Below are 57,671 nucleotides of genomic sequence, written 5' to 3'. Positions count from 1 at the left end.
ATCCAGCAGTGAAACCAAAGTCTCTCGCCAACCATCAATAGTCTGAACATGAGAAAGTTTGCTTCGATAAGTGCTAATTTGTTGGATAAAGTGTGCCAACTTGCCCGCAAGCTCTGCGCCCATGCCTTGCACTTCGTTGTACGGAGACAAACTGCCTTGCTCGGTTTCAAACAAACCTGCGGATTCTGGCATCGCGTAGCCAAGCAACATGCGTTGAATACCAAATTGCCATGTGTTTTGACGGGTTTCCGGCAGTTCAAATTCGCGTCCGGTATTGGCATCCAACCCCCAGCGAATTCCCGATTCTTCAACCCATTGTTTGGCTTGTAAGAAATCATCTTCGCTGAGTTCAAAACGCTTTAATATCGCCGGAGTTTCCAGAAGTTCGAGTAGTTCTGATGCCAAACAGCGCGTATTGGGTAAGTTCACCAACTGCATAAATGCGGCAAGAATTGGGCTCTCTTGGTCGGCGGTTCGGTCAGAAATCGAATAGGGAATAAAACGCTCACCCGGTGCGTTACCAAAGACCGCCTGAATCGCAGGGCTGTAAGCGTTGATGTCCGCGACCATCACGATAATATCGCGCGGTTTTAACGTTGGGTCAGCATCGAACATCGCCAATAGTTGATCATGCAGCACTTCCACTTCACGCATCGGGCTGTGGCAAGCGTGCAGGCTGAGTGATTTATCACCCAAGCGAACCACTTGTTTGTGATGACTGTTTTCAATCTGTTGGTCATCTTGATGTTCTTCAAGATTGAGAATATCCGCTTGCAATTGATGGAGCAGACTGTCGCGCTCAACATCAACAAACGCTTCAATTTCATGAGACTCCAGCTGAGACAACAGATACATATTGTCACGCCCGAGTTTACCCATGGACGCCAACAGACTGTTTCCGACCACATCGGTGTGCAGCTCATCGATCACATTATCTTCCAGTGATCCTTTCAGTTGCTCAGTTTCACCTTGCACTTCCGAGTGATCGTCATGCCACACAACGTGCTGACGATGTTTCGCCGCCAAACGAGCCAGATATTTGCGATCTCGAACTTCACCCCAGTAATAACGACACGGGTTGGTGAACATCAGATGCACGTCGATGTGTTCACCAATTGCTTTTAGCGCATCCATATAGCGAGGCGGCAACGAAGAAATGCCAAAAACAAACAAACGCTTGGGTAAATGGTCAAAATTGCCGTTAAAACTCTCTAACGTGTCGATAAAGTGCTCATAAAGGTTGGCACGGTGATATGGAGACTGTCCTAATGACACAGTGTGATCATACAACGCTTGCCATAAGATCGGCTGCCACGGATGCTCATCTTCCAGCTCTGGCACACTATGCCCAGCTTCCCAACTTGCGATCCACTCCGGACGATACACCAAGTAACCATCGAAAATATCGGCAATTTTCTCAGCCAGCTGATACAGCTTAGAGTGATCACTGTCATCTTTGAGGTACTGCGCTAACGGCGAAAACACGTCTTGGTTGAGAAGCCCCGGCAGCAGATGCATCAACTTCCAAGTCATCGCTTCTTTGTTAAACGCACTGCGTTTTGGCACGTCTGGCAACACCTGCGTAAACATTTCCCAAATGAAGGTAGCAGGAAGCGGAAAATCAATGTTCGCGGCAACACCAAACTCTTTGGCCAATTCCATTTTTAGCCACTGGGACATGCCCGGACTTTGAACCAGAATTTGTTCTTTTTCGAACGGGTTTTCCAGCGGACTGATTCGAATCAGTTCGACAAGGAGTGATTTAAGAACGTCAACTTGGTTGGAGTGATAAACAGTAAACAAATTGGGAATACCGAGCGCCGATTGAAACTGTTAGCTAGCTTAGCACAGCCCCATTTAAACCCGCAGTGATCTCGCGTTCGGAAAAAACAAAAGGTTATATATCACTCAAATAGAGTATGAATCTTCTGAATTTTCACATGTCAATCAAGTCTGACACTTCCATACAAAATGTGACATTCGTCGCAACTATTCCATAATAAAAAACACTGTTTTATACTCTCTCTACCCATAATTTATAAACAAACAAAAAGTATGTTTCGCAAACTGTCTTCCAACAGCGCTTGGCTGATTGCTTTTTTTGCTTGCTTTGCAGTGTACCTGTCGATCGCTTGTTATCCTTTTGTGTTGTCTAACAATCAGAATGAACCGCTAACCTTGTTGCAAGGTTACTATTTGGTTGCGACTCAATATGGCTGGCTGGGCTTGATCGCTCTTCCATTTATGTTGTTGAGTTTATTGCTCTCTTTTCTACCGACTCGAGCATTCAAAGGTATCGTGATCGCTATCGCGATCTGTCTATTGATCATGTTTAAAGTCGATATCCTCGTTTTTCAGCAATACAAACTTCACATCAACGCCCTATTAATCCGTATGTTTTTCGAAGGTGGCGGTGATGTCTTCGATATTTCTTGGATGAGTTGGCTAATCTTCATCAGTGAAGTTGCCGTTCTGGTGATCGGGCTCGCCTGTACCGTTTGGGTAAGTAATAAACTGGCACAAAGCCGAGCTAAGTTCGTTTTGATCAGCGTCTGGTTTGCTGTATTGCTCAGCACACAGATGATTCATGCGTACAAAAACGCGCTTTACGACGATGAAGTCAGTCAGTTTTCGAATAACTGGCCACTTTACTACCCGCTGACGGCTCGTAAATTTATTTACAAACACGACCTAGTGGATGAGAACATTGCATCGAAGAACCGCGTAGAGTTAACCAACATTGAACGGAGCTCACTCAACTACCCGCTTGCGCCGATTCAAGTGCAAAGCAAAGAGAAACAGCCCAATGTTTTGTTTATCTTGGTTGACGCGTGGCGCTACAGTGATGCGACGCCGGAAGTCATGCCAAATGTCAGCAAGTTCGCCGAAAAAACAGTGAATTTCACACAACATATGAGCGGCGGCAACTCAACTCAAGCGGGTATTTTCAGCCTGTTTTACAGCTTGCCCGCGACCTACTGGGAAAGCTTTTACGCAAGCCAACGCTCTCCTGTTTTTATGGATACGCTGCAAGCAGAAGGCTACCGCATGGGCATTTTTGGCTCGGCACCGCTCACCAGCCCGCCACTTTCTCGCACGGTATTCAAAAAAGTGTCGGACTTGACCTTGAAACAAAGTGGGGAAACGGCCGTCGAGCGCGATCAGCAGATCACAGACAAGTTCATCGAGTTCCAAAAGCAGGACAGCGACAAGCCGTACTTTGGTTTTCTGTTCTACGATGCCGCCCACGGCACGGTGTTTCCTGAACCTGAATTTGCGAAATTCAAACCATACTGGGAACGCGTTGACCACATTTTGCTCAACAACGATTTTGACGCTTCGCTTTACCACAATCGATACAAGAACTCGTTGTACTACATCGATAGCTTGATTGGTGATGTGCTGAAAAACGTCGACTTAGACAATACCATTGTGGTGATTTCATCAGATCATGGTGAAGAGTTTAATGACCATAAGATGAACTATTGGGGCCACACGGGTAACTACAGTGACGTTCAAGTACATGTGCCTCTTTACGTGTACATGCCAAATCGTCAGCCAGAGCAAGTTGATTACCGCACGACCCATTTTGACGTCGTGCCAACCATGATGAATACGCTGTTTGACGTTCAAGGCACAACGAGTTCATACAGCGTTGGTCATAACTTGTTTGATAGTTCTGCCCCTCGCGATTGGTATATTGCTGGCAGCTACTACAACTATGCATTGGTCGGCAAAGAACTGATGCTTGTGGTCAACCCTGGCGGGCACTCTCAGCAACTGAATCGCCAATTAAAAGTCGAGAAAGAACAGAAAGTTCCTGTCGATATCATTCGTCATTCTCTGGATGAGATGTCGCGATTTTACAAAAAAGGCTAGTGTCCAACATCGACGCCGATTGAAATAAAAAAGCCTCTTGGCAGTAAGACCAAGAGGCTTTTCCCTATCTGCTATTTAAGCGTGATGCACGCTCATCAAGCGTGGCTGAATCAATAAGTTGTTGATGTATTGTAAAGCCACATAAGAGACAACAAATGTTGCCACAATCAACTCAAGACCAGCTAAGCCTCGCACTTGTTGAACATAGTGCGCAGCCAATCCTTGCAACTCCATCCAATTCGCCATTTTAAACAGCGCAGTCGCACCGATCACCATCGGGAAAGTGAACGCCGCATAGCCTGGGCTAAATGGCAGTTTAAGCAATTTAAAGAATGCGAGGTAAATGATGGCTGTCATCAATACCGCGATACCAAATAGCATAGCGATGATCACTGGTGATGGTGTCGCAGTGACCGTTAAGTACCCCGCCAATGATAGACTTGCTGGCGCTGCCATGATTGCCATTGTTGGTTTCGCTGCATCCGGAATTTCATGGGTAAACATGAAACGGTAAATCATCATCGGCAACATGATCGCGTACGCCACCATACCAAACATCAATGCACCTTGTGCCACTGGTGCTAACATCGGGTTGCCAGAGAAAGACACATCCGCAACGATGATACCCACTGGCGGTACAAACCAACTAGGAACCATGTGATGTAATTCAAAATCTTTGGCGCGATGGTAAACAAAGCTCACCAAGAACACGATGTGCAGAACCACCGCAATCAGCCAAAGTACATCACCAGCCAATGGGTAAAAATGGCCGAGAGAGTTCGATACCACCATAGTGCCCATCGCAAATGTCGGAACCACGCTGCCCACAACCGGATGAGCAAGATCTTGTCTCAATAGATGGTTATGTAGCAAAAACTTGGTTGCCAATATAGCCAACAATACGCTCGCGATACCCGCACTAATCCACTGTCCGTAGCCATGTAATTCGGCGAAGTTTTCCCAACTCCAGCCTAAGCTTGCAATACCAAGAGCCAAACCCGCCATCGGAGTTGGTGCTCCCATTACTTTTGCTTTTGTTCTTTGAATCATGATGACCTCAACCAGACTCACTCTTGATGGAGCGTATAATACGCTTGCACTTCGTTCCGATATATCTAATTATTTAAAACAAACGTTCAAAATTACTTAACGGTGGGGTATGGCAAGTCACATTTCTCTTAAACAACTGAAAGTGTTTACGACGATCACGCAGCACAAAACACTCACAGCGGCTTCTGATAGTCTCTTTTTATCGAAAGCGGCAGTGAGCATGGCACTCTCAGAATTAGAAAAACAGATCGGCCATCATTTGTTTGATCGTGTTAATAACCGACTAATTTTGAACCAAGAAGGTCAAAAACTGCTGCCACTAGCGGATGAATTACTCAACCGAGCCAAAGACATCGAGAGCATTTTCGATGGTGACCAAGCGCTATCGGGACAACTTCGCATTGGTGCCAGCGACACCATTGGCAACCAAGTCGCGCCCTATTTGCTTAGCGAATTTCGTCAACAAACGCACCATCGTTCCCAAAGCCTGTTCATTTCTAACTCTGCACAAATCTGCGACATGCTGACCGATTACGAGTTAGACATTGCCCTCATTGAAGGCAAAACACTTCACCCTGAATTGCAGTCCACCCAGTTTAGCGAAGATGAAATGTGCGTGATTTGCACGCCAGATTACCCAGCCGCGAACGAAGGACCCTTAAATTTAACCGAGCTAGAAAACAGCGAATGGATATTGCGAGAGGCGGGGTCTGGTTCACGCGAATTTTTTATGCGCGTTGTCGCGCCGCGCTTGGAACATTGGCATGAAGCTTTTCAGCTCAATACCACCGAAGCGCTGATCAACTCAGTATCGGCGGGGCTAGGCTTGGGCTGCTTGTCACGCTTGTCTGCTGAACCTGCTATTCGTGACGGTCGCGTGCAACTGCTCGACATGCCTTTGGATATGAAACGTCGCTTCTGGCTACTGGTCCACAAAGAGAAATACCAAAGCCCACTACTCAGAACGTTTATCGAATTTTGCCAAGATTGGGAACGACCAAATAACCTTTATCTAGAGAATACGCCCTCCAAGTAAAACGGAGATAGTTTAAATGCTGGTCAGTTAGTTGTACGTGTCTCTCATTCTTAGGCTTGTCGCTAGACTTAACTGGTCAAAAACTGTATAAAAAGCCAGTATCAATACACCAAGTTAGGGGACCAACCATGGCTGTAATCGTCAAGTACGTGGTAGAACGCAATGGAGAAGAGAAAATGACTTTTACCTCTAAAGCGGAAGCTGACGCATACGATAAAATGCTAGACATGGCAGACGAACTATTCACGCTGCTAGGTAAAAGTGAACTTCTAGAAGACGAAGGTAAGCAAGAAGATCTTGCGATGTACCTCGCTCAAAACAAAGAAGAAGTGCTTTACGCACTGGGTGCAAAACGCAAACCAGCACCAAAGAAAGCAAAAAAGCTTGAATCTGTAGAAGAAGACAAGCAAGAAGACGCTGCATAAGCCTCTCATTTGTTAAAGAAACGCCGCATCATGTGGCGTTTTTTATATCTGAAGGCACACATCATCATGGAAAGATCGCCCTTTCTTTCGAGCACAGATACGACAAATCGCCTTCTTTCATTTCAACAAACACCTGCTAATTGATCACCTCACAACCACATTTCTCATCAGACAAACATATCTCCCAAAAGACAAAAGGTATCCATCTACAGACTTTATCTATTTCCCCTCTTTAAACTCCCTAGCACTCTCATTATGATGGCTGACAACTTAATTATTTCTTGTCAGTGAACAGACGAGACACAAGACTCAACACATGGAGATCAACTATGGCTTTCTTTTCTCTAGCCTTTGGTACAGCGACTAAAAACCGCGATGGCAAAATCATTGAAGCGTTTTTTCCAAACCCAGTTCTTAACCCAAATGAAGAGCTTGTTAACGCACTAGCAGCAGTAGCAGGTTACGAACAAGGCAACCAAGCTATCGAGATCTCTGCAGCACAAAGCGCAGAACTTGCGGCGGCGTTCGAAGCAAACGGCGATGCAGCAAACGCATCTTTCGCAACCAAAGCAGCAGAATCAGCACAGCCGCTTGTACTGGTTATTCTAGCTACGGATGAACAGCCACAATCTGTTGCTGAAGGCTTCCTAAAACTTCAACTTATCTCTAACCGTCTAGTTAAGCCACACGGCACAGTACTGGATGGTATCTTCGGTCTACTACACAACATCGCATGGACTAACGAAGGCCCAATCGACCTACCAGAGCTGGCTGAGCGTCAAATCGAAGCTCGCCTAGCTGGCCGTACGCTAAGCGTAGATTGCGTAGACAAGTTCCCTAAAATGGTGGACTACGTGGTACCAGCTGGCGTTCGTATCGCAGACACTTCTCGCGTTCGTCTTGGCGCACACGTTGGCGAAGGCACAACGGTAATGCACGAAGGCTTCATCAACTTTAACGCGGGTACTACTGGCGTGAGCATGGTTGAAGGCCGTATTTCTGCTGGCGTTGTTGTTGGTAACGGTTCAGACATCGGTGGCGGTGCATCTATCATGGGTACACTATCTGGCGGCGGTAAAGTGGTGGTTTCCATCGGTGAAAACTCTCTACTAGGCGCAAACGCAGGTCTTGGGTTCCCAATGGGTGACCGTTGTACTATCGAATCAGGTCTGTACGTGACTGCTGGTTCTAAAGTGCGCATGCTAGATTCTGCTGGTCAAGAAGTCGAAGTGGTGAAAGCACGCGACCTTGCTGGTGTTTCTGACCTACTGTTCCGTCGTAACTCTGTGACAGGTCAAATCGAGTGTCTTGCAAACAAGAGCGCGGTTGAACTGAACAGCGAACTGCATAAAAACAACTAATAAATAGTTAAGAAAAATCCCCCAGCAGGAAACTGTTGGGGGATTTTTTAGCTTAAAGCAAAATGCGTGTGTGCTGATTACTGATTTAAAAAGCTGACCGCTTTATCTGGGAAATCAGTAAACAAACCATCCACTTTTACTTGGTTGTAGTACACATCCATCATGCCTTCAAAGCTGTCCGTGTACGCTGGAATGCGTCCTGGATCGGCACGGAACGTGTATGGATGCACTTGCAAGCCAGCGTCTTTTGCAGCCTTCATCAACGGCTTGATGATGATATTGTCTTTGGTTGACTTATCATCCACCAGCATCGGCTTCCAAGGTCCAATACCTTCGGCGTAACTCGCCACTTTCTTCATGCCGTCGGCTTCGAACATCCAATCATAGCTGTATGGCGTTGCTGTATCGCCTTTGTACACCATAGTTTCGTTCCAATCGGTGTAAGCCATGAGCTGAACGAGCTTTAAATCCATGTCCATTGCGGGCATCAACTCACTGTTAATGCGTTGCAGTTCGTTCGCATCAAAACACTGCAGGTAAACTTTGTCGTCTTGCGAGCCGTAACCGTAATGCTTTAATACTTTAAGTACCGCTTTAGAAATGTCCTTACCTTCATGTCGATGGAACCAAGGCGCTTTAATTTCTGGGTAAATACCGATGTCGTAGCCCAACGTCTTGTTAAGGCCTTGGATCAACTCTATCTCTTCAGCAAACGTCGGCACAGTGAAATCCGATTTCCACATAGGGAATCGTGTCGGATAACCAGCGACCTTATTACCTTTGTCATCGATATTAAAGCCTTCAGTTACTCGCAAGGATTTGATTTCCGCCAGTGTGAAATCAATCGCGTAGTAGCGACCGTCTTTGCGTGCACGATCAGGAAAACGCTCCGCAACATCCGTTACGCGATCCAAGTAATGGTCATGCAATACGACCAACTGGTCGTCTTTCGTCATTACCACATCTTGCTCTATGTAGTCAGGTTTCATTGCGTAAGCAAGCGCTTTGGCTTCTAGCGTGTGTTCAGGCAAGTAACCCGATGCGCCACGGTGTGCAATTACAAGTGGTTTTGCAATCGCACCAGCTGAGAGGCTAAGTGCTAAAAAAGTAAGACATACTGACTTTGTTTTCATTGTTATTTCCTTGATAAAGCGAAGAGGCAGTATTCCACTGCCTCTTTAAATAAATATTACGCTAGCGCTTCCTTTTCGCGCTCTTTTTGCTCGTGGTGCGCACGCTCACCTAAGAAGGCGTACATCAAACACACAATAGAAGTAATACAAGAACCAACTAAGATGATAAAGCCACCATCCCAGCCAAAGTGGTCTACCGTGTAACCCAGAATCGCGTTTGCAGCCACCGCACCACCTAAGTATCCAAATAAACCAGTAAGACCAGCAGCAGTACCGGCGGCTTTCTTCGGAGCGAGTTCAAGTGCGTACAAGCCAATCAGCATAACCGGACCATAGATTAGGAAGCCAATTGCAATCAGCGCCATCATGTCCACCATTGGGTTACCAGCAGGGTTAAACCAGTAAACCATCACTGCAACGGTCACTAACACCATAAATAAGATGCCAGCAGGTGCACGACGACCTTTGAACAATTTGTCTGAAATCCAACCACACAATAATGTGCCTGGAATGCCGGCCCATTCGTATAAGAAGTAAGCCCATGACGATTTATCTACCGAGAAATCCTTCGCTTCTTTTAGGTAAACAGGTGCCCAGTCCAGTACGCCGTAGCGAATTAGGTAAACAAATGCGTTTGCAATTGCAATCGACCAAAGCAGCTTGTTGTTGAATACATACTTAAAGAAGATTTCCTTGGCTGTCATTTCTTGTTCGTGCGACTTGTCATAGTCATCAGGATAATCGTCTTTATACTCTTCGATCGGTGGCAAACCACAAGATTGAGGCGTATCGCGAACCGTCATCCAAACAAACACAGCAACCAACGTGGCGAAAAATGCAGGAACATAAAATGCAGTGCGCCAATCATCGTTAAATGCCCACAGGCCAAGAATAAATAGTGGACCAATCAAACCGCCACCCACGTTGTGTGCCACGTTCCAAACCGAAACGATCTCACCACGCTCTTTACGTGACCACCAGTGCACCATGGTTCGTCCACATGCGGGCCACCCCATGCCTTGGAACCAACCGTTCAAGAAAAGCAAAATGAACATCGCAGTGACGCTGCCAGTCGCCCATGGCATAAAGCCAAAGCAAAACATCACTAATGCAGACATCAGTAGGCCGCCACTAAGGAAATAGCGAGGGTTGGAACGGTCAGATACGCTGCCCATTAGAAATTTAGAGAGACCATATGCAATGGAAACAGCTGCCAGCGCGACACCTAAGTCACCGCGGCTAAAGCCTTGCTCGATAAGATAAGGCATCGCCAAACTGAAGTTTTTACGAACCAGATAGTAACCGGCGTAGCCAACAAATATACCGATAAAGAGTTGCCAACGGAGGCGAGAGTAGGTGCTATCGATACTGCCTGGGGACAGACGATCAATGTGCGCCTTAGGTTTGAATATTCCAAACATAGGAACCTCATTATTTTGTATGCGATGGTAAAAAACACAAAAGGAGCGAACGAAACAAATAAAATCTTCGTTCGAAAGTTCATGAATTGTATTGAGTTAGGATTTTATTTCTGTGACAAATGTTGCACATGAATTAAATATAAGTAAATACAGTAAATTAGAGCGCATTAATTAGACCATCGTTCAACTTTACTCATAATTAGTTAATATGAAACTGGTGTTTCAACCTCTCATTTGAGCATTCCAATTCGAAACCAATGAAACAAAGGCTCGAATAAGAACACAAATTAACCGTAAAAAGGGTGTTTCACATCCATCCTTGTTACGCGAAACCACTAAATAACTAAAAAGATGAAAAATGTTCGCGCTTAGTATCAAACGAAATAACAAAGCTAATGTTATCTGAACTCAAACCTAGACAGTGATTCACGAACACAAGACATAAACCATATTTATTTTCCTCTCCATTTTCATAATTAACACTAATTTGGATAACAAGTTCCTCTCGAGATATAAACATAGCAACGCATTTTCTTATATCACCGCTAGTCCTTGATGTACTTGACCTCGCCTTACCTCTTTAGGGTTAATTACTACGCAAAATCTGAGTAATAAATCCCCAAGCACGTAGCAGCTTCACAAAACTCCTCTTACCAGTTGTGCATTCTTTTTCACATCGGTAATTTGAGCGCTTCCAAAACACACTTCGTAGCAAAGAAGTTCTTTTCGTTGTTTTCTTTTTCGATTAAAAGATGCGCCATTTAACAAAAACGAAGACTTTGATTAACAATTTTATGCTCAAACGCTCATTTTTAACGCGCGTTTGTTTTCGCAAACGTTTATATGTGCACAATAGTATCGTGCTAGACAGGCAAAAATGATCAAAGGACTTTTAACATGACAACGAACAAACACCCCTCTCTGCTCGGAGAATGTTTGGCCGAGTTTATCGGTACAGGACTACTTATCTTCTTCGGCGTAGGCTGTGTCGCAGCCTTAGTTCTAACAGGCGCATCATTTGGACAATGGGAAATCAGTATTGTATGGGGCCTAGGTGTCGCCATCGCTATTTACTGCACTGCCGGCGTTTCAGGCGCGCACATCAACCCAGCGGTAACCATCGCACTCGCTATGTTCCATGGTTTTGATAAGGCGAAAGTGGTGCCATACATCATCGCCCAAATGCTTGGCGCATTCTGCTCTGCTGCGTTGGTTTACAGCTTATACAGCAACCTTTTCACCGACTACGAAATCGCACATAACTTCGTCCGCAGTAGCCAAGATGCACTAGCAACCGCTGGTATCTTCTCAACCTATCCACATGCTTCCCTCTCTTTCTTTGGCGCTTTTGCTGTGGAGTTCGTTATCACTGCCGTGCTGATGTTTGCGATTTTGGCTTTGGGCGATGAAAATAACGGCGCTGCACGAGGTGCAATGAACCCGCTGTTAATCGGTATTTTGATTGCCGTAATCGGTGGTTCTCTTGGCCCACTAACTGGCTTCGCGATGAACCCTGCGCGCGACTTTGGACCGAAACTGTTCGCTTACTTCGCAGGCTGGGATTACGCTCTGACAGGTGCTAAAGACATTCCTTACTTTATCGTGCCTTTACTTGCTCCGATTGCAGGCGCGTGTTTTGGTGGTTGGTTGTATCCAAAAGCGATTGCGGCTTACCTTCCACAACAAGGCCACGGCTGTACAATTCCAAACCAATGTGAGACGGAAGAAGAAACAGAAGAAGCTAGAGCTTAAAACTGACGCAACTCGAACATTTACTAAAATATAAATAACGAAACAAAAGGATTCTTACCATGACTGAGCAAAAATACATTGTTGCCCTAGACCAAGGTACGACAAGCTCTCGCGCAGTAATTCTTGATCATGACGCGAACATCGTAAGCGTCGCACAGCGCGAATTTACTCAGATTTATCCAGAGGCAGGTTGGGTAGAACATGACCCAATGGAAATCTGGGCAACACAAAGCTCTACGTTGGTAGAAGCTCTAGCTAAGTCTGGCATCCGTAGCGACCAATTGGCGGCTATCGGTATTACTAACCAGCGTGAAACTACTATCGTCTGGAATAAAGAAACAGGCAAACCCGTTTACAATGCGATCGTATGGCAATGTCGCCGTACTGCTGACATCTGTGAAGATTTAAAAGCGCGTGGTCTAGAAAACTACGTACGTGACAACACAGGTTTGGTGCTTGACCCTTACTTCTCTGGCACTAAAGTGAAATGGATTCTGGACAACGTTGAGGGCGCGCGCGAAGACGCAGAAGCAGGCAAGCTGTTGTTCGGTACCGTCGATACTTGGTTAGTTTGGAAGATGACTCAAGGCCGCGTTCACGTGACCGACTACACTAACGCATCGCGTACAATGCTATTTAACATCAACGATCTATGTTGGGATCAGAAAATGTTAGATGAGCTTGGTATCCCAGCATCTATGATGCCAGAAGTAAAACGTTCATCGGAAGTTTACGGTAAGACCAACATTGGTGGTAAAGGCGGTACTCGTATTCCTATTTCTGGTATTGCTGGTGACCAACAAGCTGCGCTTTACGGCCAAATGTGTGTTGAAGCGGGTCAGGCGAAAAACACTTACGGCACGGGTTGTTTCTTGCTAATGAATACGGGCCAAGAAAAAGTCACTTCGACGCACGGCCTACTGACAACTTTGGCTTGTGGTCCGAAAGGTGAGCCTGCTTATGCACTTGAAGGTGCCGTATTCATGGGGGGTGCTTCTATCCAATGGCTACGTGATGAATTAAAAATCCTAAACGGTGCAGAAGACTCTGAATACTTCGCAACCAAAGTGGATACCTCAAACGGCGTTTATGTCGTGCCTGCCTTTACTGGTTTAGGCGCACCATACTGGGATGCCTACGCACGTGGCACGATTGTCGGCCTTACTCGCGGCGTGAACTCAAACCACATTATCCGTGCGACTTTGGAAGGCATCGCTTACCAAACTCGTGACGTACTGGATGCGATGCAAGCCGACTCAGGTATTAAACTTGCGAATCTTCGCGTCGATGGCGGTGCGGTAGCGAACAACTTCCTAATGCAGTTCCAATCAGATGTATTGAATACAGAAGTACACCGCCCTCAAGTAACTGAGGTTACCGCTCTCGGTGCAGCCTACCTTGCAGGCCTTGCCGTGGGTTACTGGGATAGCATTGACGAGTTGCAGAATAAAGCGGTGCTTGATCGCACCTTTGAACCGCACGATGATGAAGAAAAGCGCAATCGTCGTTACAAGGGTTGGAAACGCGCAGTGAAATGTGCGCAAACCTGGTCTGAGCTTCACGACGAAGAAGATTAATCTCACCTCCATACGAAAAAGAGCGCCATTTGTGCGCTCTTTTTTGCGCTTTGCCCCTGATTCCTGAACTCGCTTACTTCTCACAACGCGCAAATTCGAGCACAATAGAGCTTCGAATTTGAAGCATTGGCCGTTACCAATGCACAAGGGAGTGGTAAGTGAAGCAAATACCTCGACACCAACAGATTGTTGAGTTGGTGAAAAAACAAGGCTATGTCAGCACGGATGAGTTGGTAGAAAGATTCAATGTCAGCCCACAAACCATCCGACGCGATCTTAATGAACTCGCCGACGACAACAAAATTCGTCGTTATCACGGTGGTGCAACCATCCCTCTCAGTTCTGAAAACACATCTTACAACACGCGTAAAGCGCTCAACTTCAATGAAAAAGATGTCATTGCAGACGAGGTGGTCAAGCACATTCCTGATGGCGCGACTCTATTTATTGATATCGGCACCACACCAGAAGCGGTTGCGCGAGCGCTCAATAAAAACCATAAACAGCTACGCGTGGTTACCAACAATATCAACGTGGCAACCATTCTCTTCCCCAACCCAGAGATCAAAGTCATCTTAGCTGGCGGTGAAGTTCGAAGTCGCGATGGCGGCATTGTTGGAGAAGCCACTCTCGACTTCGTTAAACAGTTCCGTCTCGACTTTGGCATTCTTGGCATCAGTGGTATCGACTTTGATGGTTCACTGCTGGATTTTGATTATCACGAAGTAAGAGTCAAACAAGCGATCATCGACAACAGCCGCAGTGTATTTCTTGCCGTCGACCATACCAAGTTCGGGCGCAATGCCATGGTGAAGCTAGGCAATATCGCTCAGCTCAACATGATCTTTACCAACAAGCAGCCACCAGAAGGAATCTTGTCGATTTTAAAAGAAGCTTCAATTCCACTTGAAGTCGTTGAAGCGAACGAGACAAACTTCGAAAACGAGTAGTTTCAATCATTAATTTGCCTCTCAAATGACCTCTGTCTTAATTAGGCAGAGGTTTTTTTGTGCCTAAATCACACAAAACGCTCACAAACGAAAATAATAGATGATCACAAACGAAACCTAAGCTAGGATTAGATCATGTTCTAAAATGCTCGTTCGCTCACCAAGAGGTCAAATTTATGAGTATACAAAAAAATGCTTCCACTACTAGCTCATCCACTACCTTAGACTTGATCGTAATTGGTGGCGGCATCAACGGGGCTGGTATTGCGGCAGACGCAGCTGGCCGCGGTTTGAGTGTTGGCTTATACGAAGCAAATGACTTCGCGTCCGCTACTTCTTCGGCAAGTTCTAAACTGATCCACGGCGGTTTACGCTACCTTGAACACTACGAGTTTCGTTTGGTTTCGGAAGCGCTCGCAGAGCGTGAAGTTATTCTTCGCAAAGCGCCTCACGTTGCCCTACCAATGCGTTTCCGTTTGCCTCATCGCCCATTCCTACGTCCAGCTTGGATGATTCGCTGTGGTCTGTTCCTTTACGATAACTTGGGTAAACGTACGACTCTGCCAGGCAGCAAAACAGTCAACTTAGCGAAATCGGGCTTGCTAAAACCAGAAATGAAAACCGGTTTCGAATACTCTGACTGTTGGGTTGATGACGCGCGTTTAGTATTACTTAACGTTCTGGCTGCTCGTGAAAACCATGCAGAAGTACGTAACTACTGCCGCGTAGAAAAAGCACACCGTGAAGGTGGTATCTGGCATGTCACAATTCATGACGTGATGACAGACCAACGTTTCGAACGCAAAGCAAAAGCACTAGTAAACGCAGCTGGCCCTTGGGTAAAACAGTTCTTTGATGATGGATTAGAGCAAGCCTCTCCTCGTAACATTCGCTTAATCAAAGGCTCGCACATCGTTGTTCCTCGTATCCACAACGAACCGCAAGCCTACATTCTTCAAAACAAAGACAACCGCATCGTATTTATGATTCCTTACTTAGATAAGTTCTCAATCATTGGTACAACAGATGTGGAATACAAAGGTGACCCACGCGAAGTGGCAATCTCAGATGACGAAGTCGATTACCTCATCGACATCGTAAACCAACACTTTGTCCACCAGCTGACTCGCGAAGATGTGGTTTGGACATACAGCGGTGTTCGTCCTTTATGTGACGATGAATCTGACTCTCCGCAAGCGATCACACGAGACTACACGCTAGAACTCGATGCGGAATACGACCATGCACCTCTGCTTTCTGTCTTTGGTGGTAAGCTGACGACCTACCGTAAGCTGGGTGAAGCGGCAATGAAAAAGCTGGCTCCTTTCCTACCAGAGATGGGAAGCGACTGGACGGCAAATCAAACCCTACCTGGTGGTAACTTCAGCTGTAGTCGTGAACAATTAGCTAAACAAATTCATGCTAAATACGCTTGGGCGCCAGAAGCATTGATTCTTCGTTACGTGACACAATTTGGTACCCAAACGTGGAACTTAATGGAAGGCACAGCAAGCGAAGCTGACCTTGGACACGCGTTCTCATCGCAAGCCGGCGGTGTTTACCAACGTGAGATCGACTACTTAATGAACCATGAAATGGCAATGACCGATGAAGACATTTTGTGGCGTCGTACCAAGCTTGGTCTGTACATGAACGACGAAGAAAAGCTGGCTTTATCGGACTATTTAAAAGAAAAGCTACAGCAGAAAGTGGTTAATCTTTCTCAAGTTGGCTAACTGCTCCTCCCCTCCCCACTAGAAAGCCTGCCTCGCTGCAGGCTTTTTTATTTTGCTGTTTTTACACCACACTTTGGCTTGCTTCACTTGATTACAAATAAGAGCAACTATTCATAGACATTTGGCGTTAAATGCAATCATACTCATTTGAATAATTACCCCTGAATAACTTCATGGCGCTAGGTTCAGAACGTTATCACTGATGCACTTCACGGAAAATAATTCAGCGGAGGAGCACAGGCTCTTTCAGAGTTATTTGGGGAAAGGCTCAGACAAGGAAAAGAAAATGGGTTTTATGATTGAACATTGGGATTTTTCAACCCCAGAAGCAACTCAGCAATCCACAACGGCGGAGCAGATTCAAGCCAAACATTGGTACCATTGTGAACGGCTGCATCCCGATATTCGTGGCTGGCTAGAGCAAAACCAAGTACCACGTGCCACTGTCGATCACCTGTTAGCCGACGAGAGCCGACCGTCTTTCCACCCTTTGGATGACGAGAACTTCATGTTGATTTTACGAGGCGTCAATATGAATGGCGATGCTTCACCAGAAGACATGCTCAGTATTCGAATTCTCTATTTTCAAGGTGCACTGATTTCAACACGTAAAATCCCATCGCGTGCCATCATGGAGATTCGTCAAGCATTGGCGGAACATAAAGGTCCGAAAAGCCTTGCTGGTTTACTTCATCAGATTATTGAAGGATTAAATAGCAAAATAGACGTTTACCTCGATACGATTGAAGAGACGTTAAACCAGTTTGATGTGAATGATGAATCGACGTACAAGCATATGGCAACTCAAAAAGCGCTTATTTCCATCAAACGTTTTATTCGCCCTCAGCAATATGCTATTCGTGATCTCGTTGAATCAGAGTCCGAGTTGGTGGCTTTAAGGCCCCATCAATATCGCTTCGCCCACAATAATATTACGCGCATAAATGAAACACTTGAGTTTTATCTTGGAGAAGTCGCACTCTTTCAAGAAGAAATCAAACATCATCGTGACGAGAAAACTAATAAAAACAGTTATCTATTTACCTTGGTGGCGACTATTTTCTTGCCAACCAGCTTCCTTACAGGTTTGCTTGGCATCAACATTGGCGGTATGCCAGGCGTGGAATCTGCCATGGCGTTCACCTGGTTCTGTATCGCTTTAATTGTCATCTTTGCTCTAGAGTGGTGGCTATTCAAACGTTTGGGGTTCACGAATAAAACGGACGACGAAGACGAATAAGCGCTAACCCTATAAAGAACAAAAATCAAAAGAGGAGCGCGCGGCTCCTCTTTCTCTACTCACATTAGCGCCCTATCCGGGATGACCATCGACGCGAGGGGTAATAAGCATCACGCCAAAGCGCCAAACAAACAGGCCAAATGCGACAATCCACAATCCGCCACTGATGTTAATCCACAGCATCATATTGGCAGGATCAAATATCACGGCAAAACTGCGAACCAAAGCTGCCGCGGTAATCGCCGCAAACGCAAGGCTCATGTTCGGACCTTTGTAGATCATGCGACCAGTATGTCCCATCGTCACGCGTGCGATCATCGCTAAAATCAAGCCGCCTAATGCACCTATCGCAAACAGGTGAATCAGGTTATGGCTGGCAAATGCATCTCCCCAAATGCCTCGCAAAATTAAGCTTAGTGGCAAACACAAATACGCAGCATGCAGCGACCACACTAAAGGCTCGCTCAGGGTTAACCAAGGTTTCCAGCGAACAAAACGCACCAACTGAGCAACTCCTGCAAACAGCATCAACGGATTACCTAGTTCTGCAAACGTCACAGGGAAAAAGCTCAGCACAAATAGCATTACCAACGGCAAGTTCGCGAACCACTCTAACCAAGCCAATGGTTGCGCTTTTTCGAAATTAAATCGACGCGCAGTAAAGAATGGAATCACACGCCCGCCCATGACCGACAGCAACAACGTAAACCACCACAACATCGCCTGCCATACAGCAGAAGAGCTAAACGGCGGCATGCCTTTTATTGTTGCGTAGCTTGCAAAGTTCGCAAAAATGGCCAAAAGAAACAGCGGCACAAAAAACAGATTACGCCAACCTTTGGCTCGATAAACACGAATGCCTACCTCATAGGCAACAAACAACAAAAATACCGCTTCAATGCTGCTGGTTAACCATAACGGCGCTGGCGTCCAAAGCAATATTCGGGGCGCGAGCCATAAGCCAAATAAGACCAAAAGCGTGTAATGCTTGGTACCATTAATGCCAGTCCAGTTTTGTACCGCGGTCAGTACAAAACCAACCACAATCGCCATCGAAAAGCCGAACAACATTTCATGTACGTGCCACCATAATGCCGGTACAGCTAATACGTTTGGCTGTCCGGTTTGGAACATCCACACCCACAACGCGATCGCAACAATGGCGTAAATCGACCCAAACAGAAAAAACGGCCGAAAGCCTAATCGCAGCCATGCGGGGATTTTTTCTTCCACTTTTTTATCGGTGATATTCAGCATTATCTTGCCCTCAAGCGTCTCTCGATGCTGGTTAACTCAACTACAATATTGATGCTACCATAAACATGCATAAAAAATACATGTTAAGAGTTAAGATTATACTTAAGAGGTAAAGTTGTGCTTCAGAGGCGGGTTAGGTATAAACGGTGAGAGACACAACCATCAGTTAAGGGATGCAACGAAGATGTACATATTTGGCTATGGCAGTTTGATTAATTCTGCGTCACGTAAGTTAACCGGACAAACGGGAGAAGCCATTCCCGTCATTGCTCATGGACTGGTGCGCTACTGGGGAAAAATTGATGACAGCTACACTCTGTCTCCTCTGGTTGTAAACCAAGGCGATGGGCAGGTCAACGGCGTTTTACTCGAAGTGAATGAAGAGGCTCTCGCAGAATTCGATCGCCGTGAGCGTGGTTATCATCGTATTCAAATTCAGCCAGATCAAATAGAAACGCACGCGAACTTTAACCAAGAACATAGCATCTGGGTTTACGTAAAAGACGAGCCATTACCACCGTGCGTAAAAAGCCCAATCATGCAAAGCTATGTCGATACCGTGCTAGCAGGTTGCTTAGAAGTATCTCATGCGTTTGCAGAGCATTTTGTGCGTCACACCATTGGCTGGCAACACGCAAAAGAAAATGACCGCCACCAACCTAAATATGGCAACCTTGCAGGCGTGCAAGAGCATCATTACGAGTTGATTGACAATCTAATCAAAAAAGGAGCCTAACGGCTCCTTTTTAGTATCTATGTTTTGCTTATGCGAGCTTAAAACTTGTAATCAACGCCAACGTACAGGCTGTCAAAATCAAATTCAAGATCGCCACCACCTTCAACATCGATGGTTACTGTAGAAGCACGGTAGCCACCAGAAACAACCAGACCTGAAGCAAATTCATAACCCACTTCAGCACCATAGTTAAAGCCAGCATCGCTACCATCAGTCTTACCAGTGAAACCAGAAAGGTTTGATTTTGCCTCTAAATCAACCCCAGTAACACCTAGACCAACAACAGCACCAACATAAAAACCAGTGCCAGAGAATTGGTACTTAGGTTTAGCATTAAGGTTGAATGAATAACCTTCAACAGTAGCTTCTAACCAATTACCCGCGCCCGATGCTTTTTCTTCGAAGCTACCGTAGTAAATGTACTCACCCTCTAAAGCCAATTTGAAGTTTTCTGAATATTGCAGCTCTTTACCTACCGCAATACCCAAACCTGTAGCTGAAGAGCTGTAAGAGTGACCTTCAACTTCAAGATCAGAGTTAAGAATATCTGCGCCAACATACCAGTTACCTTTTGCTTGAACTGACGCTGAAGCAACCACTGCACCTAAAGCCAATAATGGCAATACTTTTTTCATTATAATTTCCTATGTTTTTCATACTGTTAAACAGTTTTTAAAAGCGCGGAGATTATAAATAGAGTTGAATATATTCCTATTGATTTATTTATAAAATGAGACACAAAACATAAACACGAACAATAAAACGTTTGCTTGATTAAACTCTAAACAATTCTCACCCCAGTCGGCATCGCTCTTTCTGGCGTTAGCAACACACTTTCGGATTCATCATCCGTTTCTGCGCACAACAACATACATTCTGAGGTTTCGCCGCGCATTTTGGCTTTGGCAAGATTACACAACACGACCACTTGTTTGCCCATCAACTCTTCCTCGGTGTAATAAGGCACTAAGCTGGTTACGGTTTGCAGTGTTTTCTCACCGATATCAATTTGCACAATATACAGCTTGTCTGCATTTTGATGACGAGCCACTTCAATGATTTTTCCGGTACGAATTTCTAATTTGGCAAAATCAGAGTAAGCGATAGTTTCCATAATTAAAACCCCAGTAAAGTTTTACTAAAAAGATAACGTTTACACTATCAGTAAGCTTAATAAATACAAGTGGTAAAGATCTCATTTCCGAAAGCAAATCCTCTATCAAATTGCACTTATTACACAATGGGTGTTTAATACTTTCAGTCAAAATTTTTTAGCCACTAAAGGTTCTATATGGCAACGATCAAGGATGTCGCGAAAGAAGCCGGTGTTTCGGTCGCAACGGTTTCTCGCGTGATCAACAAGTCCCCAAAAGCCAGTCAATCATCGGTAGAGTCGGTCACCAAAGCAATGAGCAAATTGGGTTACAGACCCAATGCCGCAGCTCGCGCACTGGTGAGTCAAAGCACAAATACCATGGGTGTGTTGGTGAGTGATGTGTCCGATCCTTTCTTCGGCACGCTGGTCAAATCCGTCGATAATATCGCGCGCGAAAATGGCAAACATATCTTGATTGGCAACGGGTATCACAATCCAGATGATGAGCGTCAAGCCCTAGAATTGCTGATCAACAGCCGTTGCGATGCAATAGTCATCCACTCGAAAGGCTTATCTGATGAGGAGCTAATTGGCTATGCCCAAGAAGTGAAAGGTATGGTGCTTATCAATCGACATATCCCAGAGCTTGCTGAGCGCTGTATTTCCCTTGATAACCGCAAGGGGGCATTCCTCGCGACAGAATATTTGATTCGTCACGGGCATCGCAAAATCGCTTGCATTGCCTCATCCCACGATATCGAAGATACCGATGAACGCTTGCAAGGTTACCAAGCCGCATTGAAAGAACATGGTATTGAACTCTCCAAAAGCTACATCGAATACGGTGAGCCCAACAGTGATGGGGGCGAAGTTGCGATGACCAACCTGTTAACCAAATCTTTGGAGATTACTGGAGTGGTGGCCTACAACGACTACATGGCCGCTGGCGCATTGGCAGCGTTAGATCAAAATGGCATTGACGTACCAAGTAAGGTTTCTATGGTCGGGTTCGATGATGGCTTGATCGCCCGCTTTGTTCACCCTAGCTTGACCACTATTCGCTACCCAATCGAGATGATGGCAGAACGCGCCGCCCGTTTGGCTTTGGCGCTATCTCGTGACGAAAAAGTTGAAGATGAAACCATTATTTTTAGCCCAACGTTAGTACGAAGAAACTCTGTCGAGCGTTGTTGATGTACGCGTTAAATGTTAGCGCGAAGCATTAACTAAAACATGTAATGGCGCAGATGAAAGGCCAAACAAGCAATTAATCTGTGCTAGATATAGTTCGGCAGTCGCTATCGCATCATTTAGTGCGTTATGGGCTTGATATGTTGGTAGGTTGAGTTCCTTTCGAATTGAACTTAACCGCCAGTCAGACCGAGTAGGTCTCAGTTGGGTGCGATATTGCTCGATTTTTAATGTATCTAACCATATTAATGGCAACTTCAAATTCTGGTACTTTATCTTGATGTATTGGTCTAAAAACCTCTGCTCCATAATGCAGCCATGTGCAACAAGAATTTTACCAACAATTACATCCAGCAACTGAGTGAAAGCAGCTTGTTCTGAAATCCCCGATACATGCAACGTTTCAGGCCTAATATGGTGAACTTTGACTGACTCATGACAAATATCAATTGCATGATTAATGAAGACATGACGTGCACTATTTAGACGAATATTGCTGTTTCGAATTTCTACCCATCCAATACTGATTACTCTATCTACTTCAGGATTAAATCCTGTCGTTTCAAAGTCCAAGACTAACGTGTCTAACTCTCTAGCATCCGATAAAGCGCCAGGTAGAGGCGTATTTCCTATAGAGTTAAATACATCTGGCAAGCTAGATTTTTCTAGTTCTCTGCGCACCTGTTCTAGATGTTCAATTGACTGGAATGAGTAGCCAAACATACTAAGAGCCAAATTTCATTTTTAACGTGTCTTGATAACCGCGTATTATGCGAAAAGCATCTTTGAGGTGTTGTCTTTCAAAGCTGCCAAAATGCTCAGGAAATATAGCATTCGTTACTGGCTTTCCACCTTGTAAGCATTGCAGCTGATGTGAGTAACGTAATTGCGTTACATAACGATAAGTCCCTATCAAGTCTTGATGTGAAGTGCTATTAATCAATCCTCTATCATACGCAAAATCGAATCTTTCTTCCGTTGACAACATTCCTCCGCCTTTATGAAGAGCATAAATTCTAGCGATATCGACCAACAGACCAATCGCAGAATTTTTAATATTCAGCGATTTTTCGTTGTGACCATTATTTTCTAACACTAAGTTATTGAATATCCCTAGTGGTGGACGGTGTGATATTAAATTTCTAACTAAGGCTGCGATTAAATGAGGGTTATTTTTGATACACCGCTCGCGTTCACTATTTAGTTCATCAAATAGTGACCTATCCCCGGAAATAAAGCGCACTTCAAGAAAGACATTAAGATTTAGTAACATATTGTACTCTGGATTGTTCGCCCATTTTCTGTAGAGCTGCTTCCAGATGAATAATGGCTGATTCCACTTTGGTGTAGCCGCCATAAAACGCCCATTACACAAAGGATACCCGCATTCCGCTAATCCTTTACATATATACATAGCAAAATGTCGAAAATAAATTCGGTCACTTTCTGTTGCTGAGTCATCAAGTACTAAAGCGTTATCTTGATCAGAACCTAAGTGAACCTCTCCTCTCGCATGCGAACCCGCCGCTAGCCAAGCATAATTACAAGGAGGTAAACCCACGTTTCTTTCTGCTAATTTAATCAATCGACAGGTAAAGGCATCATAAATCATCATTAAAACTTGCCCAATTACATTGGCTGGCAAATGCGATTCTATCATCGCCTCAAATACTGCCTGACGTTCTTTTACTAACAATGAAAGCGATTCTAAACTATTACACTTACTGATTTTTTCAATCAAAAAAACAGCCTGGACGCCATGCCTCTGAACTAACTCTTGAGGGCTAATCAAACCTAAAACCTGTTTATTTTTGTCAAGAACAGGGATATTACGAATATTGTGTTTCATCATCAGATTGAGCGCAGAAATAACGGGCTCATTTTGGTCAACACTCTGAGGATGAGCGTTCATAATATCCTCAACAGGTCTATAGATATTAAACGCCTCAGCAACCACTCTACTTGTCATGTCAGTCTCGGTAACCACTCCAACCAATGCATTGTCATTGGTAACCAAGGCACAAGTGCAGCCTTTTTTACTCATGATTTGTGCCACTTGCTGGATACTTTGGTTTGTATGCACCACCACAACATTATGATTGGCTAAATCTTTAGCCCTTTTAAAAAACAGGCTTTTTTCTGCTTGTGAATACTGTGCATTAATACTTGAAGTGAGACGTTGACTTGCACGGATTGCAACCTGGTTAACAACATTTTCAAAATTCGAAACTTCTTTTAGTAAGAACGCATAATTAATTTTATATATTAAACAATTTTCAATGGTTTTTACTTTATATTTATCCTGTTCTAAATTAAATCCAAATACATCATTTTCGCCTAATCTAGCTCTTAATTCACCATTAGGAAATCTCTGTTCGATAACTCCAGATCGAATAATATATAAATTTTTTCTTTCAGGCATAAATAAGGAGACACTCTCTCCTTTTCCCCAATAAACAATATCTGTGTTCGTAGCGATAGCATCAAGAACATGGTCAGGAAGTAAATGAAATGGCTCTATCGTTTTAAAAAAAGAAACGACATTTGGCAGCAAGGTTGAATCCATATGACACTCTTTTAATTAGAAAAACTCCGCTCAAAAAAGAGCGGAGTATAATAAAGAATGGTTTACCAGAACAATGTATATAACACTGCCAAAACAATCATTATGCCGTAAGCGGCGATATTAAAGCTTCGATCTGTTACAAACATCGATGATGTAACACTAATACCTTTAGGATCATCATCATTAATTGATGTGCTCAAGCTTGTAAATGCGATCACAACCATTGTAAACAATAATGTATATAGCATTTGATCCATAAACGGCATGGCTAGTGGCATAAATTTTAAGAACAAAGCAAATGGTATTGATGCTACGACACCAATAATAGCCCCTTTACTGGTTGTTTTCTTCCAGAATAAGCCAAGTAAGAATACAGCCAAAATGCCAGGGCTAACTAAACCTGTATATTCTTGGATGTATTGGAATGCCTGGCCAATACCACCTAACATTGGGGCAATTAGGCAGGCAATAATTAGTGCCATCACAGCTGCAGTACGCCCAACATTCACCAACTTGTGGTCACCGGAGTCTGGAGAGATATACTCTTTGTAAATATCCATAGTGAAGATAGTGGCTGTTGAGTTAAGCATTGATGCTAGTGAAGAAACAATTGCAGCAGCAAGAGCCGCAAAAACAACACCTTTAACACCAACAGGCAAGAACTGAGTTAGCCAAGGGTATGCTTTATCCGCATTAGCAGCACTTGGAAGGTTTGTTGCTGCAATATCACCAAGGCTTGCCATTAGTTGTGGGTCCGAAGTAATAACGTAAGCGGCAATACCTGGCAATACCACGAGAAACGGAACGATAAGTTTCAAAAACGCTGCAAAAACAATACCTTTCTGAGCTTCCGATACTGATTTTGCAGCAAGCGTTCTTTGAATAATGTACTGGTTAAAGCCCCAGTAATATAAGTTTGCTACCCAAAGACCACCAATTAATACGGCAATACCAGGAAGGTTCATGTATTGTGGATTACTTTGATCCAAGATCATCTCAAAGTGGCCTGGAGCGGCATCGACCATTTTAGACAACCCAGCGAACCAACCGTCCGTACCACCAATAAAACTCACTGCCATGTAGGTAGTCATAAAACCACCCAAAACTAAGAAGAACACTTGGATGACATCGGTCCATACTACTGCCGATAAACCACCGTAAATTGAGTACACCAACGCAAACAGCGCAAGACCTAGAATTGAGTACATCAACGGAATACCCAAAATGGTTTCGAGAGCCAAACCACCTAAATACAGTACTGAAGTTAGGTTTACAAAAATGTACAAGGAAATCCAAAAAACGGCCAAAATTGTTTTTAGTTTTTTATTGAAGCGTTTTTCAACAAATTCAGGAATGGTATAGATTCCTTTTTCAATGAAAATAGGTAGAAAGTACTTACCAACAATAATCAATGTTATTGCCGACATCCATTCATAAGATGCGATAGCCAAGCCGATTGAATAGCCTGAACCAGACATTCCTATAAATTGTTCCGCAGAAATATTTGCAGCAATTAGCGAAGCACCGACAGCCCACCAAGGCAAAGATTTTCCCGCCAAGAAATAATCTTCCGTACTTTTCTGAGTGCCTTTTTTATCACGAGATACCCAAAGTCCGACCCCAATGATAATTGCGACATAAATGGCGAAGACCATTATGTCGATAAAGCTTAGACCATGTTCTATATTCGACATCAGTTTCATCCTGTAGTTTTGTTTACGCCACAAAGTGTAAACGTTACCACTCAAATGAAATGCAACTCAAATCACACATATTGATACATATTACGCTAAAAACCTTATAACGAGCTAAAGATCACAAATATTAAGAGAAGTGTCATTTAATTAAAACACTCTAAAATCAACAAAAATGTAAACGATAACAACAAAGGTAAAACGAAGAGTAATAAGTAGGAAATTACGGGGATCATCCACCGTACAGTATTGTGTCGAAAGTGAGGTAAGTGATTTAAACTTCCTAGTAAAAATACATATCAAAAACAAAAAAGGTGGGCATGTAGCCCACCATAACACCCAAAGTCGTTGGAGTTGCAGCATCGCTGCCGCTGCAAGTTCAAAGGGCAGAAGTGCTATCTAAAATTCAAACTGATAAGTAGTTTGATGCTGATAGCAATCCCCAGAGCTCAACACCCCATTGTTGAGTCCCCATTCTGGTTTGTTTGGCCCGTCTGGAAAGTACTGTGTTTCCAACGCAAGGCCGTCATAGCGTTCGTAAGTTTTACTTGCACCTGGCGTACCGGCTAAGAAATTACCTGAATAAAACTGGATGGCAGGCTTGGTGGTTTTCACCTTCATCACCACATCTTCTTTTGGTGCAATTAAAACCGCAGCGACAGATACGCCATCGGTCACTTCAGGCATGAATACAAAGGCGTGATCGTAGCCACCAGCAGTTTTCTGATCTTGCTCAGCAAGAAATTCTTGGCCAATCGATTTTGGCTCGGTGAAGTCGAAACTGGTACCCGAAACTGTTTTTTGTTCACCGGTAGGAATTAACCCCGCATCCGTTGGCAAGTAATGCCCAGCATTGAGCTGTAAAGTATGATCCAAACTTTTCGCGCGGCTCGCCTCACCAGCCAAGTTAAAGTAGGCGTGATTGGTTAAATTCACTGGTGATGTTTTGTCGGTCGTAGCATCATAGGCGATAGCTAGTTCATTCTCGTCAGTGAGCGTGTACGTCACCTTCACATCGAGATTTCCCGGATAGCCTTGGTCACCGTCCGGGGAGCGAAGTGAAAAAGTGACCTGTTGATCATTTTGCTCTTCAACCTTCCAGCGGCGTTTATCAAACCCTTCTAGGCCACCGTGCAGTGAGTTTTCACCGTTATTGATACCAAGTTGATACTTCTCTCCGTCTATCTCAAACTGCCCCTTCGCAATTCGGTTAGCAAAGCGACCAACAATGGAACCGAAGTAAGCGTCTTGCTTCATGTGTTCAGCCATATTTGGTGAGCGCAACAACACTTCACGGTTTTCACCATTTACCGGTAATGTGCAACTCAACCACGTCGCACCGATATCCATAAACGACGCTGTCATACCATTCGCGTTGGTCAAATGAATCAGATTCGCAGTTTGGCCATCAAACGACGGCGTTTGCGCCATCGCTTGTTCTAGTCGTTGAAAATAGGCTTTCATCATCATTCCCTACAGCACTTCAACCAAGCCCGCACCATTTTTGGCTTGGCAAACATAAATCGACTCTTTTAAGCCCGTAGCTGCTTGGTACTTCACTTCAACTGCCGCTTTCACGTCATCAACCAGTGCTGGCGGTACAAGTGCCACGATGCAACCACCAAAGCCACCGCCAGTCATGCGCACGCCGCCTTGATCGCCGATCACCTCTTTGACTATCTCCACCAGCGTATCGATTTCTTTTACCGTGATTTCGAAATCATCGCGCATCGAGGCATGAGACTCGGCCATCAGCTCGCCCATACGCTTCATGTCGTGTGCTCGCAGCGCTTGCGCCGCTTCCACAGTACGATCATTTTCTGTGATGACATGACGGGCACGTTTTGCCACCATTTCATCCAGCTCAGCGACTTTCTCGTTGAACTGCTCAATCGTCACATCACGCAAAGCTTTCACACCGAAAATACGCGCCGCTTCTTCACATTGCTGACGACGAGTGTTGTATTCGCTGTCGACCAAACCACGTTTTTTATTCGAGTTGATGATCACGACGGCCATGTCTTCTGGCATAGAGACCGCTTCTGTTTCAAGGCTACGGCAATCTAATAGCATCGCATGATTTTCACGCCCTTCCGCTGAAATCATTTGATCCATGATGCCGCAGTTGCAACCGACGAATTCGTTCTCAGCTTGCTGACCGTTTAACGCGATTTCGGCTTGGCTGATCTCAAGGTTGAACAACACTTTAAACGTTTGACCGATCACTACTTCCAATGCCGCCGATGAGCTCAAACCCGCGCCTTGAGGCACGTTGCCGCTGACTGAAATATCCGCCCCAGTAAACTGGTAGCCACGCGCCAGAAGACACTTCACCACGCCGCGAATGTAGTTCGCCCACATTTTGTCTTGCTGGAAGGTAATGGCTTGCGTGATATCGAATTCGTCAACTACGTTACCGTAATCGACCGACACCACACGCACGATATTATCTTCACGCTTTGCCGCCGCCACGACCGTTTGGTAGTTAATGGCACACGGTAGGACAAAACCATCGTTGTAATCGGTGTGCTCACCAATCAAGTTCACACGACCAGGCGCTTGAATAATATGGCTAGGTGCGTAGCCCAACACTTGCTCAAATGACGCTTTCACATTTTGGATAAGTTCAGACATAGGGACGTTCTCTTAAAATAGTAATTTGTGTGGGATAGCGCGTTGAGCCCAACTTTCTATCTGTAAAGTCGCGCTATCCCGTTATTCGTAATCAGTCCAATTTAAAGACTTAGCATTCTTTGTAGTGGACATCACTCACATCACGCAGACGCTGCGCGGCTTGCTCTGCGGTGAGATCGCGTTGGCTTTCTGCCAGCATTTCGTAGCCCACCATGAACTTACGAACCGTGGCACTGCGCAGTAGTGGCGGATAGAAAAGTGCATGAAGCTGCCAATGGTCGATGTCTGTGCCTTGGTCAAAAAACGGCGCGTAGTGCCAGCCCATCGAGTAAGGGAAAGAGCATTGGAATAAATTGTCGTAACGGCTGGTCAGCTTCTTAATCGCTAGCGCTAAATCGTCTCGTTGCTCATCGCTGAGTTCGCTCATACGACGAATGTGCGTTTTCGGCAACAACATGGTTTCGAACGGCCAAGCAGCCCAGTAAGGCACCACCGCCAGCCAGTGTTCGGTTTCCACCACAATGCGTGAACCGTCTTTGAGTTCCGCTTGTACGTAATCCACCAGCAAGTTGCTGCCGTGCTCTTGGTAGTAGGCTTTTAGGTTGTGCTCTTTACGCTCGATTTCATTGGGTAAGAAGCTGTTCGCCCAGATTTGACCGTGCGGATGAGGCTGAGAACAGCCCATGGTTTCGCCTTTGTTTTCGAACGCCTGAACCCAAACGTACTCTTTGCCGAGCTCTTCAATTTGCTCATTCCATGTATCAATCACGCCACGAATTTTATCCACTGGCAGCTCCGGTAAGGTTTTGCTGTGATCTGGCGAGAAGCAAATCACTCGGCTCAAACCACGTACGCCTTGCGTTTTGAATAGCGGGTTGTTTGACTCCGGTGCATCTGGTGAATCCACCATCAGCGCAGCAAAATCGTTATTGAACACATAGGTGCCTTGGTAGTCTGGATTAACATCGCCAGAGATACGTTCGTTGGTTGGACAAAGGAAACATTTACCGTCATAGCTTGGTAGTTCATCCAACGCGGGCTTTTCATCTGCGCCACTCCAAGGGCGTTTAGCACGGTGAGGTGAAACCAAAATCCATTGCCCAGTCAGAGGGTTGTAACGGCGGTGTGGATGATCCACTGGGTTAAATTCGACATTCGACATGTTACTTACTCAACTTTTAAGAATTCTTTCATCTGCATTTCTCAATGAAATTGGAAAGTGCAGACAACAATGCGGCGACGTAAACTACGCAGGGGAATAGCCATTGGGATTTTTTGACTGCCAGTTCCACGTATCGGCGGTCATTTCAGCTACCGTGCGTGTTGCTTTCCAGCCTAGTTCACGCTCGGCTTTTTCCGTGCTTGCCCAACATTCAGCAATATCCCCAGGACGACGCGGGCATAACTCGTAAGGCACTGGTTTACCGCAAGCGGTCGCGAACGCATCCACCATCTCAAGTACGCTCGAGCCTTTACCTGTACCTAAGTTGTAAATGTGCAAACCCGATTTCTCACCCACCGATTTCAAAGCCGCAATATGGCCGTCGGCCAGATCCATCACATGGATGTAATCACGTACGCCAGTGCCGTCAGGGGTTGGATAGTCGCTACCGAATACCGCGAGTTTTTCTCGGCGGCCAACAGCGACTTGGGCGATAAATGGCATCAGGTTATTGGGAATTCCTTGTGGGTCTTCCCCCATGCTGCCCGATGGGTGCGCGCCAACTGGGTTGAAGTAACGTAGTAAGGTGATGCTCCAGTCGTTTTCAGCATGGAACAGATCGCTTAAGCATTGCTCCACCATATATTTGCTGCGTCCGTATGGATTGGTGGTTGCGCCTGTTGGTGAATCTTCCGTAATCGGCACTATTTCAGGGTCACCGTAAACCGTTGCCGATGAACTGAATACGATGCTTTTCACGCCCGCTTTACGCATGCTGCGCGCTAACACCAATGAGCCATTGACGTTGTTGTCGTAGTACTCAAGTGGTTTTGCCACCGATTCGCCAACTGCTTTGAGGCCAGCAAAGTGGATCACGGCTTGGATGTCGTGCTGCGCGAATACCGTATCCAAAAAGGCTTCGTCACGGATGTCACCTTGGTGGAACGCAGGCTGTTTGCCAGTCAGCGCTTCAATACGGTTTAACACGTCCAGTTTGGCGTTACACAAGTTGTCGACGATGATAGGTTCCATTCCCGCTTCAATCATCTGAACGCAAGTGTGACTACCGATGTATCCCATACCGCCTGTGACAAGAACTTTCACTTTTGCATCTCCACGTTTGCTGCTTTCTGTTCATACCTCACTCTGATGCGCTAAAAGCCAATCGCCATTGCATCGAATCGGTACGCCCATTTCTTAACTGGCTAAAAGTCTAGCAACCAATCTCGATCCAGATCCGTGATCGAATTCAAATTGTGTAAACGTTTCCACAAAATTACAAAAAAGCCTTATTTTAGATGCAGACTTTAGTTAAATTAAACCGGGAAGATGATGAGCAGTGAAGATGAGTCGAGCAGATACCGCTCTCTTTCATGGATCGCACGATTTTACTAAAAGTTTGTGCATCCCTAAGTAGCTGTTTACAATAGCCAGATTATTGAGTTCTCACTTGGAGAAGTGAGCAATGCCAACGGGAAATGTACATGGCAACACTAAAAGATATCGCCACTGAAGCGGGCGTCTCACTTGCAACTGTATCGCGAGTTTTGAATGACGATCCGACGTTGAGCGTTAAAGAAGAAACCAAACGCCGCATTTTAGAAATCGCAGAAAAGCTGGAGTACCGCACCAGCAGCTCGAAGAAAGCCACCAAAGAAGCCAAGCAAAAACATCACTTTTTGGCCTTGTACAATTACAAACAAGAAGCAGAAGTGAATGACCCGTACTACTTGTCGATTCGTCATGGGATTGAAACTCAGTGCGACAAACTCGGCATTACGCTAACCAATTGCTACAACAGCGAAATTGATGTTGAAACGCAGAAGATCACGGGTGTCCTTTTAGTCGGGAAAGTCGACCAAAAGGTGGTCAATAAGTTACCTAAACGCCTAGCCGATAGCATCTGTTACATTGACTTTTCAGATCCAACTAGTCCTTACGATTGCGTTGATATCGACCTTGTAAGAATCAGCAAGCAAGTGGTTGATTTCTTTGTACAACAAGGCTACGAGCGCATCGGCTTTATTGGTGGACAAGACGAGCCCAACACCGCAGACATTCGTGAAAATGCGTTTGTGGACTACGGCAATCTAAAAGGTGTAGTTTCTGAAGACGACATTTATCGTGGCGATTTCTCTAGCTTGTCCGGTTATGACTTAGCGAAAGAGATGCTGGCCAAAGGCGATTTCCCAAAAGCGATGTTCATTGCTTCGGACTCCATTGCGATTGGTGTGTTACGAGCAGTGCATGAGTTTGGTTTAAACATTCCTGATGATATTGCGCTGATCAGCGTGAACGACATTCCTACCGCGCGTTTTACCTTCCCTCCTCTATCTACCGTTCGTATTCATTCTGAAATGATGGGGATTCAAGGCGTAAACTTGTTAGTAGAAAAATACCGTGACGGACGCGCACTGCCCCTTCAAGTGTACGTTCCAAGCAAGCTCAAGCTACGCGGCACAACTCGATAAAAACACCCTCAAAACTGCTCAAATAAGGCACTGAATTTTCAGTGCTTTTTTATTTCTTCTTTTATTTTCTACCGAATTTTTACTGTTTTTACTTTCCAAAACAATCTAGAACGCATTCCTTTACGCTGATCACATCTTGCTCAACATTGGTCATTTAAAACGTGACCAAGTTAAAGTAAAACGTTTTCATTAATTTATTTTAGTAAAACTTTTACTAATATCTTTCTCAGATTATTCATAAGCATTTTTCACAATACATCGGCCGTTGTTTTTGCACTGATGTTGAGCCGCGATGAAACCAATCCGCACTCCAACATAAGCGCACCAAGCCGAGGGGAGATCAAAACGTGAACAATTGGGAAAACTTCCAACACTTACACGAGAATCGTATGGCACCGCGTGCGTACTTTTTCTCTTATGACTCTGTTCAGAGCGCACAAACCTTTCAACGTGAACTGAGTCGCCGCTTTATGTTGCTCAGCGGCCAATGGACATTCCGTTATTTCACCAACCCAATGTTGGTACCTGAAGAGTTTTACTCACAAACAATGAACGACTGGGGACGCATTACTGTCCCAAACATGTGGCAAATGGAAGGCCACGGCGATCTGCAATACACCGATGAAGGCTTCCCATTCCCGATCGATGTCCCGTTTGTACCAACCGACAACCCAACGGGCGCTTATCAACGCACATTTACACTTGGTCCACAGTGGGATAACCAACAAACCATCATCAAGTTCGACGGCGTGGAAACCTACTTTGAAGTGTACGTGAACGGCGAGTACGTCGGCTTTAGTAAAGGCAGCCGACTCACAGCGGAATTCGACATTTCCAAGTTCGTCCAACAAGGCGAAAACTTACTCTCTGTACGCGTGATGCAGTGGGCCGATTCCACTTACATTGAAGACCAAGACATGTGGTGGACGGCGGGGATCTTCCGTGACGTTTACCTAATCGGAAAAGAGAACATTCACGTCCAAGACCTAACAATTCGCACCGACTTCGCCGACGATTACCAAAGTGCGACGCTCAGTGCTCAAATCGAATTGGAAAACCTTTCCACCGCTATCGCGTCTGGCTATACGCTGGAATACGCGCTGCATGACAAAGGCACTGTCGTAGCCAGTGGTCAATGCGATTCACTGACCATCCAAAACCACCACTCAACAAGCTTTGCGATTGATATGGTGAGCCCAACACATTGGACGGCTGAAAATCCTTACCTTTACCACTTGTTCATTACCTTAAAAGATCACCAAGGCAACGTAGTGGAAGTGATCCCACAACGCGTGGGTTTCCGTGATATCAAGGTGCGTGATGGCCTGTTTTACATCAACAATCAATACGTGATGCTGCATGGTGTAAACCGTCATGATAACGATCACCTAAAAGGTCGTGCAGTGGGTATGGACCGCGTGGAAAAAGATCTGATGTTGATGAAGCAACACAACATCAACTCAGTTCGCACCGCACACTACCCTAACGACCCACGCTTCTACGAGTTGTGTGACATTTACGGCCTGTTTGTGATGGCAGAAACCGATGTGGAAACCCACGGCTTTGCCAACGTTGGCGACCTGAGCCGTATCACCAATGATCCAGCATGGGAAGCGGTGTTTGTTGATCGCGCAGTGCGTCATGTTCATGCGCAAAAGAACCACCCTTCTATCATCATGTGGTCACTCGGTAACGAATCGGGTTATGGCTGCAACATCCGTGCGATGTATGCAGCGACCAAAGCAATTGATGACACCCGTTTGGTTCACTACGAAGAAGACCGCGATGCTGAAGTGGTGGATGTGATTTCCACTATGTACTCGCGCGCACAACTGATGAATTACTTTGGCGAACACCCACACGAGAAGCCACGCATTATCTGCGAATACGCACACGCGATGGGTAACGGGCCGGGTGGTCTGACGGAATACCAAAACGTGTTCTATGCGCACGACCACATTCAAGGTCACTACGTTTGGGAATGGTGTGATCACGGCATTCTAGCGCGTGATGAACACGGCCAAGAGTTCTACAAATACGGCGGCGATTACGGCGATTACCCAAACAACTACAACTTCTGTATGGATGGTCTGATTTACCCAGATCAAACCCCGGGCCCAGGCCTGAAAGAGTACAAACAAGTCATTGCACCGGTGAAAATCCGCGCCGTTGAAGGTTGCCATGACCGCTTCATCGTTGAGAACAAATTGTGGTTCACCAACCTCGATGATTACACCATTACTGCTGACGTGCGTGCCGAAGGTGAAACCCTGCATAGCGTGCAATTCAAAGTCAAAGCTTTGGTCGCCAACAGCGAACGTGAAGTGACCATCGACTTGCCAGAATTGGATGAACGCGAAGCCTTTGTTAACTTCACCGTACGCAAAGACAGTCGCACGCTTTACAGCGAAGCCAACCATGAAATTGCGGTGTATCAGTTCCAACTGAAAGAAAAGACCGCTTCTGCACCTGCGTTCATCAATCGCAACGCACAACCTTTGGTGATTAACGAAAGCCGTTTGGAACACGTAATTGAAGGCCATAACTTCGCGCTTACTTTCTCCAAAGTAAACGGCAAGCTGACTTCTTGGCGCGTAAATGGCAAAGAGATCATTCAATCTGAGCCGAGACTGAACTTCTTCAAACCGATGATTGATAACCACAAACAAGAGTATGAAGGTTTGTGGCACCCAGCGCATCTGCAAATCATGCAGGAGCACTTCCGCACACTTGCTGTGGAAGCAACTGATGATTCCGTCTTGATTACAACCACCAGCATCATTGCGCCGCCGGTCTTTGATTTTGGCATGCGTTGTACCTATCGCTATCAAATCAATGCTCAAGGCCATTTGAACGTGGAACTGAGTGGCGAGCGCTACGGCGACTACCCTCACGTGATTCCGGTCATCGGCTTGGATTTGGGCATCAACGGCAGCTTTGACCAAGTGAGCTACTACGGTCGCGGCCCAGAAGAAAACTACCAAGACAGTCGCCAAGCTAACCTCATTGATGTTTACCACAGCACCGTAGAAGACATGTTCGAGAACTACCCGTTCCCGCAAAACAACGGCAACCGCCAACACGTGCGCTGGGCATCGCTCACGAACCGTCATGGCACAGGGTTATTGGTGAAACCTCAGCAAGAAATCAACTTCAGCGCGTGGTTCTACACCAACCAAAATCTGCATGAAGCGCAACATACGATCGAGCTAGAAAAGAGTGGCTACATCACCCTTAACCTTGACCATCAAGTGATGGGGTTAGGCTCGAACTCATGGGGCAGCGAAGTGCTCGACTCTTACCGCGTGTACATGGACGAGTTCCGTTACGGTTTGACGCTGATGCCACTGCAAGCAGGCGATTGCAACGCACACGTGATGGCAAACCATGATTTCGACAACGCGTTTTTCACTCAAACCAACACTCAACCAGTCAACGAGGCGTAACCCATGATCGTGTTAGACAGCTTAGAGCAATTCAAACAGGTATATCGCAACGGTCGTAAATGGAACCGCTGTGTGGAAGCCATTGGCAACATCGGCAACATCAAAGATGGCGTGATGCACTCAATTGGCGATTCACTGGTTTACATGGTTGAAGATGGCATCGCGAAACAAACCGAAACGTTCATCGGTAACCGTCGTTACTTCGATGTGCATTACTACCTCGAAGGCCGAGAAACCGTTGAGTTCGCGGATAAAACCGCGTTGACACTAGAACAAGCTTATCGTGATGAAACCGACCGCGAACTTTTTTCTGGTCAGGGTGAAACACGCGAGCTTTGCGAAGGCCAAGTGGCGATTTTTGAAAACAGTGAAGCGTACCGCTTCCACGGAGACAACCGCGTAAGAAAAGTGGTGCTCAAAGTGACCATCGAAGATGGCTACTTCCTAAATAAATAAAACAAGAGAAGGGCTGTGGTCACAGCATTACAAGCCCTTCCTCCCTACAATTCCAACGTGATTCACCGGAGATAGAACATGTCTGAATCCAAACGTAATACGATAGGCAAATTCGGGTTGTTGTCCCTCACCTTTGCTGCAGTATTTAGCTTTAATAACGTAATCAATAACAACATCGAGATCGGTCTAGCGTCTGCGCCAATGTTCTTTCTGGCGACCATTTTTTATTTCATCCCTTTCTGTTTGATCATCGCAGAATTCGTATCTCTGAATAAAGATTCTGAAGCGGGGGTCTACGCATGGGTAAAAAGCTCACTCGGCGGTCGCTGGGCGTTTATCTCTGCCTACACTTACTGGTTCGTTAACCTATTCTTCTTCACGTCCTTGCTACCGCGCGTTATCGCTTATGCGTCTTACGCGTTCTTGGGCTATGAATACATTCTGACGCCATTCACCACTACCGTGCTCAGTATGATTTTGTTTGCGTTTGCGACCTACGTATCGACAAACGGCGCGAAAATGTTGGGGCCAATTACGTCGGTGACCTCCTCCCTCATGCTGCTACTGACAATGTCGTATATTTTACTGGCTGGCGCTGCGTTGATCGGCGGCGTAGAACCAGCTGACCCAATTACTGTAGAAGCGATGATCCCTGATTTCAGCTGGGCATTTTTAGGCATTACTACATGGATCTTTATGGCGGCAGGCGGTGCGGAATCGGTCGCGGTTTACGTAAACGATGTGAAAGGCGGCTCGAAATCGTTCGTTAAAGTCATCATCATCGCAGGTATCTTTATCGGCGTGCTTTACTCAGTTGCGTCTGTTTTGATTAACGTATTTGTTCCTAGCGAAACCCTAAAATACACGGGCGGCTCGGTTCAAGTATTTGAAGGTTTGGCTGCGTACTTTGGTTTGCCAGAAGTATTGATGAACCGCTTCGTAGGCTTGGTATCCTTCACTGCTATGTTTGGCTCTCTACTAATGTGGACAGCAACGCCAGTGAAAATCTTCTTCTCTGAGATTCCAGAAGGCATTTTTGGTAAGAAAACCGTAGAGCTGAACGAAAACGGTGTGCCAGCTCGCGCAGCTTGGTATCAGTTCCTTATCGTCATTCCATTGATGATCATCCCAACATTAGGTTCTAACACCGCTCAAGATCTGATGAACACGGTGATCAACATGACGGCAGCCGCCTCGATGCTCCCACCATTGTTCATCATGTTGGCGTACCTGAATCTGCGCTTGAAACTGGACCACGTCGAGCGTGATTTCAAAATGGGCTCACGCAAAATGGGCATCGCTACCGTATCGGTACTGATCGCTATCTTTACGGTTGGTTTCTTAGCATCGACCTTCCCTACTGGGGCCGACATCATAACCATCATTTTCTACAACGTTGGCGGTATCGTGATTTTCCTTGGCTTTGCTTGGTGGAAGTACAGCCAATACGAAAAATCATTGGATCAGGAAGAGCGTATAAAAGAAGCGGCGCCAGCTTCGCAAGCGGTATAACACAGACTCTCAATGACAAACATTCTGGGCACCCTTTGGTGCCCTTTTTTATATGTGAGAGGTGATGGTCGAAGAAACTAATTCGCGTAGCCAAATCCCTTTTTCTTCATTGTTTCGGCTGGAATGCCACAGCATGGCAATATCAAAATCCGCAACGGCGATCGGCGGCTTAACAGTAATGAGATCGTCCGAAAAGCCCTCCGCCAACGCCATTTTTTCTGGCACGATGGCAATAAGATCGCGCTTTTTCAATAGGTGCCGAATAGTGAGAAAGTTGCGCGACGCCACGGTGACTTTACGGCTCAAGCCATATTCTGCGAGCTTTTGGTCTACTTGTGTCTTTAAGCTCCCATCGGGACTTACCAGAGCTTGCTCTATGTTCGCGAACGCTTCCAGAGACAGCTGTGTTTCCCCTTTCAATACCTGTTTATCACACATACACACGTGTTTTTCCGTGTACAAGTACAAGCTCTCAAAGTTGTCATCCAACACTGGCATGCTGCCAATAATGACATCGAGCTTTTCGTGCTCAGTTAATGCCACGTAGTTGCTACGATTGACGTTAATAAAACTGATCTGGGCCTCTGGTGCGCGCTGGCGTATTTCGTCATAAAGCCGAGGAGCAAAAATAAACTCGGCATAATCCGTTAACCCAATGCGACATATACCCGCGTAATTTTCAGGTTGGAAGGCAGACTTAGTGAGCAAGTCTTTGGCGATAGAGTCCAGCAAATGATGCACGGTTGGCGCGATGTGGTGAGCGTGCTCGGTGGGCTCCATCTTGTGCCCTTTTCGCTCAAAAAGCGGGTCATCAAACAACAACCTTAAACGAGACAAACTATGACTCATCGCCGACTGGCTAACGTAACTTTTCTCTGCCGCGATGCTAACGCTTCGATGTCGATACAAGTAGGAAAACGTCACCAATAAGTTCAAGTCAATGTTGCGCCACTGAATGTCCTCTTTCACCTCAACACCTTTATCCCATTTCATTCATAGATGAAATTAAATTTATCAATTTGAGTCATTTTAGAGCATTCGATAAATTAGCAACAATGCTTTTTAGATAAACAGGCTCGACATGTTCACCATCTTCAAAACTTTTTTCTGGCTAGGTTGGTTCAGCTTCGGCGGCCCTGCGGCTCATATTGGTTATTTTCGCCAAACCTTTGTTGAGAAACTGAAATGGCTTGATGACAGCGAGTACGCGCAAATCGTCGCACTCAGTCAGTTTTTGCCGGGACCGGGATCAAGCCAAGTCGGCTTTGCATTGGGTTATAAGCGCGGTGGTTTAAGTGGCGCATGCGCAGCATTTGTCGGATTCACGCTTCCTTCGGTGATCATCATGTTGGCACTGGCGATGGTGAGCAGCCAAATCACCGACACCGCTGTGTTTCAAAACATAGTCCACGGCCTAAAACTGCTCGCAGTCGTGGTCGTGGCGGATGCGACTTGGGGCATGTACAAAAACTTCTGCCAAAGCAAACTGACCGCGGGTTTGTGCGTCGCGACTGCGATTGCGTTGCTGGTGGCACCAAGCATCATGACGCAAATGTTCGTGTTGCTCGCAGCAGGTTTTGTCGGCATGCGATATCTGAAGAAAGACTCCGCGCCATCAACCGAGCCGTTTAAACCGTCTATCGCGCCATTGGCTCTATTTGCGGTGCTTTTACTCGGCTTACCGTTAGTGGCTCATACGTTGCCTTTGCTTGGGCTGTTTAGTGATTTTTTCCAAGCTGGTAGTTTAGTGTTTGGTGGCGGTCATGTGGTGCTGCCGCTTCTGCAAAACATTGTTGGCGACCAGCTTAGCCAAGATGCATTTTTAACAGGCTACGCCGCTGCACAAGCTGTACCGGGGCCAATGTTTACCTTTGCGACTTTTATCGGTTATGAGCTTTCGGATACGCCAATTTTAGGTGCGCTGATCGCAACGCTTGGCGTATTCCTCCCAGGGTTTCTTTTACTGCTTGGCGTTCTTAAAAACTGGCAAGCACTGGCAGGCAAACCGCTGGTCTCCGGCGCCATCAACGGTGTAAATGCCTCAGTTGTAGGGTTGCTACTCGCGGCACTTTACCAGCCAGTATTTAGCAGCGCAGTTGTTGCTCCCATCGACATGGCGTTAGTGATTGCGGGTTTCTATCTACACAAAAAGCTGAACCTTTCGGTGCTGTGGATGATCGTGTTTTTTGTGGCGGCAGGCCTTGTCACGGGCATGATGTAAAAATCTTAAACGACAAACTCTTAGCGGGCACTTAAATACAAGTGCCCGTTTTCTCAACTAAGCTTAATGACATTGGAAGGATAGAGATGATGGATCGTCGATGGAACAAGACAACAATTACCAGATCAACGTAAGTTGGCAGCAAAAAGCAGCGACTTGGCTCCAGTCTATGAAGAACGAGTTATTGATCGATAAGATTTTCTACACCTATTGCTTTATCTCGACTGCTGTCATTTATCTTTGTTCTTTATATCTCGATTTCCCTATTGATTACTCTTTTACCACTTACCTTGAAACGCTCATGCAAGCTTTGTATGTCACAGGTTTAAGCTGGTGTATCTATTATTATTTCTACCTCATACTGCGCAAAGAAAAACAGCCAGCAAAGCGCTTCATACAAAAACTGAAGCATCTTATTTTTCCACTGCACCGCCCTGTATCAGTGTTTGTTTCGATGATGGCACTTAACCTGATTTTCTCTAACCACACGTTTTTGAAATCGCTTATTCCAATCATCAATCCTTTTAAATGGGATCTAACCTTTGCGAATATTGATACGCTATTGCACTTCGGTGTTGCACCTTGGGAATTGACCCATGCATTATTCTCCAATGCTTGGGCCTCACTGGCGCTAAACGTTGCCTACAACGCATGGTTTTTTTGTATGTGGGGTATACTCATCTTTTTCCTTATCTACAAAAAATACCCGTTGGTAAGGCAACAATTTTTACTCACGTTCGCATTGTCTTGGATGATTCTTGGTGTCTTCTTCGCCACGTTACTCTCTTCAGCAGGTCCTTGCTACGTGGAGCTTATCACTGGAGATGAACAGTTTGTTCCTCTGATGAAAACGCTCGAAGCCCAAAGCCACTATCTTACCAATGTGGACGCTGGGCAATTGTGGGCATTGCCTACACAGCAATATCTTTGGGATGAGTACATCGCCAATGCCAATGGTATTGGTTCTGGTATTTCGGCAATGCCGAGTTTGCACGTCTCCATTGCTGTTTTGATGGCGCTATCAATTTATAGACTCAACAAAACCATCGGCTACTTTGCTTACGCTTTCGCAGTCATCATTCAAATCGGTTCGGTACATTTAGCCTGGCATTATGCGATTGATGGTTACCTCGCAACACTCTTAACGGTGATGTTATGGAAGATAGTTGGTTGGGCTTTGCGGCGCTATGCTTCTTACCCAGAAAGAAGCGAATGAACGGCTAATTGAACAAACAATTTTACAACGGCACTACTCCCCCAGAAATGAAAAAGTCCCCAAAAATGAAAAAGCCACTCCATCTTGCTGAGTGGCTTTCTTTTTTAAAAGACTGTGAAGTTATTGGAGAAGCGCGGTAGAGGTATCCCCTCGCTCTCTTACCATTGCTAATGCTCGCTCTAAGTTTTTATTTGCCAGTTCATAATAGGCAGGGTTCTTATCAATAGCCTGTTGTAGATAAGGAATCGCCTCGCCTGGTTTGCCTTGAAGGATCAAGAAGTAACCAACATTGTTGAGTGCTTCCGGCTCTGTCATGTGTCGACTAAAAATACTCAGAGCTTGTCGTGGTTGATCTTTTGCCAGTGCAATGAGACCCAAGTTATTGATTCCCTTTTCATCCCCCGGCTTAATGCTCAGCGCAGCTTGAGTAAAGTGCGCCGCTTTTGAATAAGCTTTTTCCATATAGTAGGAATAACCTAGGCTGACTAAAGCATTGACGTTTCTTGAATCAATATCCAACGCTTTTCGAATTAATGCCTGCGCAATATCGTGGTCGCCACGAATGTCGTAAAGTACACCTAGACCAGAGTAAGCAGAAACCGGTGATTTATCATCATAGCGATACGTTGCAACGCTCTCAGCTGTAATATTGTCTTTGGTGATAATAGGATCGCCATCCATACGAATTTGGTCAGCATTCAAAGCGCGGATGTAGTAACTCTTCCCGACGTCCTTTTCGCCACGTTTCGTATACAGAGTGCCAAGTTCTGTGAGGGAACCAATGTGATCAGGGTTCTCTGCTAAAGATGCTCGAAATGATTTATCCGCAAGTTCTGAATTCTCTCTTGCCAAATGGATACGCCCCACGGTGTATAAGGTTTTGTCTTTATGGACCGCGTTAGGAAAAGAGAGCGAGCGAATGTATTCATACAACGCTAAGTCGACATTTTTATTGCTTAATGCTATATCCCCTCGAGAGATTGCCTCCTCCTCTGTTTTTGGAGGTTCATCATTGGTGAGTGACTCAACGGGCTTACCTGAGTACAGCGTTGAATCGAAGTCTGATGACTGTTCAGTTGTTGAACATGCGGTAAGCACCAACAACGAGATGATGACGTATTTCTTAATCCACATAACGATCCCTATTTTGCTTTTTAATTAGAAAATGCCTCAGCCAATGAAATTAACGCAGGTCCAATAGCCACGATGAAAAAACATGGCCAAATAAACAGCACCATTGGAAACATCATTTTGACTGGGATTTTTGCAGCAATTTCTTCTGCTGCTTGTTGACGCTTATCCCTATAGTCTTCGGTATACTCACGCAAGGAGTTGACTAAGCTCCCACCTATTCGAGAGGCGTGGCTAAGCATGCTCACCAGCCCCATCAATTCTTCTAACCCTGTCCTTAATACTAGCTCTCTTAAGGCTTCAGGCATTGGTTTACCCGCTTTAATTTTATTGCACACCGTGTCAATTTCATCGGCAAGCTCTGGGTGAGAGATAACCAACTCATCTGCAACGCGGCGCAAAGCCGCATTAAAGCCAAGCCCTGACTCGGTACAAACCACCAGCAAATCGAGCATGTCGGGCACACCTGCACGAATCGCTTGCTGACGCTTGTTGACCATTCGGCGCAAAATAAAATCAGGAATCAGAAGCCCAATAAATACGGATAACGCCATGTAGGTGTACAGATATTTAGATTCCGGAATCGAGAAATACACCAGTGCTGCCACCATCACACCTAGTATTGTTGTGACCGATTTAATGGCATAAAACATCGACAATGCATTGCTTTCATGAAACCCAGCATGCATCAGTTTATTGCGTGTCGTTTGGCGCTCTTTTTCACTGGTTGGCGAAGTTAAAGGCGCTAACGACTCCAATGTGTCAGCCATTTTTTTGTTGTGGTGAGAGACTTCCTTTTTATCACCAGACAGTTCGGCTAACTTTCTTTTAATTGGCGAGTTGACCCCGATAATTATCGAGCCCAGCGTCATCACCACTAACACGGTGGTGATGAGGATCAACCCCATGAGTAACGTCTCTTGGCCGACAGCAAAACCGTTTAACCATCCTTGAATGCTTTCCATAGCTACACCTCAATATTGACGATTTTACGAATCCACAGCGTCCCGATAAATAAGGCCACCATCCCACCAATCACCATTTTGATCCCCATTGGGTGCGTATGAAGCAGCTCAATATACTCAGGCCGAACGAGTGAAATGATGACGTACAACCCAAAAGGCGCTAATACTAATACCCATGCCGACATTCGAGATTCCGCAGAAATAGTTTTGATTTTTCGAGCGAGTTTGAAACGAGCACGTAGGATATGAGAGAGCTTTTCAATGTTTTCGACTAAGTTACCACCCGTTTCTTTTTGCAGTAACACCGCACTCGAGAAAGCAAGCATGGATACCGTAGGGGTTCTTTCCGACATTTGCATAATCGCCAAGCGGAGATCATAACCATAGTTGAGTAAGTTAAAGGTATTCATGAACTCAGGGCCAAGCGGCGCACTGACCTCTCTGCCTACTTCCCCAAACGCTTGTGTAATTGGCTGACCGGCCTGTAGTACTCGCTTAATGATATCGAGCGCCTCTGGTAGTTGCTCTTCGAACTTCATTAAACGATCTGCAATTCTTTTCTGTAGGTAGAAGTAAACCGACACCCAACAAGCGACAGCAACACCGGCACAGAGGTACCAGACTTGCCCGAATAAGAACAGAAATAGCCCAACCGCAACCCCACCGAGGAAGGTGAGAAAAATAAACCGACTGAACCCCATGTGTATCCCAGCCAATTCCAACTTCTTCTTAAAGTTATCGAATAGGCTGAACCTCACAAGCCATCGCTCTAATGGAGAAAGGTTTTTGAGCGAGTTTTCCCTTAGTAGGGAAATACTCTCTTGATCGATGTGTTTATGACTTTCGTGTATCCGCTTAATTAACTGCTTATGCTTAACCTTTTTACCCGCAGAAGGCAGAATTAACGCCTGGCTAATAAAGAATACGGACAAAAAAAGCAGCACAAGAAAAAGGGGGAATTGACTATCCATAGCAATCTCCTAACGGGCTTTTTCATTGAATATTTCAAATGGTACGTCTAAGCCTCGTTTTACTAATTGGTCATGACAGCTTGGTACAATCCCTGTTGCCATGTAATCACCTAACACATTACCTTCTTGATCGACCCCTCTTCTTTGGAAGGTGAAGATCTCCGACATGGTGATAACGTCGCCTTCCATGCCATTGATTTCTTGTACGCTGACCATGCGGCGTTTACCGTCTTCTTGGCGATCCATTTGAACGACAATATTGATGGCGGAGGCAATCTGCGCTCTCAAGTTTTTGGTCGACACATTCCAACCCGCCATCGAGAACATATTCTCAATACGGCTCAACGCATCCCTTGGTGTGTTAGCGTGAATGGTGGCCAGCGACCCATCATGACCCGTGTTCATTGCCGATAACATATCCACCGCTTCTGAGCCACGAACCTCACCAACAACTATCCGGTCAGGACGCATACGTAGCGAGTTTTTCACTAAATCGCGCTGAGATATTTCACCTTTACCCTCGATATTAGAAGGACGTGTTTCTAAGCGGATAATATGTGGTTGTTGGAGTTGTAACTCTGCCGAATCCTCAATGGTCACAATACGTTGATCACTTGGAATGAAGCCCGACAAAATATTCAGCGTGGTTGTTTTACCAGAGCCTGTACCACCAGATATCAGGATATTCATTTCCCCCACAACCGCAGCATTGAGAAACTTCGCCATCTCTGGAGATAACGAACCAAGCTCTAATAGGTTATCCATATTCAAACGTTCAACTGCAAAACGTCGAATAGAAACGGAAGGGCCATCAATGGCAAGAGGAGGAATAATCGCATTGAAACGCGAACCGTCTTTGAGTCGAGCATCCACCATTGGTGATGCTTCATCGATTCTTCGTCCAACCTGGCTAACAATGCGGTCAATGATGTTGCGCAGATGGCGCTCATCTAAGAAGGTATGTGGCGTTTTCTCGAGCTTACCAAAACGTTCGACAAAGATATTTTTCGGACCATTGACCAAGATATCTGAGATCGTTGGGTCTTCAAGCAGCGGTTCCAGCGGCCCTAGACCAAACACTTCATCTTCAATTTGATGTATCACGCGATTGCGAGCTTCAGAGCTCAACGGGTGTGTTTGATCTTCAGCAATGAGCTGAACGACCGCTTCGCGTAACTCCTCTTTCGCGCGATCTTCTTGCAAGTGCGATAGAAGCCCGAGATCCAAGGTATCCAGTAGCTTTTTGTGATAGTAGTGTTTGATCGAGAGATCTTGTTCTAGCTGTTTTTTCTGCTCCTCGATCGCTTTCATCTTGGCTTCAACAGGCGATAAAGCCCTTTGCTCATCTGACGTATCTTCGTCAGATTTTGCCAACTCGACATTCACAACTTTGGATTCTTTTGTTTCATCTACGGAATTGAAAGAACTCCCGACGCCTTTCCGTTTGAAAAACATAACTCCCCCTTACTAAGAAAATAGTTTTTTGATCCAACTTTGATTCTCTTTGGTCGGACTTTCTAATAAGTGCGATATTTCAGCCAAAGAGGCTTTCAGCGCACTATTTTTCTTAGATTGAACAATTGGGTTACCCAAATTAGCGCTCTCGATAGCAATAGCAAAATTATTAGGTACTAAATGTATCGCATGTCCACTAACTGCATTTTCAATGTCTTTCAAAGATATTGTTGATTTCTTTTCAAAACGATTAACAATCAGTTCAACCTGATGACTACTTAAACCATAGTCTAATTCTAAAGAACGTATGTAGCTGACAGCATGCTTAACCGAAGTAACATTCTGCTGCATAATTAAAAAGATATGCGTAGCCGGAGAAACAATTTGTTGATAAACATGCTCAACACCATGAGACAAATCCACAATGATATGTGAGTAAAACTGTCTCAGAATAGGTAATAACTTACTGACTTGAACTGCATGTTTGTAGTTACCTTTAGGATCATTTTGGTTAAAACATAAATAATTCAAACCTGAAGGATGTTGATATACGAGACCTTCTAGTGATAACTCATCCAAATCATTAACAGAATCAATCACATCATTAATATTGTATTTGGGCTTACAGTTTAAATAATCGGCCGCATCACTAAACTGCATATCTAAGTCAATGAGCAATACTTTACTCTTCGCGTAACTTGACAATTCTATCGCGGTGTTGATCGCCAGTGTTGTCGCACCCGAACCACCTTTTGTATTGATAAATAAAGTTAAATCGCCCATTTGTTTATTGGCAATCTTTTCGTCCGCCGTCGATTTTAATAGTGGATATAGTTCATCAAGATCAACAGAACGCGACAAATAATCTGTTGCGCCAAGCCTCAATGCCATTTTGAGAGATGCCGTATCGTTTTCATCACCAAAGACAATCAAAGCGGTGTGATTATGCTGTAAGCTACTGTCATTAGAGTACACATGAGCCACTTTCTGCGCCCAACTTTCTCCTGTTTCAATATAAATAAGATCGGGAATTTGCTTATTTTTTACAAACTCCAAGTTAAAGGAATCTAGCTCTATCCAATCAATATTTAGATTGACACACCTTGATAATTCATCAGCAATGTGAATTTTAAAATTTGACGTAGAATAAACTATCCAAACAATCAAGTTTGTTTTTAAACTTTTATGCGTTTCATTATCCATTTTGACTGGTTTCAACATAAAGCTACTCCATTAGCAATCCGTAATGACATTGGTCCCTTCAGGCCTAAGTATTCCTAAGCTCTCTGCAGGCAATATAGTTTCAAAAGCTGGAGTACTCCCTACTGCATTAATTAAAGCAGCTAAAACAAAAAACTGAAAAGTATAATTTACCGCTCTTGCTCGAACATATTTTATCTGAACAAACTGAGAATTTAAGGTTGCTTGATCTGCTGGTGGTGTAGATAAAAAGCCTGAAACATTGACAGCAGCACCGTTCTCATCCAAATAATCAATTTGCAAGTTACTTGCAGAAAAACCAGATGGATAAAGGTCAGAAATAGCTGGTAAATTAGGAATATCGTCTCTATCAGCGATATAGCATACGGTTGCTAGCCTCGCAGCTCGTCGCGTTACTTCGTTAACCATCTGTACTGAAAAAAAGTAGATTGCAAATTCAACTATCAAGAACAAAACTAATATGACTGCTAAAGCTATCAGCGAGAATTCAAGTTGAGTCACCCCTCTCTGTTTACATATTAAACGTTTCATGGGCCTGTCCTCATTGATGCAGAAGCTCCGATGCTAAATTGCAAGGAAGCACTCGAGAAAGGTAGTGTAGAAAATATCGGCACATAATTATAAGTGGCTGATAAAGTAACAATTTTATTCGTTGCTGTTGGTCTGGTGATAACAATGTCTCCAACATCAATATAATCGATAACTGGATTTGATGAAGCGGTAGGTGTTCCATATACCACGACATTTTTGATGTTGTTTTCATCAGCAATAGCGTCAAAGTCTAAGGTACCGTAAGTATCAACCACTGCGTATCGAGCTCCATTTTGAAGCGCTTTATTAACCTCGGTATACTGGATAAATGCTCGACTCACATCGATAACTAATACGGTAAGCATCAATAATACCGGTAACACAAGTATGAACTCGATAATGGCAAGTCCGTCTTGATGCCGACCTGTTATTAGTTTATTTCTTCCTTTTAAATACAACATATTAAGAAGCCCCACTAAAAGGGTCTTTATAAAGCTGGATCTTATATAGACCTTTGTCTGAAGGATCGGTACCAGTTGAGCCATTATTAATGACGCAGTCTTCTAAAAACTGCCCAAAAATCTCTGACTCATTCCCTTTTTGCTTAACCTCTTGAAGGAGAAAAAAGCAACCTAGACCAAGGACTTGAACTGTTTGTTTACCACCAGTAGTCTCATCACAATTAATGATTGGAATTCTTAAGATTCTTCTACCGCTAGAGCCATCCTCATCGTAGTATGCGTTATTACAGGTACCACCAGAGCTACAGTTCGCTAAAGCTGATACATAATCGGCGTAGTAAAAATTGCTATTTTGATAGGTCTCGCTATCAAGTAAGGGCGAAGGTTCTTCTGTATACTTATCACTTTTTACTGCCCCCCCTTCTTGGGTTGGCCCATTAAATTGACCAAAACGAGTATTGATCCCTTGAGCAACTGGTCCTGTCCCTTTACCTGTTTCTGTATCAATAGTTCCTCCAACCGTTATGCAATTATTTGTTGCTCCTGCAAATGCATCCCGAATAGCGTTCTTACCAGAAACCCCAAGATCTAAAAGATGGAAGTTTCCAGGTCCAATACCACCACTCTGGTGATCCGCCGGTTTTAGTTGATACAGAGTGCTAGAGACGCGATCAACTGATGGGTTATATCCTGGTTGCGGAACATACCCCCAGGTTGTTTCTGGTGAAGAAGTATCTGCACACATTGCTATCGGTGAAATGTTACATGTGTAGTTTATTCCTGCACTTCGTCCTGCTACCGCACTTGCTGATACTTGTTTATCAATACCAAACACAGCACTTAAGAATCTACCAAGATCCATATCTGATACCGCCACTCGAACATATATGTCGTACTCGCCAGACGTTGGAGGGCTAAAAGCTCCCGAACTGACAAAAGTTTGCATATCCGTCGAAAATGTTACGGACGTATTTGAATCAGTAAACACTAACTCACTGTTTCCTGAGTTAGCAGAAAAGCCTGTAAGATATGATTTAGCTGCCGCTTCTGCATCATCAACATTACTTGTTTCATCAGCAACAACTGCTGCAGCCAAAGCCGCAGCATCAACAGAGTTTTGCAGTCTCGTTTTATTCAGTATTTGGTGATTTAAGTCGATACCAAATGCAGCAATACCTAACAGAATTAACAGCACCATACTGATAAGCACCAACGTAATCCCTTTCTGAGATTTCATTGACACTATTTGCATATTCCTTCGCATAGCCCCTCCTAAGTGAACCCGTCACTTAATCATCTTTGGCTACCCCGTTGTTGTTATATACCTCTAAGCTAACTTGTGTACGCTCACCACTACCTTCCGGTAAATAACCCAAATTCTCATACCACGCTTCTGGATTAAGAGTTTGTTCAGCGCGCAACTGGCTAACCGAGATACCAAGCTCGGGGTCATTCGCACAGCCAAACAAGCCGAATGATGTGAAACAAATGGTCATTATCATTATGCTTTTCATCTTGCTCTCCCACTTATAGACTGTGCCCAAACTTGCCCTCAGAGCCACCTTCTGACGAACCGTATTGAATAAAGTTGTTGTTAGTATCTTCTTCGCTGATGTCGTTTAGCTGGTATCTATCAAAATCCAACTCAGCACCTTTACCAAGCAAATAGAACTCCACATCGTTCGGAGCCACAAAGCCATCCGTTGGCAGTGTGATTCGACGTCGATCGATTGGGGTTGCTAATCGAGGGGTGACCAGAATGACAAGTTCTGTTTCCCCTGAGGTAAACTCTTCACTCTTGAACAAGCGTCCCAAAACAGGTAAATCACTCGCTCCAGGTATGCCATCCGCGACATTACGTGCGTTTTCACTCAATAAGCCTGCAATACCAATGGTTTGGCCATCAGCCAGCTCAATCGTGGTGCCAGCACTTCGTTTAGTGATTGGCGGAATAAAGAACGTAGCATTCACTTCGTTTGGATTAAACGTCAGCACACCTGAGTTGGATATTTCACTCACATTGACGTTCAATTTGAGGTTGATTCTCTTATCACTCAAAATAAACGGAACGAAGTCGAGTTGAACACCGTACTCTTTATAATCGATGGTAATACCATCTTCATTTGGTACTGGAATTGGGAACTCACCACCAGCGACAAACTCGGCTTGCGTACCACTTAATGCGGTAAGGCTAGGCTCTGCCAACACTTTCGCCACGCCATTTTGTTTCGCCACATCAAGTGCGAAGGTAAACAAGGTATTGCTGTCGATAAACGACCCAAGAAAACCGAAATCTTCGACTGTTGGGACGTTCAAAATCGGTCCAATGCCATCAATACCGCCACCAGCAGTCGTACCACCCCAAGTAAAGTCTCCACTTCTTTGGAAAAAGTGAAAGTTTGAGTCAAAGCGTCTTACTAGTGTGCGCTGCACTTCGGCAACGGTCACTTCTAACGTCACCTGTTGAGCCCCGCCAATAGAAAGTAGGTTGATCACCATGCTGTCATCATCTTTAGAGTTTTCATCTTCTTCATCTGCCGCTTCACCCAAAGCGAAGGTTTCAGCAATTTTGACCGCAGTGTCCATGTTTTGCTGACTGCTGACCAAGCCTCTAAGTACCACTTTTTCTTGCGCACTGTGCACTTCGATATTTTCATCCGGCAAGAACTGATAAAGCTTTGACTTAAGCGTGTTTAGATCATGCGTGACTTCCACGTTAAACTGCTCAATTAACCGGCCTCGGCGATCCCACACCGACACATTCGTGGTACCTAACTTCTTACCAATAAGAAACAGCTCGTTCGATCTGAGCACTAAAATATCCAAGACTTCTGGATCCCCTAACGTCACTTTCTTCGCTTGGCCGGATATCATCAATTGGGTTGATTGGTGATGCGCAACGGTCACGACTTTTCCTGACTGCACCGTGGCTGCGTTAACAGACAAGCTGACAAAAAGTAACTGGCTAACGAGTAATATTATTGTTTTCATAATTCACCTAATTGCTGACTCGGACACTGGATGCCTGAGATCCCTTAATAATGGTCACACTAGGTCGTGGCGTGTATTTTCTTGCTACAACAGGTTTATCCACTTCATGAGGGTTGCGTAGAGCAAGTTGAATGTCGCCTTTGCTGTTCGCCGATAGGAGCTTTTCAGCCTCTTTCGGTGTTACTTCTAAAGTCACCGCACGCACAATAACGGGTTTGTTATCATTGGTTTTGGCTGTTTGGTCGACCGCAAGAACGTTGATGTTTTTAAGCACCGTTTTTGTTGTGGCATTTTTACCTTGTCCATAACTCACGGTATTCAATACATCGACCTTATTGCCCGGTAACAAGAACCCAGCCACACCGATAACGTCATTGACACGAATGGTGATTGCTCGTTTGTTTTCAGGAATTAAAGCAGCAAGTGTCGCGCCCTCACCGGGCAATGCAAGACGATTCGAGTTAACCAGCTCGCCCGCATAAATGGTATTGGCAACAATTCTTCCCAATGCCTGTTCTTTTACTTTTAGCGTTTCCTCGTCTATCCAATCCACTTCCATAAGCTTAGTAGACAAATGTTTATCAGCTAGAATGGTCCCTGGCTCTAGTTCCATGGCGGCAATTAAAACTGGGTGTCTTTCGACCTCTTCTAACTCGACAGTTGGTTGGTTTCTGCCATCCATCCATTGTTTAGCGATCAAAACGGCGGCAAGGCCGAAAACAATGGAGAGCAACAGCAACATGATGACTTGAGTCCGACTCATAATTTAGATCTCCCTATTCATCCACTGTGAAATACAGTCCCCAGGCACGAGTTAAAATGTCTGATGAGACGACTTTTCGTTTTCCTTCAAAAACGAGAACATCTCGGCTAATGCCCAAAAGATCTTTAGGTAAACATGGATAGTTAGGCATTTTATTTTCACGGTGCAGTTGATTTAATGTGTCAAAGAATTCAGGCGCTAATGCCAGTTGCAAGTCCTTCGATAGAGATAACCAAAGCGCTTTATAGTCATCATCATCAAGTGGCTTGAATTCAATTTTGTAACCCAAACGACGTAGAAATGCGGGGTCTGCAATTTTGCTTGGTGCAAAGTTGGAAGAGAATGCCAGAGTGAGCATAAACGGCACCGTGACTTGTTGACCATTTGGCAAAGCCAGATGGTCAAATAAGTATTCCATTGGAACGATCCATCTATTTAGCAGAGCATCAACAGGCATTGACTGACGACCAAGGTCATCAATCACCAAGATTCCGTTGTTAGCCATCATTTGCAGTGGCGCAATCCATACACGATTATGCTCGCTGTGGTTTACTTCAAGCATCTCCAACGTCAGCTCACCGCCCACTTGAATGTTTGGTCTTTCACAAAGAACCCAGCGTTTGTCGTAATGCGTTTCCAACTTAACGAAAACCTGAGAATGGGAGTTATCTAAACGACGGTGATGATGCTCTGAGAACACTTTGATGATGTTGCCATCGGCATATACGGCATAAGGAATGAATACCGAAGTGTTCATTGCATTGAGCACTCTTGATGCGACGTAACTTTTACCAGTACCCGCATGTCCATACAGCAACAAAGCCCGCCCCGAGTTAATGGCCGGTCCTAAAATGGGTACCAAGTGATCCGAGCCAAAAACATCAGACAATGCGCGCTCTACATCGATACGCGTAACTGGGTTTTTGCGTAGATCTTGTCCTTCTACAACGGTCCAATACTCTTCCAAACAAACAGGAACAGGACCAATATACGGATCTTTTCTATAAGCAATGTCTGCTTCTGCAAGCCCAAGCTCAGTTAAACTGTAGCGTACGTTGGAATACGATGTACTCAACTTGTCTGATGCTGGCTGATAAACTTCTACCCAACTTCGCTTTCTTAACTGCGCCAAAGCAAGTTCAACAATATTTGAAACCACGCACAACCGCTGTGTTAATTCAATCAAATCACATTTCGGATAGGCAGACAGATGTTTCAACACGAGGTTTTCGACGACTGAAGCCGGTATGCCAAGACCCTCGACAGACGAAGGCACTTTTGGTGAATTTATTTGTGGCACGAGTTTTTCCCAATACGCAGAGCCCATCACACTTCCCCTCCTTGAAGTTGCCTAGCCAACTGATGCTGCATGTACTGCATGCCATTTATTATTTTTATTTAGTGGGTGTAGGAGAAATAAGCTAATCCAATTACGATTATCGGCGCGAAAGGAATGACTAACGGCTTATTAGACCTAAAGCCTGGTGTTACTTTTTCTGAGCAATACCCTTTTATCTGGTGTGATAGAGCAACACTAGTCGATGACACGTGTAACATTAGATAAAAAATGCCCACGATGCCTCCAGCAAGTATTATTCCAGTAGACGCTTCCCCAAGATTACTCAGACCGAGCCATGTTCCTACGACGGCGAGTAACTTGACGTCTCCTCCAGCCATTGCTTTGAACAGATACAGCGCGAAACACACTGCAAACGCAACCAGCCCACCATATAAATGATCCAAACCACTTGTGGCTGGGTTGTAAATTACGTTTGCAGTAACAGCAACCAAAAGCATAAGCACCGCTTTATTTGGTATTTTGTGTTTCTGAGCGTCTGAGACTCCAATCGCAATAAGCAATGACCAAATAATTAACTCAGTCTCAAGCATTAATCTTATTCACCAGCAGTATTAATATCGCTTGCGACTTCTACAAACTTGTCTGCGAGAGTTCCCCAAAAGTCTGTGGTCAACATCGCTGCTACAATTAGTGCCGCACCTAAGATGTACTCCAAAAGTGTTAGCCCCTCTTCATCTTCCATGAAGTCCTTGATTAGATTGCGAAAGTTATCCATAAGATAGTCCCCTTTATTTAACCATATCTCGCTTGTCCATGACGCAGGTATCATATACACCCGAATCATGCTTAAACATTAGTCACCGAGAATTAGGGGGGTTAGGACTTTTTTGCCAAAGGTTGGTACTTTCTTGCCCACCTGTGCTTCAGAGCCAAAATGTATCAATAGTGAGACACCTCACTAAGATCTATGTGACATATTTCACACTTGCAGTATGACTATATAAGCCTAAGCTTAATAAACGAAAGGGTGAGGTCTGAAGCTCAAGGAATGAGGCTCGACTGACCTCAATACATACTAACGTTGGTGTAGTACGTACTGAGCGGGATTCATATGGATAGACTGACCAAAGCTTATTGGATTGGAGAGACTCTTTGCTCGCTGCCGGAATCACTTCGCTGTGAGTTTGATAAGAACTTTGAGATTATGGACTGTAGCAAAGATATCTCTGTGCTTAGCGATAAAGAACACAGCTATTTCTTCTACTACATGACTTGCGATCATCGAGAGCACCTGAAAGGCGTCATCACGCTCTGTGAAAATCTCGACAAAAAACTGATCGTTATACATCCAACCGGTATCGAGCCTCACTTACCGCCAAAGCATATTTGTGCGGAATATTATACGTTGAATGAAATCACCCTCCCGATTTGGCTATCACAGATAAAATTGAAATACTTTTTGCATAGCAAGGTCGACGAAGAACAAATTTCGGTCGATAAACTCTTTTCTCGAAGCGGAAAATCGAATTTTTCTGACGTGGTTCATTACATCGCCAATAATGTCCATAAAGACCTAAGGGAAGAGGAAGCAGCTGCGCTTTGTCACTACTCACCGAACTACTTTTCCAAAGTATTCCATCGCAAAGTTGGTATGTGCTTTCGTGATTATGTCACTGCGAAACGCATTTCATTAGCAAAGAAAATGCTCGTTGAAAATGAATCCATGAAAATTGCCTACATCGCTTATCAGTGTGGATACCGAGATGTCTCTTACTTTTCTCGAATTTTTAAGAAAAAAACAGGCCTGTCCCCAGCGAATTATCGGCAACAGTTTTAGGCGCTATTAGTACCGACTTTAGGGGTAACTAACGCTATCCTCCCCACATATTTCATCAAAATGCATTCCCGTGTCGTTATTTAACATGCTAAAGTTAACAATGCGTTAACAATTATAAATACAACGAGAAGACATGGAGTCACTAAAAATGAATCAGCCGAATCTAAACAGCGCTGCTGGTTGCGCTCTCCCACCACCAAATGAAATGATTCTCAAATGGGCTCAAGAGCGCCCAAATGAGGTCTACCTAAAGCAAATTATTAACCGACAATTTGTTGAATACACGTTCGCTGATGTTGCCGATCAAGCCTTAAAACTCGTCAGTGCACTACGCAACCTCGGAGTACAGCCTGGCGACAAAGTGGCGTTAGTGTCTAAAAACTGTGCAGAGTGGTTTATTTGCGATCTTGCGATGATGCTTGGCGATTATGTCAGTGTGCCAATCTTTCCTACCGCCGGCGCGGACACCATCGAATACTGTGTGACTCATAGTGAAAGTAAAGCGCTCATTGGCGGAAAACTTGATGATCCTAAAGCAACCCAGCAAGTCATTGATGCAATGCCGGAGCTCATTAGTATCGCGCTCCCCTACGATACTGCGCCAAAATGTCAGTACGAATACCAAGCGCTCATTGCTGATGCAGTGCCAAGTGAAGAGCGTCCACAGCACTACGACGATAAGCTAATGTCTTTGGTGTATACCTCAGGTACGTCAGGATTACCGAAAGGTGCGATGCTGACCTACGGAGCGTTTAACTGGTCAGTACAACAACTGATAAACCATATCGGTATTCAAGAAAATGATCGTCTATTTTCTTACTTACCTTTGGCTCATATTACAGAGCGCGTCTACATTTTTGGCTCATCCATCATGGGTGGTGTACCAACAGCATTTCCAGAATCATTAGATACCTTTATCGAAGATGTAAAAATGCACCGCCCGACTCTGTTTATCTCAGTCCCGCGATTATGGACGCTATTCCAACAACGTATTCAAGACAAACTTCCACAGAAGAAGCTCAACATTCTATTGAAAATCCCATTCGTCAATTCTCTGATCAAGAAAAAGCTCGTAGAAGGATTGGGGTTGGATCAGGCTCGAGTATTAGGCTGTGGCTCTGCCCCGGTATCACCAGCACTGCTGGAATGGTACCACTCTGTAGGACTCAATATTACTGAAGCTTGGGGCATGACAGAATCATTTGCTTATAGCACGCTCAACTACCCATTTAGAGCTGACAAAATTGGTAGTGTCGGTAATGCTGGACCAGGTATTGAGTTAAAAATCGCTGACGATGATGAAATCATGGTGCGTGGCAAAGGGCTATTTTCTGGCTACTACAAAAATGACATTGCCACCCAAGAGTCTTTTGATTCAGAGGGCTGGCTACACACAGGCGACATCGGCTCTATCGACTCAGATGGTTACCTAACCATTCAAGGCCGTAAAAAAGATAACTTTAAAACCGCCAAAGGTAAGTTTGTCTCTCCAGTTCCTATCGAGAAAAAACTTTTCGAATACAGTCGCGTAGAGATGATGTGCCTCATCGGTTTAGGGCTACCAGCCCCGATTCTTTTGGTTGTACCACATGATTTTCCTAACTTTGATCGAGAGCGGTACGCACGAACCACCCGCAAAGTCATTGCAAAAATGAATCAAGAACTCGCCTCTCATGAGCAAATCAAAGGCGTATTAATGATTAAAGAGCCTTGGAGCATTGAAAATGGCGTATTGACGCCAACACTCAAAATTAAACGTCATGTGCTTGAGCAAAAGTATCATGAAATTGGTCACAACTGGCCGAAAGGTGAATTGGTCGTGTGGGAAGAAGACTTATAGCCTTGTCTGCACTCCTCAATATCATTGGGGAGTGCAGTTTAATTCTGAGCTTGAATCAAACTCATAAACTACTCTCTCCAAAACGGCTTCCTCACTTCACTATTAATCTCCTTTTCATCTAATCCAATATCGTCCCAAAGATGCTCTGGTAACTCTCTCAAGTGACGACGTGTCTTGTAGTTTCTTCTCCAACTAGCAAGTTTAGAATAAATTAACTGTAATCCGGTCTGATGGTCAGCTGGTAAAGTACGCTCACAAGTGTGTGTCATGTTTTCCATGTAACCAACTCCTATAACAATGTTGACCATTTAATAATCAGCGACTACGCTGATATCCTCAAACGATAGAATCTGCCATTGAGTTAAGGAAAACTAATGTGAAAGATCGAATGCCTCCCTTACAGGGCTTGTATTACTTCTTCGTTGCAGCAAAGGAAGGAAGCTTTAAAACAGCGGCAAAAGAATTGTTTGTTACGCCAGCTGCCATTAGTCAGCAAATTCGTCATCTTGAAGAGTTTTTAGGAACGGACTTATTTGTTCGCCAGCACAGAAAAATCGTGCTCACACCTGAGGGAGAGCTGCTGTTTACTCAGGCTGAAAGAGGGTTTGCTCATTTGCAGCAAGGGGTTAGATTGGTTAATCAAGATCCTAATCCTAACCACCTTTCGATATCAACACTCCCCTCTTTCGCTCACCATTGGTTAGTCCCGAAAATTACGGCTTTTCGTCAGCGTCACCCTGATATCGCCTTACTATTAGAACCAACCAATGATTTGGTGTCTTTTCAAGATAGTCAGATCGATTTGTGTGTCCGTTACGGTTTAGGAAAATACCCTAATTTAGAATCACAATGGCTAATGGATGAAGCTTTTTATCCTGCCTGTCACCCGGTATATCAGAAAGAGCACGGCATCTATCGTATTGAAGATTTAAGCAAAGCAGAGCTCATCGAAGACGTTTGGCCAGATCTGGACTGGAACATGTGGTT

The 57,671-nt window shown here is 44.8% G+C and carries 50 protein-coding genes (2 of these 50 running past the window's edge); 20 read left to right on the top strand and 30 right to left on the bottom strand.

The genetic code is table 11. The features are described from left to right. Positions 1 to 1,803: the 5' portion of an exodeoxyribonuclease V subunit gamma gene (gene recC, locus B7360_RS03005; protein ID WP_085342705.1), read on the bottom strand. The gene continues 1,689 nt to the left of window position 1, outside the view; only the first 1,803 of its 3,492 coding nucleotides appear in the window; it begins with the start codon at positions 1,801 to 1,803; its stop codon lies beyond the left edge, outside the window. A gap of 252 nt (positions 1,804 to 2,055) precedes the next feature. Between recC and B7360_RS03000 the strand changes: the two genes are divergently transcribed. Next, positions 2,056 to 3,879, top strand: coding sequence for a DUF3413 domain-containing protein (locus B7360_RS03000; protein WP_085342704.1), 1,824 nt, complete (start codon positions 2,056 to 2,058; stop codon positions 3,877 to 3,879). A gap of 75 nt (positions 3,880 to 3,954) precedes the next feature. On the opposite strand, the gene B7360_RS02995 is transcribed toward B7360_RS03000, so the two are convergent. Next, positions 3,955 to 4,929, bottom strand: coding sequence for a TDT family transporter (locus B7360_RS02995; RefSeq protein ID WP_085342703.1), 975 nt, complete (start codon positions 4,927 to 4,929; stop codon positions 3,955 to 3,957). Positions 4,930 to 5,038: 109 nt separating this feature from the next. On the opposite strand from B7360_RS02995, the gene B7360_RS02990 reads away from it, so the two are divergent. The 3 genes from B7360_RS02990 to dapD all read left to right on the top strand — a co-directional run bounded on the left by B7360_RS02990 (position 5,039) and on the right by dapD (position 7,751). After that, positions 5,039 to 5,965, top strand: a complete 927-nt coding sequence (locus B7360_RS02990; protein ID WP_085342702.1) for a LysR substrate-binding domain-containing protein — start codon at positions 5,039 to 5,041, stop codon at positions 5,963 to 5,965. 128 nt (positions 5,966 to 6,093) lie between these two features. Further along, positions 6,094 to 6,390 (top strand): YebG family protein, encoded by a 297-nt coding sequence (locus tag B7360_RS02985; RefSeq protein WP_041852896.1) that lies wholly within the window; start codon positions 6,094 to 6,096, stop codon positions 6,388 to 6,390. A gap of 329 nt (positions 6,391 to 6,719) precedes the next feature. Continuing rightward, positions 6,720 to 7,751, top strand: coding sequence for a 2,3,4,5-tetrahydropyridine-2,6-dicarboxylate N-succinyltransferase (gene dapD / locus B7360_RS02980; protein ID WP_085342701.1), 1,032 nt, complete (start codon positions 6,720 to 6,722; stop codon positions 7,749 to 7,751). 77 nt (positions 7,752 to 7,828) lie between these two features. Here dapD and glpQ read toward each other — a convergent pair whose 3' ends face one another. Together glpQ and glpT are read right to left on the bottom strand one after the other, a co-directional pair. Beyond that, on the bottom strand, positions 7,829 to 8,884 hold the full coding sequence (glpQ, locus tag B7360_RS02975) for a glycerophosphodiester phosphodiesterase (RefSeq protein ID WP_085342700.1): 1,056 nt from the start codon (positions 8,882 to 8,884) through the stop codon (positions 7,829 to 7,831). Between the two features lie 56 nt (positions 8,885 to 8,940). Next, positions 8,941 to 10,305, bottom strand: coding sequence for a glycerol-3-phosphate transporter (glpT, locus tag B7360_RS02970; RefSeq protein WP_006742417.1), 1,365 nt, complete (start codon positions 10,303 to 10,305; stop codon positions 8,941 to 8,943). A gap of 897 nt (positions 10,306 to 11,202) precedes the next feature. Between glpT and B7360_RS02965 the strand changes: the two genes are divergently transcribed. The 5 genes from B7360_RS02965 to B7360_RS02945 all read left to right on the top strand — a co-directional run bounded on the left by B7360_RS02965 (position 11,203) and on the right by B7360_RS02945 (position 17,560). Beyond that, positions 11,203 to 12,057 (top strand): MIP/aquaporin family protein, encoded by an 855-nt coding sequence (locus B7360_RS02965; protein ID WP_046875005.1) that lies wholly within the window; start codon positions 11,203 to 11,205, stop codon positions 12,055 to 12,057. A gap of 59 nt (positions 12,058 to 12,116) precedes the next feature. Then, on the top strand, positions 12,117 to 13,634 hold the full coding sequence (glpK, locus tag B7360_RS02960) for a glycerol kinase GlpK (protein WP_006742415.1): 1,518 nt from the start codon (positions 12,117 to 12,119) through the stop codon (positions 13,632 to 13,634). Positions 13,635 to 13,792: 158 nt separating this feature from the next. Beyond that, on the top strand, positions 13,793 to 14,584 hold the full coding sequence (locus B7360_RS02955; RefSeq protein WP_085342699.1) for a DeoR/GlpR family transcriptional regulator: 792 nt from the start codon (positions 13,793 to 13,795) through the stop codon (positions 14,582 to 14,584). 176 nt (positions 14,585 to 14,760) lie between these two features. Beyond that, positions 14,761 to 16,320 (top strand): glycerol-3-phosphate dehydrogenase, encoded by a 1,560-nt coding sequence (glpD, locus tag B7360_RS02950; protein WP_074191728.1) that lies wholly within the window; start codon positions 14,761 to 14,763, stop codon positions 16,318 to 16,320. Between the two features lie 286 nt (positions 16,321 to 16,606). Then, on the top strand, positions 16,607 to 17,560 hold the full coding sequence (locus tag B7360_RS02945) for a CorA family divalent cation transporter (protein ID WP_012841472.1): 954 nt from the start codon (positions 16,607 to 16,609) through the stop codon (positions 17,558 to 17,560). Positions 17,561 to 17,632: 72 nt separating this feature from the next. Here the strand turns inward: B7360_RS02945 and B7360_RS02940 are convergent, their stop codons facing one another. After that, the gene (locus tag B7360_RS02940) at positions 17,633 to 18,817 is read right to left on the bottom strand and encodes an NnrS family protein (RefSeq protein ID WP_085342698.1); all 1,185 of its coding nucleotides are present in this window, start codon (positions 18,815 to 18,817) and stop codon (positions 17,633 to 17,635) included. 184 nt (positions 18,818 to 19,001) lie between these two features. On the opposite strand from B7360_RS02940, the gene B7360_RS02935 reads away from it, so the two are divergent. Then, entirely contained in the window at positions 19,002 to 19,553 is a 552-nt protein-coding gene (locus tag B7360_RS02935; protein WP_085342697.1) for a gamma-glutamylcyclotransferase family protein, read from the top strand. Positions 19,554 to 19,591: 38 nt separating this feature from the next. On the opposite strand, the gene B7360_RS02930 is transcribed toward B7360_RS02935, so the two are convergent. Beyond that, positions 19,592 to 20,188, bottom strand: coding sequence for an outer membrane beta-barrel protein (locus tag B7360_RS02930; protein ID WP_012841470.1), 597 nt, complete (start codon positions 20,186 to 20,188; stop codon positions 19,592 to 19,594). Positions 20,189 to 20,334: 146 nt separating this feature from the next. Further along, on the bottom strand, positions 20,335 to 20,667 hold the full coding sequence (locus B7360_RS02925; RefSeq protein ID WP_005494151.1) for a tRNA-binding protein: 333 nt from the start codon (positions 20,665 to 20,667) through the stop codon (positions 20,335 to 20,337). Between the two features lie 177 nt (positions 20,668 to 20,844). On the opposite strand from B7360_RS02925, the gene B7360_RS02920 reads away from it, so the two are divergent. Beyond that, positions 20,845 to 21,843 carry a substrate-binding domain-containing protein gene (locus tag B7360_RS02920; RefSeq protein ID WP_085342696.1) on the top strand — a complete coding sequence of 333 codons (999 nt, stop codon included), beginning with the start codon at positions 20,845 to 20,847 and terminating at the stop codon, positions 21,841 to 21,843. A gap of 15 nt (positions 21,844 to 21,858) precedes the next feature. On the opposite strand, the gene B7360_RS02915 is transcribed toward B7360_RS02920, so the two are convergent. The 7 genes from B7360_RS02915 to galE form a co-directional block, all read right to left on the bottom strand. Next, positions 21,859 to 22,563 carry a 3'-5' exonuclease gene (locus tag B7360_RS02915; RefSeq protein WP_085342695.1) on the bottom strand — a complete coding sequence of 235 codons (705 nt, stop codon included), beginning with the start codon at positions 22,561 to 22,563 and terminating at the stop codon, positions 21,859 to 21,861. Position 22,564: 1 nt separating this feature from the next. After that, positions 22,565 to 24,406, bottom strand: a complete 1,842-nt coding sequence (locus tag B7360_RS02910; RefSeq protein ID WP_085342694.1) for a DUF294 nucleotidyltransferase-like domain-containing protein — start codon at positions 24,404 to 24,406, stop codon at positions 22,565 to 22,567. 62 nt (positions 24,407 to 24,468) lie between these two features. Further along, a complete protein-coding gene (locus B7360_RS02905; RefSeq protein ID WP_085342693.1) occupies positions 24,469 to 26,100 on the bottom strand; it encodes a sodium/sugar symporter in 1,632 nt (543 codons plus the stop codon). Positions 26,101 to 26,499: 399 nt separating this feature from the next. Further along, positions 26,500 to 27,564, bottom strand: coding sequence for a galactose-1-epimerase (gene galM, locus B7360_RS02900; RefSeq protein ID WP_085342692.1), 1,065 nt, complete (start codon positions 27,562 to 27,564; stop codon positions 26,500 to 26,502). Between the two features lie 9 nt (positions 27,565 to 27,573). Next, entirely contained in the window at positions 27,574 to 28,734 is a 1,161-nt protein-coding gene (gene galK, locus B7360_RS02895) for a galactokinase (protein ID WP_085342691.1), read from the bottom strand. Between the two features lie 109 nt (positions 28,735 to 28,843). Beyond that, positions 28,844 to 29,896, bottom strand: a complete 1,053-nt coding sequence (locus B7360_RS02890) for a UDP-glucose--hexose-1-phosphate uridylyltransferase (protein WP_025570897.1) — start codon at positions 29,894 to 29,896, stop codon at positions 28,844 to 28,846. An 84-nt stretch (positions 29,897 to 29,980) separates the two neighbouring features. Beyond that, positions 29,981 to 31,000, bottom strand: coding sequence for a UDP-glucose 4-epimerase GalE (galE, locus tag B7360_RS02885; protein WP_048625926.1), 1,020 nt, complete (start codon positions 30,998 to 31,000; stop codon positions 29,981 to 29,983). 380 nt (positions 31,001 to 31,380) lie between these two features. On the opposite strand from galE, the gene ebgR reads away from it, so the two are divergent. The 4 genes from ebgR to B7360_RS02865 all read left to right on the top strand — a co-directional run bounded on the left by ebgR (position 31,381) and on the right by B7360_RS02865 (position 37,781). Beyond that, positions 31,381 to 32,367, top strand: a complete 987-nt coding sequence (gene ebgR, locus B7360_RS02880) for a transcriptional regulator EbgR (RefSeq protein WP_005482344.1) — start codon at positions 31,381 to 31,383, stop codon at positions 32,365 to 32,367. Positions 32,368 to 32,714: 347 nt separating this feature from the next. After that, on the top strand, positions 32,715 to 35,813 hold the full coding sequence (gene ebgA, locus B7360_RS02875) for a beta-galactosidase subunit alpha (RefSeq protein ID WP_085342690.1): 3,099 nt from the start codon (positions 32,715 to 32,717) through the stop codon (positions 35,811 to 35,813). Between the two features lie 3 nt (positions 35,814 to 35,816). Then, complete coding sequence (locus B7360_RS02870) at positions 35,817 to 36,269, top strand: beta-galactosidase subunit beta (RefSeq protein ID WP_025551355.1); 453 nt, start codon at positions 35,817 to 35,819, stop codon at positions 36,267 to 36,269. 78 nt (positions 36,270 to 36,347) lie between these two features. Further along, positions 36,348 to 37,781, top strand: coding sequence for an amino acid permease (locus B7360_RS02865; protein ID WP_085342689.1), 1,434 nt, complete (start codon positions 36,348 to 36,350; stop codon positions 37,779 to 37,781). Between the two features lie 48 nt (positions 37,782 to 37,829). Here the strand turns inward: B7360_RS02865 and B7360_RS02860 are convergent, their stop codons facing one another. Beyond that, positions 37,830 to 38,774 carry a LysR family transcriptional regulator gene (locus tag B7360_RS02860; RefSeq protein ID WP_085342688.1) on the bottom strand — a complete coding sequence of 315 codons (945 nt, stop codon included), beginning with the start codon at positions 38,772 to 38,774 and terminating at the stop codon, positions 37,830 to 37,832. A gap of 88 nt (positions 38,775 to 38,862) precedes the next feature. On the opposite strand from B7360_RS02860, the gene chrA reads away from it, so the two are divergent. Both chrA and B7360_RS02850 read left to right on the top strand, forming a co-directional pair. Further along, the gene (gene chrA / locus B7360_RS02855) at positions 38,863 to 40,002 is read left to right on the top strand and encodes a chromate efflux transporter (protein ID WP_085342687.1); all 1,140 of its coding nucleotides are present in this window, start codon (positions 38,863 to 38,865) and stop codon (positions 40,000 to 40,002) included. Positions 40,003 to 40,102: 100 nt separating this feature from the next. Further along, positions 40,103 to 41,218, top strand: coding sequence for a phosphatase PAP2 family protein (locus tag B7360_RS02850; protein WP_085342686.1), 1,116 nt, complete (start codon positions 40,103 to 40,105; stop codon positions 41,216 to 41,218). Positions 41,219 to 41,338: 120 nt separating this feature from the next. Here B7360_RS02850 and B7360_RS02845 read toward each other — a convergent pair whose 3' ends face one another. The 14 genes from B7360_RS02845 to B7360_RS02780 form a co-directional block, all read right to left on the bottom strand. Next, positions 41,339 to 42,352 carry a lipopolysaccharide assembly protein LapB gene (locus tag B7360_RS02845; protein WP_006742396.1) on the bottom strand — a complete coding sequence of 338 codons (1,014 nt, stop codon included), beginning with the start codon at positions 42,350 to 42,352 and terminating at the stop codon, positions 41,339 to 41,341. Positions 42,353 to 42,372: 20 nt separating this feature from the next. Next, positions 42,373 to 43,314 (bottom strand): type II secretion system F family protein, encoded by a 942-nt coding sequence (locus B7360_RS02840; RefSeq protein WP_047008928.1) that lies wholly within the window; start codon positions 43,312 to 43,314, stop codon positions 42,373 to 42,375. 2 nt (positions 43,315 to 43,316) lie between these two features. Continuing rightward, positions 43,317 to 44,285: a type II secretion system F family protein gene (locus tag B7360_RS02835; protein WP_006742394.1), complete on the bottom strand. Its 969-nt coding sequence runs from the start codon at positions 44,283 to 44,285 to the stop codon at positions 43,317 to 43,319. 9 nt (positions 44,286 to 44,294) lie between these two features. After that, positions 44,295 to 45,740: a CpaF family protein gene (locus B7360_RS02830; RefSeq protein WP_006742393.1), complete on the bottom strand. Its 1,446-nt coding sequence runs from the start codon at positions 45,738 to 45,740 to the stop codon at positions 44,295 to 44,297. Between the two features lie 12 nt (positions 45,741 to 45,752). Beyond that, positions 45,753 to 46,961 (bottom strand): AAA family ATPase, encoded by a 1,209-nt coding sequence (locus B7360_RS02825; protein WP_085342685.1) that lies wholly within the window; start codon positions 46,959 to 46,961, stop codon positions 45,753 to 45,755. Between the two features lie 12 nt (positions 46,962 to 46,973). Beyond that, positions 46,974 to 47,492, bottom strand: coding sequence for a TadE/TadG family type IV pilus assembly protein (locus B7360_RS02820; protein WP_046875027.1), 519 nt, complete (start codon positions 47,490 to 47,492; stop codon positions 46,974 to 46,976). Continuing rightward, the gene (locus tag B7360_RS02815) at positions 47,489 to 47,953 is read right to left on the bottom strand and encodes a TadE/TadG family type IV pilus assembly protein (RefSeq protein ID WP_046875124.1); all 465 of its coding nucleotides are present in this window, start codon (positions 47,951 to 47,953) and stop codon (positions 47,489 to 47,491) included. The genes B7360_RS02820 and B7360_RS02815 overlap by 4 nt, the downstream gene beginning before the upstream one ends. Before the next feature lies 1 nt (position 47,954). Beyond that, on the bottom strand, positions 47,955 to 49,217 hold the full coding sequence (locus tag B7360_RS02810) for a pilus assembly protein TadG-related protein (RefSeq protein WP_085342684.1): 1,263 nt from the start codon (positions 49,215 to 49,217) through the stop codon (positions 47,955 to 47,957). A 25-nt stretch (positions 49,218 to 49,242) separates the two neighbouring features. Next, positions 49,243 to 49,467, bottom strand: coding sequence for a hypothetical protein (locus B7360_RS02805; protein ID WP_031781045.1), 225 nt, complete (start codon positions 49,465 to 49,467; stop codon positions 49,243 to 49,245). A gap of 13 nt (positions 49,468 to 49,480) precedes the next feature. Beyond that, complete coding sequence (locus tag B7360_RS02800) at positions 49,481 to 50,944, bottom strand: type II and III secretion system protein family protein (RefSeq protein WP_085342683.1); 1,464 nt, start codon at positions 50,942 to 50,944, stop codon at positions 49,481 to 49,483. A gap of 7 nt (positions 50,945 to 50,951) precedes the next feature. Then, positions 50,952 to 51,707, bottom strand: a complete 756-nt coding sequence (cpaB, locus tag B7360_RS02795) for a Flp pilus assembly protein CpaB (RefSeq protein ID WP_085342682.1) — start codon at positions 51,705 to 51,707, stop codon at positions 50,952 to 50,954. A gap of 13 nt (positions 51,708 to 51,720) precedes the next feature. Continuing rightward, positions 51,721 to 53,034, bottom strand: a complete 1,314-nt coding sequence (locus B7360_RS02790) for an AAA family ATPase (protein WP_085342681.1) — start codon at positions 53,032 to 53,034, stop codon at positions 51,721 to 51,723. A 71-nt stretch (positions 53,035 to 53,105) separates the two neighbouring features. Further along, positions 53,106 to 53,597, bottom strand: a complete 492-nt coding sequence (locus tag B7360_RS02785) for a prepilin peptidase (protein ID WP_085342680.1) — start codon at positions 53,595 to 53,597, stop codon at positions 53,106 to 53,108. A 5-nt stretch (positions 53,598 to 53,602) separates the two neighbouring features. Beyond that, on the bottom strand, positions 53,603 to 53,782 hold the full coding sequence (locus B7360_RS02780) for a Flp family type IVb pilin (RefSeq protein ID WP_085342679.1): 180 nt from the start codon (positions 53,780 to 53,782) through the stop codon (positions 53,603 to 53,605). A gap of 336 nt (positions 53,783 to 54,118) precedes the next feature. Here B7360_RS02780 and B7360_RS02775 point away from each other — a divergent pair, with 336 nt between their 5' ends. Continuing rightward, positions 54,119 to 54,844, top strand: a complete 726-nt coding sequence (locus B7360_RS02775; protein WP_085342678.1) for an AraC family transcriptional regulator — start codon at positions 54,119 to 54,121, stop codon at positions 54,842 to 54,844. A gap of 148 nt (positions 54,845 to 54,992) precedes the next feature. Further along, positions 54,993 to 56,684 carry an AMP-binding protein gene (locus B7360_RS02770; protein WP_085342719.1) on the top strand — a complete coding sequence of 564 codons (1,692 nt, stop codon included), beginning with the start codon at positions 54,993 to 54,995 and terminating at the stop codon, positions 56,682 to 56,684. Between the two features lie 68 nt (positions 56,685 to 56,752). On the opposite strand, the gene B7360_RS02765 is transcribed toward B7360_RS02770, so the two are convergent. Beyond that, positions 56,753 to 56,962, bottom strand: a complete 210-nt coding sequence (locus B7360_RS02765) for a DUF1127 domain-containing protein (RefSeq protein WP_041852893.1) — start codon at positions 56,960 to 56,962, stop codon at positions 56,753 to 56,755. A gap of 98 nt (positions 56,963 to 57,060) precedes the next feature. On the opposite strand from B7360_RS02765, the gene B7360_RS02760 reads away from it, so the two are divergent. Next, on the top strand, positions 57,061 to 57,671 hold the 5' portion of the coding sequence (locus tag B7360_RS02760; RefSeq protein ID WP_065645470.1) for a LysR substrate-binding domain-containing protein. 340 nt of this gene lie beyond the right edge of the window; the window shows 611 of its 951 coding nt (coding positions 1-611); it begins with the start codon at positions 57,061 to 57,063; its stop codon lies beyond the right edge, outside the window.

This window comes from Vibrio sp. ArtGut-C1 (genome assembly GCF_002105475.1).
Taxonomy (GTDB): domain Bacteria; phylum Pseudomonadota; class Gammaproteobacteria; order Enterobacterales; family Vibrionaceae; genus Vibrio; species Vibrio diabolicus.
This window is presented reverse-complemented; position numbering and strand designations above follow the sequence as displayed.

What these genes read in the sequence shown, in the direction of transcription:
- B7360_RS02920 (WP_085342696.1), top strand. Translation starts at nt 20,845, where the DNA reads ATGGCAACGATCAAGGATGTCGCGAAAGAAGCCGGTGTTTCGGTCGCA.
- galM (WP_085342692.1), bottom strand. Translation starts at nt 27,564, where the DNA reads ATGAAAGCCTATTTTCAACGACTAGAACAAGCGATGGCGCAAACGCCG.
- B7360_RS03000 (WP_085342704.1), top strand. Translation starts at nt 2,056, where the DNA reads ATGTTTCGCAAACTGTCTTCCAACAGCGCTTGGCTGATTGCTTTTTTT.
- B7360_RS02815 (WP_046875124.1), bottom strand. Translation starts at nt 47,953, where the DNA reads ATGTTGTATTTAAAAGGAAGAAATAAACTAATAACAGGTCGGCATCAA.
- B7360_RS02820 (WP_046875027.1), bottom strand. Translation starts at nt 47,492, where the DNA reads ATGAAACGTTTAATATGTAAACAGAGAGGGGTGACTCAACTTGAATTC.
- glpK (WP_006742415.1), top strand. Translation starts at nt 12,117, where the DNA reads ATGACTGAGCAAAAATACATTGTTGCCCTAGACCAAGGTACGACAAGC.
- B7360_RS02825 (WP_085342685.1), bottom strand. Translation starts at nt 46,961, where the DNA reads ATGTTGAAACCAGTCAAAATGGATAATGAAACGCATAAAAGTTTAAAA.
- glpT (WP_006742417.1), bottom strand. Translation starts at nt 10,305, where the DNA reads ATGTTTGGAATATTCAAACCTAAGGCGCACATTGATCGTCTGTCCCCA.
- B7360_RS02805 (WP_031781045.1), bottom strand. Translation starts at nt 49,467, where the DNA reads ATGAAAAGCATAATGATAATGACCATTTGTTTCACATCATTCGGCTTG.
- B7360_RS02945 (WP_012841472.1), top strand. Translation starts at nt 16,607, where the DNA reads ATGGGTTTTATGATTGAACATTGGGATTTTTCAACCCCAGAAGCAACT.
- B7360_RS02780 (WP_085342679.1), bottom strand. Translation starts at nt 53,782, where the DNA reads ATGGATAACTTTCGCAATCTAATCAAGGACTTCATGGAAGATGAAGAG.
- cpaB (WP_085342682.1), bottom strand. Translation starts at nt 51,707, where the DNA reads ATGAGTCGGACTCAAGTCATCATGTTGCTGTTGCTCTCCATTGTTTTC.
- B7360_RS02835 (WP_006742394.1), bottom strand. Translation starts at nt 44,285, where the DNA reads ATGGATAGTCAATTCCCCCTTTTTCTTGTGCTGCTTTTTTTGTCCGTA.
- B7360_RS02865 (WP_085342689.1), top strand. Translation starts at nt 36,348, where the DNA reads ATGTCTGAATCCAAACGTAATACGATAGGCAAATTCGGGTTGTTGTCC.
- B7360_RS02910 (WP_085342694.1), bottom strand. Translation starts at nt 24,406, where the DNA reads ATGGATTCAACCTTGCTGCCAAATGTCGTTTCTTTTTTTAAAACGATA.
- ebgR (WP_005482344.1), top strand. Translation starts at nt 31,381, where the DNA reads ATGGCAACACTAAAAGATATCGCCACTGAAGCGGGCGTCTCACTTGCA.
- B7360_RS02765 (WP_041852893.1), bottom strand. Translation starts at nt 56,962, where the DNA reads ATGGAAAACATGACACACACTTGTGAGCGTACTTTACCAGCTGACCAT.
- B7360_RS02890 (WP_025570897.1), bottom strand. Translation starts at nt 29,896, where the DNA reads ATGTCGAATGTCGAATTTAACCCAGTGGATCATCCACACCGCCGTTAC.
- B7360_RS02845 (WP_006742396.1), bottom strand. Translation starts at nt 42,352, where the DNA reads ATGTGGATTAAGAAATACGTCATCATCTCGTTGTTGGTGCTTACCGCA.
- B7360_RS02925 (WP_005494151.1), bottom strand. Translation starts at nt 20,667, where the DNA reads ATGGAAACTATCGCTTACTCTGATTTTGCCAAATTAGAAATTCGTACC.
- B7360_RS02810 (WP_085342684.1), bottom strand. Translation starts at nt 49,217, where the DNA reads ATGCGAAGGAATATGCAAATAGTGTCAATGAAATCTCAGAAAGGGATT.
- B7360_RS02840 (WP_047008928.1), bottom strand. Translation starts at nt 43,314, where the DNA reads ATGGAAAGCATTCAAGGATGGTTAAACGGTTTTGCTGTCGGCCAAGAG.
- galK (WP_085342691.1), bottom strand. Translation starts at nt 28,734, where the DNA reads ATGTCTGAACTTATCCAAAATGTGAAAGCGTCATTTGAGCAAGTGTTG.
- B7360_RS02940 (WP_085342698.1), bottom strand. Translation starts at nt 18,817, where the DNA reads ATGCTGAATATCACCGATAAAAAAGTGGAAGAAAAAATCCCCGCATGG.
- B7360_RS02990 (WP_085342702.1), top strand. Translation starts at nt 5,039, where the DNA reads ATGGCAAGTCACATTTCTCTTAAACAACTGAAAGTGTTTACGACGATC.
- B7360_RS02905 (WP_085342693.1), bottom strand. Translation starts at nt 26,100, where the DNA reads ATGTCGAATATAGAACATGGTCTAAGCTTTATCGACATAATGGTCTTC.
- B7360_RS02995 (WP_085342703.1), bottom strand. Translation starts at nt 4,929, where the DNA reads ATGATTCAAAGAACAAAAGCAAAAGTAATGGGAGCACCAACTCCGATG.
- glpQ (WP_085342700.1), bottom strand. Translation starts at nt 8,884, where the DNA reads ATGAAAACAAAGTCAGTATGTCTTACTTTTTTAGCACTTAGCCTCTCA.
- B7360_RS02770 (WP_085342719.1), top strand. Translation starts at nt 54,993, where the DNA reads ATGAATCAGCCGAATCTAAACAGCGCTGCTGGTTGCGCTCTCCCACCA.
- chrA (WP_085342687.1), top strand. Translation starts at nt 38,863, where the DNA reads ATGTTCACCATCTTCAAAACTTTTTTCTGGCTAGGTTGGTTCAGCTTC.
- B7360_RS02860 (WP_085342688.1), bottom strand. Translation starts at nt 38,774, where the DNA reads ATGAAATGGGATAAAGGTGTTGAGGTGAAAGAGGACATTCAGTGGCGC.
- B7360_RS02935 (WP_085342697.1), top strand. Translation starts at nt 19,002, where the DNA reads ATGTACATATTTGGCTATGGCAGTTTGATTAATTCTGCGTCACGTAAG.
- B7360_RS02850 (WP_085342686.1), top strand. Translation starts at nt 40,103, where the DNA reads ATGGAACAAGACAACAATTACCAGATCAACGTAAGTTGGCAGCAAAAA.
- B7360_RS02830 (WP_006742393.1), bottom strand. Translation starts at nt 45,740, where the DNA reads ATGTTTTTCAAACGGAAAGGCGTCGGGAGTTCTTTCAATTCCGTAGAT.
- B7360_RS02800 (WP_085342683.1), bottom strand. Translation starts at nt 50,944, where the DNA reads ATGAAAACAATAATATTACTCGTTAGCCAGTTACTTTTTGTCAGCTTG.
- glpD (WP_074191728.1), top strand. Translation starts at nt 14,761, where the DNA reads ATGAGTATACAAAAAAATGCTTCCACTACTAGCTCATCCACTACCTTA.
- B7360_RS02785 (WP_085342680.1), bottom strand. Translation starts at nt 53,597, where the DNA reads ATGCTTGAGACTGAGTTAATTATTTGGTCATTGCTTATTGCGATTGGA.
- B7360_RS02930 (WP_012841470.1), bottom strand. Translation starts at nt 20,188, where the DNA reads ATGAAAAAAGTATTGCCATTATTGGCTTTAGGTGCAGTGGTTGCTTCA.
- B7360_RS02915 (WP_085342695.1), bottom strand. Translation starts at nt 22,563, where the DNA reads ATGTTTGGCTACTCATTCCAGTCAATTGAACATCTAGAACAGGTGCGC.
- B7360_RS02775 (WP_085342678.1), top strand. Translation starts at nt 54,119, where the DNA reads ATGGATAGACTGACCAAAGCTTATTGGATTGGAGAGACTCTTTGCTCG.
- B7360_RS02985 (WP_041852896.1), top strand. Translation starts at nt 6,094, where the DNA reads ATGGCTGTAATCGTCAAGTACGTGGTAGAACGCAATGGAGAAGAGAAA.
- B7360_RS02965 (WP_046875005.1), top strand. Translation starts at nt 11,203, where the DNA reads ATGACAACGAACAAACACCCCTCTCTGCTCGGAGAATGTTTGGCCGAG.
- dapD (WP_085342701.1), top strand. Translation starts at nt 6,720, where the DNA reads ATGGCTTTCTTTTCTCTAGCCTTTGGTACAGCGACTAAAAACCGCGAT.
- B7360_RS02870 (WP_025551355.1), top strand. Translation starts at nt 35,817, where the DNA reads ATGATCGTGTTAGACAGCTTAGAGCAATTCAAACAGGTATATCGCAAC.
- B7360_RS02790 (WP_085342681.1), bottom strand. Translation starts at nt 53,034, where the DNA reads ATGGGCTCTGCGTATTGGGAAAAACTCGTGCCACAAATAAATTCACCA.